Genomic DNA, 57,105 nt, shown 5'->3' with positions numbered 1-57,105 from the left:
CGGCGCCAAGGCCAGTGCGGTGTTTGCCAAGCCGGTGCCCGCCGAACTGGCGAAGGCGCTGAAGAAGCCGGGCGGAAGCTGGACGCAGATGTTCGGTGCGCAGGCGGATCGCGCGTTCAACACCTGGCATACCGCGCGCTTCGTCGATGAGATCGCGGCGGCGGGGAAGGCGATCAAGCCGTTGCCGATGTACGTTAATGCATCGCTCGCCGGGCCGTCGAACGTGCCCGATCCAACCGGCGTGGCGAGCGGCGGGCCGCAGCAGGACGTGCTGGATATCTGGAAGGCGGCGGCGCCTGCGATCGATTTCCAGGCGCCCGACATCTACGACCGCGATGCGGCCCACGTCGCGCTGTACCTTGACGCCTATGCCCGCCCCGACAACGCGCTGATGGTGCCCGAGATCGGCAACGCGAAGGAATTTGCGCGTTTCTTCTACGCGGCGCTCGGCCGCGGCGCGATCGGCTATGCGCCCTTCGGGATGGATGACACCGGCTATTTCAATTACCCGCTGGGGGCGAAGGCGCTCGACGACGAGACCGTCGATGCGATCGGGCTGAAATACGCCGCGCTGTCGACGATGGCGCGCGACTGGGCGAAGATCGCGTTCGAACATCCCACGTGGGGTGTCGCCAAGCCTGACGAAAGCGCGGGGCAGGCCGCAGTCCAGTCGGTCACGATGGGCGACTGGACGATCGGCACCAGCTATGGCGAATGGCAGTTCGGGCAGAAGGACTGGACGTGGATCAAGTCCGAGCCGCCGGTCTGGGCGAAGGAGCCAGTCGGCGGTGTCGCGGTCGCGCATCTGTCGCCGAACGAATTCCTAGTGGTCGGCGATCATGTCCGGTTGAACTTCGGGACCGCGAAGGGTGGCCCCGCGAACGGCTCGGTATTTCGCGTCGAGGAGGGCCGCGTGGTCGACGGACGCTGGGTGATGAGCCGCATGTGGAACGGCGATCAGACCGATTACGGGATCAACCTCCTCACCCCGGTCATTCTTAAGGTGACGATGGGGCGCTACAAATAGCGATCGCGGCGCGGCTGATCGTCGCGCGGGGACACGCTGAACGCTATCAGTTTCCTGGTGCTGTCGGCAGGGTAAGGCAGCACCAGAAGCTGATGTGCGCGTCTGTACGGCTGGGCGCGGCGCGGTTTTCAGACGCAAGTAGAAGGGGACGATATAGCGTCCTTCGCCTGAACGCCGGTGGGTCGGAGAAGGGGATAGACGACGAGGCTAGGGCCCCCGCCGTGCGCGCTAACCTTGCGTAAAGCGCCCTAGAATGCCATATCCGGCATGGATAGTCGCCGCTTACCATAGACATGGCGACACCCAGACATTCCGACGACAGATTAGGCGAGGACTTGGAGCATCAGCTGTGCTCGGTCGTCGGCCTCGTGCTGTCGGTTCCGTTTCACACATGCTCCCGACGATAACCAGGTGATGGACGATCGCCTTTCGCCGTTTGACCGGTGAAAAGCGCGCGAGGCCAGCCGCAACGAGAAGGTAGCATGGTGCCGCGCGACATGAACAACGATAACTCACATTCCACGACCATTTCGGCCGCAGATCCGGCCGGTGCCGCGGCAGGCGTAACGCGGCGCGGCCTACTCGGCTCCGCGATCGGCGCGGGCGTCGTTGGCGGGGCTTCGATGCTACCGCTGGCGCAAGCCGATGCCGCGACGACCGAGCGCAACGTCGACGTGCTGCTGGTCGGCGGCGGCATCATGAGCGCGACGCTCGCGGTGCTGCTCCACCAGCTCGAACCGACCTGGACTATCGAGCTGATCGAGCGTCTCGACAAGGTCGCCGAGGAGAGCTCGAACGGCTGGAACAACGCCGGCACCGGGCATTCGGCGCTGTGCGAGCTGAACTACACGCCGGTCAACGCGGCGGACGGACTGGTCGAGATCAAGAAGGCGATCGAGATCAACGAGCAGTTCCAGGTCACGCGCCAGTTCCTGAGTCATCAGGTCAAGGCCGGGATGCTCGCCAACCCGCGCTCGTTCATCAACTCGACGCCGCACATGAATTTGGTGTGGGGCGACGCAAACGTCGAATTCCTGCGCAAGCGCCATGCCGCGTTGCAGGCGAGCCCGCTGTTCTCGGGGATGGAATTTTCGACCGATCGCAATCAGATCGCACAGTGGGTGCCACTGATGATGCAGGGCCGCGACCCGGCGATGAAGCTCGCCGCGACGCGCTCTCCGCTCGGCACCGACTGCAACTGGGGCGAAGTGACTCGCCAGTATATCAAGACGATGACCGCGCAGCCGGGGTTCACGCTGACCACCGGGCATGAAGTGCGCTCGCTCGAACGTAACGCCGACAAGCGCTGGCGGGTGACCGCGCGCGACGTGAAGAGCGACGAGAAGCAGATCATCAACGCGCGCTTCGTGTTTGCGGGCGCGGGCGGCGGCGCGCTGCCGATTCTGCAGAAGTCGGGGATCCCCGAGGCCGACGATTATGCCGGCTTCCCGGTCGGCGGGTCGTTCCTGGTAACCGAGAAGCCCGCGGTCGCGCAGGCGCATCTCGCCAAGGTGTACGGCAAGGCGGCGGTCGGTTCGCCGCCGATGTCGGTGCCGCATCTCGACACGCGCTATCTCGATGGCAAACAGGCACTGCTGTTCGGGCCGTTTGCGACCTTCTCGACCAAGTTCCTCAAGGAAGGCTCGTATTTCGATCTGCCGGCGTCGGTGACGCTCGACAATTTCCGGCCGATGATCGCGGTCGGCTGGGACGATTTCGACCTGGTCGAGTATCTCGCGGGGCAGCTGATCATGTCGGATGCCGACCGGATGACCGCGCTGCGCGAGTATTTTCCGGGCGCGAAGGATGGCGACTGGCGGTTGTGGCAGGCGGGCCAGCGCGTGCAGATCATCAAGCGTGATCCCGAGAAGGGCGGAGTGCTCAAGCTCGGCACCGAGATCGTCGCGTCGAAGGACGGCTCGATCGCCGCGCTGCTCGGTGCATCGCCGGGGGCGTCGACCGCGCCGTCGATCATGCTCGATCTATTGAAGAAGGTGTTCCCGAACCATCTCGCGACCGCGGCGTGGCAGGGGAAGATCCGTGAGATCGTGCCGAGCTATGGCACCGCGCTGAACGACCATCCCGCGGCGATCGCCAAGACCTGGGCGTCGACGGCCGAGACGCTGCAACTGACGGTGCCGTCGCCTGCGGTGTTCGTCGCGACCCAGCCGAAGCCGGCGGCAACGCGGGTGAAGGTGGACCGGAGCCCTGATCTGGCGCTTTGAGTAAGGCAGTCGGAGCCTACTAATTCTCCCCCGCCAGGGGAGGTGGCACCGATGGTGACGGAGGGGGCGGACACGGAACCTCGGTTTCCCTTTCCTCCCCCTCCGCCTGGCAAGCGTCAGCCACCTCCCCCTAACGGGGAGGATTGAGAGTGATGGTCACAAAAAGGCGCTGCCGGTCGAACCGGCAGCGCCCTTTTCGTAGTGGTCGCGGCTGAGGACCCGCCGCGACCTTGCGTTCTTACACGCGGCGACGGGTCGCTGCGGTTGCGCCGAATGCAGCGGCGGCTGCACCGATCACGAGCGCGATCACGATCGTGAACGACGTCCCTGCAGCAGCACCGGCAGCCGTGTCGGTGGCCGACTTGGCGGTTGCGATCGCCTTGTTCTTGCTCTGAACGAACTGCGCCTTGGCGCGGGTCACCTGGGCCTGGGCTTCCGGACGGCTGATCTTGCGCTGCGCTGCGATGATGTCGACGATCCGGCTCTCGGCACGGGCGCCATCCTGGCCACCAGCGGCGAGCGCGGGCAGTTCCTGGGCGATTTCCTTCTGCGCCTGCTCAGGCGTCATCTGTGCGGGATCCGACGGTGCGGTCGAGAAATACTGCGCCGCTTCGTTGCGCACGTCGCTGACGTCCACACCGGCGACGTCCGCCACCTTGGGAGCCGCCGCGCCGATACCCGTGCCGGCTGCCGAGGCGACCGAACCGACGGTGCGGAAGGCGCCGCCGACGATGCCGCCGACTGCCGAGGTGAGCAGGTACAGCGTCAGGATCAGCGTGACGCCCCACACGACCAGGCCGTGGACCAGACCGTCGAAGCGGTCATGGACGCCGGCGACGCGTGCTGCGGTGTAGCCGCCTGCGCCGAGCGCGATGACCGTGGTGATCAGCCAATAGATGCCCGCGCCGATGCCGAACCCGGCTGCCCCCGGCGTCGTGCCCTCGACCGGATCGACCATGCTGAGGCCAATCCCAGTGCCGAGGATGCCGAGCACGAGCTGAACCGCGATCGCGAGGACGACGCCTGCGAAGATCGCGCCCCAGGATACGCGGGTGACGGACTTGCCGTAGCGTGCGTCTTCGGCCGGCACGTAGCCGGTGGTATTGTTGATCATAAACACTCCTGTTGAAACGAAAATCTGTCGGACGGCGTCAGTGCGCGCCGTCCTTTTGCCCCGTGCGCCTGCGTCCCGATGTCGGACGAGAAGCAGGCTTAGGCTCAGGGGAAGACTTGGTACGCGGTGGCGTCGCCTTCGCGTCGGCCCCATCGGCCTCGCGCGCGCCGGCTTCGCTTTCGCTGGCGCCGCGCTGCGTGACACTGGTATCGCCGATCAGCTTGCCGATCGCCTCCTGCACGGAGCCCTTGGCCTGCCGCGCGCGGCCCTTGTCGGTGTCGCGAGTCATGCGGCGACCTCCTTGATATTGGGAATGACGACCGAGTCCCCGTCGAACCCGCGTGCACGCGCCCAGGCCGCGGCGGCGTTGCGACGGTTGACGCCGATCTTCGAATAGATCCGCGCGACATGGTTGCGCACGGTGTTGGCCGAGACGTCGAGCGTCCGTGCGATCGACTTGTCGTCCAGCCCGCGGCAGATCAGCGCCAGCACCTCGCGCTCGCGCTGCGTCAGTTCGCCGAGACCGACACCGGTCGTTTCGGCTTGCGGGGTACGGATCCGCGCGAGCTTCTCCATGATCGAGCGGCTGAGCCAGCTTGTATCCTGCATCACCGCCTCGATCGCGTTGACGAGTTCGCGCTCCGACGTTTTCCGCGTGGTGATGTCGCGCATCGCCCACAGCACGCACTTCTCGTTCTCAAGCATGATCGGCTCGGTCGAGACGATGCCGTCGATCACCGTGCCATCCTTCAGCTTGATCCGGACCTCACGATCGCGGATCGGGCGACCTGCCGCGATCTCGTCCTCGAGTTCGTGACGTTGTGCCGCAGTTTCCCATAATTCGACATCGCCGAGCGGCGTGTCGGTGATGTCCGATGAGGCATAGCCGGTCAGTTCGGTGAACGCCGCGTTGACGTCGCACAGACGGTGACCGTCGAGCGTGCCGATCGCCAGCGCGACGGGGGCGAGCGAGAAGGTCCGCATGAAGCGTTCCTCGCTCTGGCGCAGCGCGGTCTCGGCCTTTCGACGCGGCTCGAGATCGGCGAAGGTGAACAGCATGCAGGGCTGATCGCCCATTTCGATCGGCTGACCCGCGACGATCACCAGCTTCGACGTGCCGTCCGGCAGCGCCAGTTCGGCCTCCATCTGCGGGATCGTCCGACCCTCGGCAAGGCGCTCCTTGGCCAGATCGCGTTGCTCGGCGCGTTCGAGCACGTCGATGTCGTACACCGTCCGCGCAAGCACGACCTCGCGCGCGTGCCCGGTCATGTCGACGAACCCCTGGTTCACCTTCACGAACCGCAGATCGCATAGGCGACAGATGACCGCAGGCGCGGGGTTGGCGTTGAACGACTGTTCGAAGCGATCCTCCGCCTCGAACCGTGCTGAAACGTCCTGGATGATCATCACCAGGCATTCGGGCTCGTCATGATCGTCGGTCAGGACCAGGCTGCGAACCTGATGGACCCAACGCGGTTCCGCTTCGCCCGCGACCGCCACCTCGACGACCACCTCCGAAAATGCCTCGCCGGAAACGACGCGTTCGATCGGATAGTCGGCGTTATCGAGGCGGTGGTTGTTGCGATACCGCAGCTGAAACCGGTCGCGATACTCGTCGACCGTCTCACCGAGCTCGGCCATCGACTCGACCCCGTGCATCCCAAGGGCGGCAGTGTTCGCCCACAGGATGCTCTGATCGGGATCGATCAGGATGACGCCCTCGTCGAGCCCTGCGATGATCTGACGCAAATGCATCAGATCGGCAGAGTCGCGCAGCGATTTCAAGGCGGTCCGGGTCGACAAGGTCTCAGTCGCGCGAACCGTGGACGAGCCAGGCGAGGCCGTAACCGACTGCCGCTGCGCCGAGCGCCCAAAGCAATGGTGCATCCTTGGCAGAGTCCTGTGCGGTCTGCGCACCGCGGCGTGCGACATCCGCAGCGCGATCGGCGACGTCACGCGCGTCATGGCTCAGCTTGTCGGCGAGCTCGGGTGCGCCGTCGACGATATCGCCAACTGCCGACTTGGCGCGACCGTAGAGGTTCTGCGCGCCACCAGCGACTTGATCGACGACACCATCGACCTGCCAGTCCCGGCTGCCGACCACATCGCCCGCGCCCTTTTCGACCTTGCCGCCGACATAGCGCGCGCCGCCTTGGAATTCGTCCTTGTTCATGGTCATTACCTTTGCTTGAGGTCTCGCCGACGTACGCCAGCGATCTCGTCGCGATTGGCGCGACGAGTGCCGATGACGGACTGCCGATAGAGCTTCGTCAAATCTTGCCAGGACCGGTCGCATCGATACGTCCGGTGTGGACGGATAAACCCCGTCCCGGTCACTAGGTTCCTGGTATTTCTAACGAATTTCCTAAGCGGAATGTACCAGCTCAGGACAATGCACGGGCGTGATACAGCTTCGCAAAGCGCAAATGGATCGATCGCGTACTGTCGTCGGTGGCCATTTGCGCACGATGTTCGTGCCACTGCGCGCGGCTCGAGAAATAGGGCTTGTCACCCTCGCCGACGGATTGGGTGTAGTTGGTCTCGTCTAGCGTCACGCTTGGCATCCATCGCAATGTTGCGCCTTTATACCCGGCCTGACACGCAGCGCGTGATCGGGAAGGACTAGACCATAGGGTGTTTTGGACAGTCCCGCAGACCATCGTGCCAACTTGCGAAAGGCGATTGGCGCGCCCGGAGGGGTTCGAACCCCCGACCGAGGAGGTAGAAGCTCCTTGCTCTATCCAGCTGAGCTACGGGCGCGCGCTACGGCGACGACTAGCCCGGATTGTGCGGGCTTGGAACCTCGATCATAACGCGCGAATGGAAAATGGAACGGGCATTGGGAATGCGCGCGAGCGGGGGCTCGAACCGGTCGACGCGAATGCGGTCGGCGGCACGCACTTTCGCTATTTCGATTTCGTGATGGCGGCGTTCGTCACGATCCTGCTGCTGTCGAACGTGATTGGCGCGGGTAAGCGTGCGGTGATCGACCTGCCGTTCATCGGCGCATGGCCGTTCGGCGCGGGCATACTCTTCTTCCCGGTCAGCTATGTGATCGGCGACGTCCTGACCGAGGTGTACGGGTACGCGCGGGCGCGCCGCTGTATCTGGGCAGGGTTTGGCGCGATGTTGTTCATGGTGTTCATGTCGGCGGTGGTCGTCGCCTTGCCGCCCGACAAGGGGTGGACGGGGCAGGCGGCGTACGAGTCCGTCTTCGGTCAAGTGCCGCGGATCGTGTTCGCGTCGATCTGCGCGTTCTGGGTCGGCGAATTCGCAAACAGCTTCGTGCTCGCGCGGATGAAGATCTGGACGCAAGGGCGGATGCTGTGGACCCGGACGATCGGCAGCACCGTGGTCGGGCAGGCGTTCGACAGCCTGATCTTCTACCCGCTCGCGTTTTATGGCGCACCGGACTGGCCCGTCGAGGCGATGCTGATGGTGATGGTCAGCCAGTTCTTGCTGAAGGTGTCATGGGAGGTGCTGCTGACGCCGCTGACGTATGTGGCGGTGGGGTGGCTGAAGCGGCGCGAAGGGGTGGATGTGTACGACCGGGGGACGGACTTCTCGCCGTTCCGGACTCGGGTTTGAGGGCTTATCCCGCCTTCCTGTTCTCCCGCGAAGGCGGGAGTCCAGGGTTACAGGCGCTGAGGGTGGTATCCTGGACCCCGCTTTCGCGGGGGAACGGGTAGTGGTCAGGCGCTGACCGCCTCCAGCAGACCTTCGAACAGACGCCGGCCATCGGTGCCGCCGTGCGCCGCTTCGATGCGACGCTCCGGATGCGGCATCATGCCGAGCACGTTGCCCTTGTCGTTCAACAACCCGGCGATGTTGCGTGCCGAGCCGTTGACGCTCTCCGCATAACGGAACGCGACGCGGTCTTCGCCTTCGAGGCGGTCCAGCGTCTCGGTGTCGGCGAAGTAGTTGCCGTCGTGATGCGCGACTGGGAAGGACACGCGTTCGCCGGCCGTATAGCCTGACGTGAAGGTCGAGCTGCCGGTCTCCACGGTCAGAGCGACATCGCGACATACGAAGTTCAGGCCCTCGTTGCGCATCAGCGCACCCGGGAGGAGACCTGCTTCGGTCAGCACCTGGAAGCCGTTGCAGATGCCGAGCACGGGCAGACCCTTGCCTGCCTGCTCGACGACCGCGCGCATGATCGGCGACCGTGCCGCGATCGCGCCCGAGCGAAGGTAATCGCCGTAGGAGAAGCCGCCAGGTACCGCGACCAGGCCAACATCCGCCGGCAAGTCCGCATCACCGTGCCAGACCATGAGCGGCTTGACGCCGGTCACCGCCTCCAGCGCGACGGCGATGTCGCGGTCGCAGTTGGAGCCCGGAAAGACGATGACGGCGGTCTTCATGCGCGCTCGACCCGATAGTTCTCGATCACCGTGTTGGCGAGCAGCTTGCGGCACATGCCGTCGATCGTCGCGTCGTCGGTATCGTCGGCGACTTCCAACTCGATCAGCTTGCCCTGGCGGACGTCCTGGACGCCCTCGAAGCCGAGGCTGCCGAGTGCGTGGTGGATCGCCCGGCCCTGCGGATCGAGCACGCCGGGCTTCAATGTCACGAAAACCTTGAGTTTCATTTACTTGCCCCGGTTCTTGCGATGCTTTTCGAGGTCGAGGACCGAATTGTCGCCACCCTCGGGCAACAGGCCAAGACGGCGTGCAACCTCTTGATAGGCCTCGACTTCGCCGCCGAGATCGCGACGGAAGCGGTCCTTGTCCATCTTCTCGTTGGTTTCCATGTCCCACAGACGGCAGCCATCGGGGCTGATCTCGTCAGCAAGAATGATGCGGCCGAAGTCGTTGTCGAAGATGCGGCCGAATTCGAGCTTGAAGTCGACGAGGCGGATGCCGACGCCGGCGAACAGCCCGCACAGGAAATCGTTCACGCGGATCGCGAGGTCGGCGATGTCGTGCATTTCCTCCTGGCTCGCCCAGCCGAACGCGGCGATGTGTTCGTCGGAGATCATCGGGTCGCCGAGCGCATCGTCCTTGTAGTAATATTCGATGATCGTGCGGGGCAGCTTGGTGCCCTCCTCGATCCCGAGCCGCGTCGAGATCGAGCCCGCTGCGACGTTGCGCACGACGACTTCGATCGGGACGATCTCGACTTGCCGGATCAGCTGCTCGCGCATGTTGAGCCGGCGGATGAAGTGCGTCGGCACGCCGATATGATCGAGCAGCGTAAAGATGTGCTCGGAAATCCGGTTGTTGAGCACGCCCTTGCCGTTGATCGTGCCCTTTTTCTGGGCATTGAACGCGGTCGCGTCGTCCTTGAAATACTGGATCAGCGTGCCTGGCTCGGGACCCTCGTAGAGGATCTTGGCCTTGCCTTCGTAGATCTGGCGGCGGCGAGCCATGCGCGGTCCCCTGGAAATCGAGCGATGAAAATCGAGCGGCCCCAGCCTACGCGATATACACCGCGAAGCCGAGGCCGGAATAGGCCGCGCCTATAGGCGAAGGGTGCGAGGGGTGCAATCGGATCGGTGCGGTGAGGCGAAACCTATTGTCGGGCGGCAATTGTCGGCACGGCCGTACGGGCAAGAGAGGCGGTTGCGCGCTCGCTGCTTTCCTCCGTGCAACCAAGACGATAGGAGCGCTCGGATGGAGCCACTCACTCGCGATCGCCAAGACGAACAGACGCGCGCTCGCCCGGATTGCCACCAGGCGATCAGCATCCTCGATCTGTTCACGATCGGGATCGGGCCGTCGAGTTCGCATACCGTCGGGCCAATGCGTGCGGCGTGGCTGTTTGCCGATCTGGTCGCGGACGAGCAGCCGGTGGCGGTGCGCGTCGACCTGTATGGTTCGCTGGCGCTGACCGGGCGCGGGCATGCGACCGACAGTGCGGTTATGTTGGGCCTGAGTGGCGCGCAGCCCGAGACGATCGATCCCGACCTGATCCCGGTGCGCCTCGCGGCGATCCGGTCGAGCGGGCGGCTTATGCTGGCCGAGCGGGTCGAGATCGGGTTCGAGGAGAGCCAGCATCTGCTGTTCCATGCGCAGACCTTCCTGCCGGGGCATCCCAATGCGGTGACCTTCACCGCCTCGTTTGGGGACGGGCGCAGCGTCGAGCGGACCTATTTCTCGATCGGTGGCGGGGCGATCGTCGAGGCGGGCTCGGGGCCGGTCAAGGCGAACATCCTGTTGCCGCGGCCGTTCTCGTCGGGGGCGGAGTTGCTTGCGACGGGCGACGCGACGGGGATGACGATCGCCGACATCGTCCGCGAGAACGAGATCGCGTGGCGGCCGGAGAGCGAGACCGATGCGTTCCTCGATGCCGTCCGCGCGGCCATGTTCGCGTCGATCGATCGCGGGTGTCGGCAGGGCGGCATACTGCCGGGAGGGCTTAAGGTGCCGCGTCGCGCGAAGGCGTTGTTCGAGGGGTTGCAGGCGCGCGATACCGCGGCGGATCCGTCCGCGGTGTTCGAGTGGGTCAGCCTGTATGCGCTCGCGGTGAACGAGGAGAACGCCGCGGGGGCCGCGTCGTTACCGCGCCGACCAACGGCGCGGCGGGCGTGTTGCCGGCGGTGCTGCGTTTCTACGAGACGTTTACCAAGGATCCGACGCCGAAGGGCGCGCATGATTTCCTGCTGACCGCGGCGGCGATCGGGTTTCTGTACAAGAAGCGCGCGTCGATCTCCGCGGCGGAGATGGGGTGCCAGGGTGAGGTCGGCGTCGCGTGCTCGATGGCGGCGGGCGCGCTGGTCGCGGCGCTCGGCGGGACCAACGAACAGATCGAGAATGCCGCCGAGATCGGCATGGAGCATAATCTCGGCCTCACCTGCGATCCAATCGGCGGCTTGGTCCAGATCCCCTGCATCGAGCGCAACACGATGGGTGCGATCAAGGCGATCAACGCCGCGTATCTGGCGCTGCGGGGGGACGGTCGCCATATCGTCAGCCTCGATGCGGTGATCGAGACGATGCGCCAGACCGGTGAGGACATGCGCTCGCAATATAAGGAGACGTCGCTTGGTGGCCTGGCCGTCAACGTCGTCGAATGCTGAAGGATTTCCCATGACTGCCCCGACGAACCCGCTTCTCGATACGCTGTCGCTGCCCCGTTTCGCCGAGCTGTCGCCCGACCAGATCGCGCCTGCGCTCGACGAGGCGATCGCGCGGCATGAGGCGATGGTCGAGGCGCTGACCACTGCGCGGCCGGCCGATTTCGCGGGGGCGTGGCTGCCGTACGAGCGCGCAAATACCGAGATCGGCGCGATCTGGTCGGCGGTGTCGCATCTGCACGGCGTCGCGGACACGCCCGAACTGCGCGCGGCGTATTCGGAAGGGCAGAAGCGGCTCGTCGAGAACGACATGAAGGTCGGGCAGAACCGCGATCTGTACGAGGTGTTCGTGGCGTTGAGCGTATCGCCCGAGTTTGCCAACCTGGCGACCGAGGACCGGGTCGCGGTGGAGCAGGCGATCCGCGACTTTACGCTGTCGGGCGTGGCGCTGGAACCCGAGGCGCGCGACCGGTTCAGCGAGATTTCGGTCGAGCTGTCGGGGTTGTCGAACGAGTTCGGCAGCGCAGTGCTCGACGCGACCGACGCGTGGTCGGAGCTGGTGACGGACGAGGCGGATCTCGCGGGGATCTCCGACGCGGACAAGGCGATGTTCGCGGATGCGGCCAAGGCGAAGGGGCAGGCCGGCTGGTTGGTCACCCTGCAACAGCCGAGCGTCAACGCGTTGCTGACCTTCGCCGAGAACCGCGAGTTGCGCGCGCGCATGTACCGCGCGTTCGCGACGCGCGCGTCGGACCAGGGACCGAACGCGGGCGAGTTCGACAACAGCGCGCGGATCGCGCGGATCCTCGAACTGCGGCATGAGGGCGCCAAGCTGCTCGGCTTCACCGATCCGGTCGCGTGGTCGCTGGAGACCAAGATGGCCCCCAATGGAGCCGAGGTGATCGCGTTCCTGCGCGATCTGGCGCGTCGGGCGAAGCCGGCGGCCGAGCGCGACCTGGCCGAACTGAAGACGTTTGCCGCCGAGCAGCTCGGGATCGCCGATTTCGAGCCGTGGGATGCGGGCTTCGTGTCGAACCGGTTGCGGCAGGATCGCTATGCGGTCGATGCGCAGGTGGTGAAGGCGTATTTCCCGGTCGAGCGGGTGATGGAGGGTTGGCAGACGCTGATGCGGCGGCTGTTCGGGATCAAGCTGGTCGAGCGCGACGACGTGTCGCTGTATCACGAGGACGCGCGGTTCTTCGACGTGGTGGACGAGAGCGGGACGGTGTTCGCCGGGCTGTATCTCGACCTCCACGCACGCACCGGCAAGCGTGGCGGCGCGTGGATGGCGCAGGCGCGGGCGCGGTTGCACGACGGCAATACCGTGACGGTGCCGGTCGCGTATCTCGTCTGCAACTTCGCGCCGGATGGTGGCGAGACGCCGTCGCTGCTGAGCCACAACGACGTGACCACGCTGCTGCACGAGACCGGGCACTGCATCCACCTGCTCTTCACCAAGGTGAACCGGCCGAGCATCGCCGGCACCAATGGCTTCGAATGGGACGCGATCGAGCTGCCGAGCCAGCTGATGGAGGATTTCGCCTGGGACAAGGACGTGCTGACCGGCATGTCCGGCCACTACAAGACCGGCGAGAAACTCCCCGCTGACCTGTTCGAGCGGATGGTGAAGGCGCGGCATTTCCAGGCGGGGATGTTCATCCTGCGCCAGGTCGAGTTCGCGCTGTTCGACCTGCTGCTGCATCTCGGCACGATGGGCAGCGATCCGATCGAGGTGATCGAGGCGGTGCGCGACGAGGTGGCGGTGATCCGCCCGCCCGCATGGCACCGCTTCCCGCACGCGTTCAGCCACATTTTCGCGGGCGGCTATGCGTCGGGCTATTATAGCTATCTCTATGCCGAGTTGCTGGCGGCGGACGGCTTCGAGGCATTTGCGGAGGCTGGCCTCGTCGATCGCAAGACCGGCGACCGGTTCCGGGAGGAAGTGCTCGCGCGCGGGGCGACGCGGCCGGCGGCGGAGAGCTTCCGCGCGTTCCGGGGCGTGACCCCGAGCCGACCGCGATGCTGGTCCGTCACGGGCTGCAAGGGTGACGAAGCGCGTCGACCGACGCTGGTTGTCGGAGGCGGTGCGGCGGATCGAGGCGGACTATAACCGGTCCGCCGACACGCACCTGATCCGCGTCGATATGCCGCGGTACCCCGGTATCGTGCTGTACCTGAAGGACGAGAGCTCGCATCCGACCGGCAGCCTCAAGCACCGACTCGCGCGGTCGCTGTTCCTGTACGCGCTATGCAACGAATGGATCGGGCCGGAGACGACGGTGATCGAATCCTCGTCGGGATCGACCGCGGTGTCGGAGGCGTATTTCGCCAGGATGCTGGGGCTGCGCTTCATCGCGGTGGTGCCCGCGACAACTGCCAAACCCAAGCTCGACGCGATCCGCTTTCACGGCGGCGAGATCCACATGGTCGACGATCCGCGCACCGTCTACGCGGTCTCGCACCGGCTCGCGGCCGAAACCGGCGGGCATTATCTCGACCAGTTCACCTATGCCGAGCGCGCGACCGACTGGCGCGGCAACAACAACATCGCCGAGAGCATCTTCGCGCAGATGGCCGAGGAGGAGCATCCGTGCCCGTCCTGGATCGTCTGCGGCGCGGGGACGGGGGGCACGTCGGCGACGATCGGGCGGTTCATCCGATACTGCCGGCACGACACCAAATTGTGCGTCGCGGACCCGGTGCACTCGGTGTTCCACCGGCATTTCGAGGACCGCTCGGTGGTCGCGTTGCCCGAGGGGTGCGCGTCGCGGATCGAGGGGATCGGGCGGCCTCGCGTCGAGCCGAGCTTCGTGCCGAGCGTCATCGACCGGATGATCGCGGTCGAGGACGCCGATAGCATCGGTGCGATGCGCGCGCTGTCCGACCGGCTCGGCCGGCGCGTCGGCGGCTCGACCGGGACCAACCTCTGGGCGTGCGCGCAGATCGTCGAGGAGATGGCGGCGGCGGGTGAAACGGGCAGCATCGTCACGCTGTTGTGCGATGGCGGCGACCGCTATGGCTGCACCTATTACGATGACGCGTGGCTCGACGATCGCGGGGTCGCGTGGACCGGGGCAGCGGCGCGGATGACGCAATTTCTGGGCTGAGTAACCGATGACCACATGGCAGTTCTGGATCGATCGCGGCGGCACGTTCACCGACGTCGTCGCGCGGCAGCCCGACGGGCGGATCGTCACCGCCAAGCTGTTGTCGGAAGATCCCGAGCGCTATGACGACGCGGCGGTCGAGGCGATTCGGCGGCTGACCGACGGGGCGGACGTGCCGCTGGAACTGCGGATCGGCACGACGGTGGCGACCAACGCGCTGCTGGAGCGCAAGGGCGAACCGACGTGTCTCGCGATCACCCGCGGGTTCGGCGATGCGCTGTTGATCGGCCACCAGGAGCGGTCTGACATTTTCGCGCGCGACGTGAACCGTCCGCCACCGCTGTTCGCGCATGTCGTGGAGATCGATGAGCGGGTCGGCGCGGAGGGCGAAGTGCTCCGGCCGCTCGACGTCGATGCGGCGTGCGCGGGCTTGCAAGCAGCGTTCGAGAGCGGGCTGCGCGCGGTCGCGATTGTTCTTGTGCACGGCTATCGCTTCACCGCGCACGAGGAGGCGCTGGCGGTAGTCGCGGCCGAGATCGGCTACACCCAAATTTCGGTCAGCCACCGCGTCGCGCCATTGATCAAGCTGATCGGGCGCGGCGATACGACCGTCGTCGACGCGTATCTGTCGCCGGTCGTCGATCGCTATGTCGCAGGCTTGAGCGACGCGTTGGGGCAGGGCGCGCTGTTCATGCAGTCGTCGGGCGGGCTGGTCGACGGCGCAGGCTTTCGCGGCAAGGACGCGATCTTGTCGGGTCCGGCGGGCGGCATCGTCGGCATGGCCGCGACCGCGCGCGAGGCGGGCTTCGAACAGATCATCGGTTTCGACATGGGCGGCACCTCGACCGATGTGTCGCACTACGCCGGGACGTACGAACGCGACACCGAGACGCTGATCGCCGGCGCCCGCATCCGGGCGCCGATGCTGCGGATCCACACCGTCGCGGCAGGCGGCGGCTCGATCTGCCGGTTCGATGGCGACCGGTTGATCGTCGGCCCCGAGAGCGCAGGCGCGGTGCCGGGGCCGGCGTGTTACCGCCGCGGCGGGCCGCTGACCGTGACAGACTGCAACGTGATGCTGGGGAAAGTGCGCCCCGAATTCTTCCCTGCGCTGTTCGGACCGGCAGGCAACCAACTTCTCGATGCCGAAGCGGTGGTCGCCCGGTTCGCGGAGTTGACGCTCGATCCGCAGGTCGCCGCCGAAGGGTTCGTCGCGGTCGCGGTGGCGAACATGGCGAACGCGATCCGGACGATTTCCGTCGCGCGGGGGCACGACGTGACGCGTTATACGCTGGCGTGCTTCGGTGGAGCCGGGGGCAACATGCGTGCCTTGTTGCCGATGCGCTGGCGATGGACCGGGTGATGATCCATCCGCTCGCCGGCGTGCTGTCGGCGTACGGCATGGGGCTGGCCGATCGCCGCGTGCTCCGCGAGGCGACCTCGGGTGCTGCGTTCGCGAATTACGCTGAGATCGCCGCTGCGTTGGACGAGCTAGCGGAGGCTGCCCGTGAAGCACTGGTCGCGCAGGGCGTCACGGCGGACGAGGTCCGGATCGAACGCCGCGTGCATCTCCGCCGAGGCCAGACCGACCACACGATCGAACTCGATCTCGCCGACCCGGCAGCGATGATCGCCGCGTTCGATGCCGCACACATCGCCCAGTTCGGTTTCGCCAGCGAAGCGCCGCTGATCGCCGACCGGATCGTCGCCGAGGCGATCGCCGCGAGCCCGCCGTTCGATGCCGCACTGGTCGCCTTTCCCGAAGAGCCAGCCGCGCCGCTGTCCGTCGCCCCCGTCTATATGGCCGGTGCATGGCACGACACACCGGTGCTTGCGCGTGAAGGCCTCCCTGCCGGACACGCCATCGACGGCCCCGCGCTGATCCTCGACAGCGTCTCGACCACCATCGTTGAGCCCGGCTGGCGCGCGCGCGTCGATCCGATCGGCAATCTGATCCTCGACCGCATCGGCCCCCGTGTCGGCGCGAGCATCGGCACCGAATCCGATCCGGTCCGGCTGGCGATCTTCGCCGGTCTGTTCATGAGCATCGCCGAGGAGATGGGCGCCGCCCTCCAGCGCTCCGCGGCGTCGGTCAACATCCGCGAGCGGCTCGACTTCAGCTGCGCGCTGTTCGACGCGCACGGCAACCTTGTCGCCAACGCCCCGCACATCCCGGTCCATCTGGGCTCGATGGGCGAAAGCATCCGCACGATCATCGACGCACGAGGCGGCGGCGCAGACGGCCGCGGTATCCGCCGCGGCGACGCCTACGCGCTCAACGCGCCGTATCGTGGCGGTACGCACCTGCCTGATATCACCGTCATCATGCCGGTTTTCGCGGATGACGGCGATGCACCCGCGTTCTTCGTAGCCGCCCGCGGCCATCACGCGGACGTCGGCGGCATCACCCCAGGATCGATGCCGCCCGAAAGCCGCTCGGTCGAGGAAGAGGGCGTGCTGCTCGACGACGTGCTGGTGGTCGACGAAGGGCGCTTCCTCGAAGCAGAACTGCGCGCTGTATTCGCGAGCGGCGCCCATCCCGCGCGCAACATCGACCAGAACATCGCCGATCTCGCCGCGCAGTTGGCTGCCTGTACGCGCGGCGCGACCGGTCTCACGCGCCTGGCTGACGAGTACGGCACCGACGTCGTCGCTGCGTATATGGAGCACGTCCAGGCCAACGCCGACGCCGCCGTCCGCCGCCTGATCGCAACGCTCGACGACGGCGCGTTCGCCTACGAGATGGACGACGGCGCCGTCGTTCGCGTGGCGGTCCGCGTCGATCGCGATGCCGCGACGATGGAGGTCGACTTCGCCGGCACCAGTGAACAGCGCCCGACCAACTTCAACGCTCCCGTCTCGATCGTCCGCGCGGCCGTGCTCTACGTCGTCCGCGCGCTGATCGACGAGGCGGTACCGCTCAACGACGGCTGCCTGCGCGGCGTGACGATCCGCGTGCCCGAAGGCTCGATGCTCAACCCGCGCTATCCGGCCGCCGTCGTCGCGGGCAACGTCGAGACCAGCCAGGTCGTCACCGACGCGCTGTTCGGCGCGCTCGGCGCGATGGCGGCGAGCCAGGGGACGATGAACAACTTCACCTTCGGCAACGCCGTGCACCAATATTACGAGACGATCGCTGGCGGCGCGGGCGCGGGCCCAGGCTTCGACGGCGCGTCGGTGATCCAGACGCACATGACCAACAGCCGGCTGACCGATCCGGAAATCTTCGAAACGCGTTTCCCCGTGCTGCTGGAAGAATTCTCGATCCGCCGCGGCTCGGGCGGGGCAGGCGCGCATCACGGCGGCGACGGGGCAACGCGGCGCGTGCGCTTCCTCGAAGACATGACCGCCTGCATCCTCGCCAATCGCCGCCGCGTCGCGCCATTCGGCATGGCGGGCGGTGCAAGCGGCGGGCTGGGCTCGGCGACCGTCGAGCGCGCGGATGGCAGCGTCGAGCCGCGCGGCTCCACCGCCAAGGTCGACATGAAAGCTGGCGACGTATTCGTCATCGAGAACGCCCGGCGGCGGCGGGTTTGGGAGAGACGAATGACACACGGCATCGATCAGGCGACGGCGGCGCGGTTCGCGACGCTGACACTGGGGCATCTGACCCGCGAATGGCCGTACAAACTCGACCAGACGCTGGGTGGTCCCGGCGACCTTGCCTTGCCCAAGACGCTGCATCCGATCTTTCACGGCAGTTTCGACTGGCATAGTTGCGTACACGGCTGGTGGCAGGTGATGCGGCTCGCACGCCTGTACCCGGCCATGCCCGAGGCGGTGGCGATCGAGGCGCTGGCGGACCGGATGCTCGTGCCGGCGTTGGCGGCAGGCGAACTCGCCTATCTGGCAAGGCCGACGACGGGAAGTTTTGAGCGCCCTTATGGCTGGGGCTGGTTGCTCGCGTTGCATGACGAACTGGCGCTTCGGACCGATCATTCCTGGGCGGCCGCGCTCGCGCCGCTCGCACGCGCATTCGCCGCCCGGTTCGCCGAGTATCTGCCGAAGCTTATTTATCCGGTACGCAGCGGCAAGCATGACTGCACGGCATTTGCGCTGGTCCACGCGCTACGCTGGGCGCGTACGCATGACGCGGCGCTCGTGGCGTTGATCGAAACGCGTGCGCGCGATTGGTTCGGGGCGGATCGCGCGTGCCAACCGTGGGAGCCAAGCGGTGAGGATTTCTTGTCCGCGACGTTGTGCGAAGCGGTGCTGATGCGCGAGGTGCTCGGTGCCGACTTCACGGCGTGGCTGACCGCATTCATGCCCGATCCGTTCGGCGCGGCAACCACATGCCTGCGGACGCCGGCGATCGTCAGTGATCGCTCGGATGGAAGGCTCGCACATCTCGACGGCGTGAATTTGTCACGCGCATGGGGGTGGCGGTCGATTGCCAAGGCACTACCCGACCCGAAGCGGGCGTGGTTGGTGGCGGACGATCACCTCGCCGAGGCGCTGCCGCATCTTGCCGACGATTATATGGGTGAACACTGGCTGGCGACGTTCGCCCTCCTCGCCCTCGATGCCGAATCATAAGACGATACCGGACCTCGCGATGGCTTTGTATCGTTACGCACCCGAAATGGACCCTTCTCCGGTGATATACTGGCGATAGTCGCTCGGTGTCGCTGCTCATGGTCTGAATCACGGAGCTTTGGGATTTGTGTCGCCACGGCAAGGGTTTCCGGACCGGTCCTGCCTCTGTCGCTCTGACCCCTGCTTAAACTCTGCCTCATCTATACCCGATCGGATTGCGGGCTGAAACCGATCGACGATTGACCGCTCGAAGCGGGCGTGAAAGCGTCTGTTCAAGGAATTCTGCAGGAGGCGGCCATGCTAGTTCTCGCTCTCGTTATCGGTATCGTCGCCGGGTTGCGCGCGATGATGGCGCCGGCCGCGATCGCCTGGGCAGCATCAACCGGGTTGGTGCCTCTGCAGGGAACATGGCTGGCCTTTCTCGGGTGGCGGTTCACGCCTTGGATAATATCGTTTCTCGCAGCCGCCGAACTCGTCACCGATCAACTGCCCTCGACGCCAAGCCGGACGGTACCGGCGCAGTTCGGCGCACGGATCGTCACGGGCGGAATTTCGGGCGCGGCGATCGGTTATGCCTTGGGGGCGCCGCTTTTTGGACTGGTGCTCGGCGTGATCGGCGCCGTCCTCGGGACGCTGGGCGGTGCGAGATTGCGCGCGCGGCTGGCGGCATCATTCGGCAGCGATCGTCCCGCCGCGTTGGTTGAGGATGCGCTGGCGATCGGCCTGGCTGTGCTGGTCGTCGCGCTGTTGTGATGCGGCGGTTCGACGCGATCATCGTGGGCGCCGGTCAGGCGGGACCGCCGCTCGCGGGGCGTTTGACCGAGGCCGGGATGACGGTGGCACTGATCGAGCGCAAGTTGGTCGGAGGTACCTGCGTCAATACCGGGTGCATGCCGACCAAGGCGCTGGTTGCAAGCGCCTATGCCGCCCATCTGGCTCGTCGGGCCGCGGAGTTCGGCGTGCGGACCGGCGAAGTCGGCATCGATATGCCGGCGATAGCGGCGCGCGCGCGTGCCATCGTGATGGATGCGCGTTCGCGTAACGAAGCCTGGTTGGACGGCATGGCCGGGCTGACCTTGTTGCGCGGTCATGCGCGCTTTACCGGCCCTGGTACGATCATGGTCGACGGGGAGGAACTGAACGCACCGCGGATTTTTCTCAACGTCGGCGGACGCGCGAGCGTGCCTGATATGCCGGGCGTAAGCGACGTCCCCCATCTGGACAACACCGACATGGTCGCGCTGGAGGCCGTACCCAAGCATTTGGTCATCGTCGGCGGAAGCTATGTCGGGCTTGAGTTCGCGCAGATGTATCGACGGTTCGGTGCTGCGGTGACCGTGGTCGAGCGGGGCGAGCGGTTGATCGGACACGAGGATGCCGACGTGTCGGAGGCCGTGCGCGCGATCCTGGAAGACGAGGGAGTCGCCGTACGAACGGGCGCCGAATGCATCGCGTTCTCGCAGCATGCAGACGGCGTCGCGGTATCGGTCGACTGCCAGGCGGGCGATCCGCAAGTGGTCGGTAGCCATGTGCTGCTGGCAGTCGGACGGCGGCCCAACACCGATGATCTCGGGCTCGAGCTTGCCGGGGTCATGACGGATGCTAAGGGCCACGTAATCGTCGACGATCTGCTCCAGACGAACGTGCCGGGCGTATGGGCGCTCGGTGATTGTAATGGGCGGGGCGCGTTTACGCACACCGCCTATAATGATTTTGAGATCGTCGCCGCGAACCTGCTCGATGGCGACGAGCGGAGCTTGAGCCAGCGGCTGGTCGGCTATGCGCTCTATATCGACCCGCCGCTTGGTCGCATCGGTATGACGCAGACCGAGGCGGAGAAGACTGGTCGAAAGATCCTCATTTCGAAGCGGCCGATGACGCGGGTCGGTCGCGCGATCGAGAAGGGCGAGACCAAGGGCTTCATGAAGATCGTGGCGGATGCGGAGACGCAGCGGATCCTTGGTGCGGCGATACTCGGAACGGGCGGCGATGAGGCGATCCACGGTATCCTCGACGTGATGAACGCAGATCAGCCGGTGTCGGCGTTGCGCTGGGCGGTGCCGATCCATCCGACCGTATCTGAGTTGATCCCGACACTGCTGCTCGGTCTCGAACCGGTGGAGCCTCGATGACCACGACCGGCAGCGTCGCCTCGCGCGAGCACCAGATGTTTCCGGTGCTCGACGCCGACCAGATCGAGACGGCCAAGCGGTTCGCGAGCGGCCCCGCGCGAAAATTCGCAGCGGGCGAGCAGGTCTATGCGATCGGCGAACAGGGCGCGCCTGCATGGCTGGTGCTGGCGGGATCGATCAAGGTCATCCGCCGCGACGGGCTGACGCACGAGGCACCGATCACCTCGCACGGAGTCGGCCAGATCACCGGCGAGGTGAACCAGCTCGCCGGACGCCCGTCGATCGCGGGGGCGCGCCGGCGCCGATGGCTGCACCGCTTTGCCGTTCGATCCGGCGCATTTGCGCGCGTTGATGGTCGGCTCGGCGGATGTCGGCGAAGTCGTGATGCGCGCGTTGATCCTGCGCCGGGTCGGACTGATCGAGCAGGGCAGTGGCGGCACGGTGATCGTCGGCGTGCCGGGCAGCCCCGATATCGTTCGGTTGCAGGGTTTCCTCACCCGGTCGGGCTATCCCAACATCGTGCTCGATGCGGCGTCGGACGAGGAAGGGCGTGCGCTGGTCGAGCGGATCGGCGTGTTGCGCGCCGATCTGCCGCTGGTGGTCTGTCCGAACGGGAAAGTCCTCAAGCGACCGTCGGATGTCGAGGTTGCCGCGTGCCTGGGGATCACGCCCGATCTCGATCCAGACGTGGTGTATGACGTTGCGATCGTCGGCGCGGGGCCGGCGGGGCTGGCGGCGGCGGTGTATGCCGCGTCTGAGGGACTGTCGGTGGTCGTGCTCGACGAGCGCGCGATTGGCGGGCAGGCGGGGGCGTCCGCGCGGATCGAGAATTATCTGGGGTTTCCGACCGGCATCTCAGGGCAGGCGCTGGCGGGTCGGGCATTCAACCAGGCGCTGAAGTTCGGCGCGGAGATCGCGGTGCCGCTGGAGGTCGCGCGGCTCGACTGCGATGACGCGCGGCCGGCGGACGATCCGCTGGTGCTCGCGCTGCCGGATGACACGCGGGTCCGGTCGCGGACCGTGATCGTGGCCTCGGGCGCCCGCTATCGCCGCCCCGACATTCCCGATCTGGCGATGTTCGAGGGCGCGGGCGTGTCCTATTGGGCGTCGCCGATCGAAGCGCGATTGTGCGAAGGCGAGGATGTCGCGCTGGTCGGCGGCGGCAACTCGGCCGGGCAGGCGGTGGTATTTCTCGCGCCTCGCGTGAAACATCTGCACCTGATCGTGCGACGACCGCTGGCGGCGACGATGTCGAAATACCTGATCGACCGGATCGCGGCGCTGCCCAACATCACCCTGCATGTCGGCACCGAGATTATCGGTCTCGAAGGCGACCGCGCGACCGGGCTCACGGGGGCAATGTTCCGCCAAACAGACGGCTCGACCAAACAGTGCGCGATGCGTCACCTGTTCCTGTTCATCGGCGCCGATCCTAATGCCGGATGGCTGCAAGGATGCGTCGATACCGACGACAAGGGGTTCATCGTCACGGGCAAGGCTGCGCTTGCGTTACAGACGAGCCGCGCGCGCGTGTTCGCGATCGGCGACGTGCGCGCTGGCTCGACCAAGCGCGTCGCGGCGGCGGTCGGCGAGGGGGCGGCGGTGGTCGCGCAGGTTCATGTCGCGCTGGCCGACATGGCCGAACGGGAGGCGTCATGAGTTACGGCTGCACGCATATGGAGACGATCCGGTCGGTCACGCCGAGCGCCAAGGGGTGCGAGGATTGCCTTCGGATCGGCAGTGAATGGGTCCATCTGCGGCTGTGTCGGGCATGCGGGCATGTCGGCTGCTGCGACGACTCGCCACGCCGCCACGCGACCGCGCACTTTCATGCGACGCGGCATCCGATCATCGAGGGTTATGACCCACCGGAGGGCTGGGGCTGGTGTTTCGTGGACGAGTCGATGGTCGACCTGCCCAACCAGACGCCGCAATGGGGGCCTATCCCGCGGTATGTTTGAAGAGGGGTAGGCTTTGTTTGCGTCGGTTCAGCCGCGTGTACTACCATCCCGGCGGAGGCCGGGGCCCAATCGGCAAAGCGGCAGTAATGGCGGGCGATCCTTTGTTATTGCCGTCCCCCAATTGGGCCCCGGCCTGCGCCGGGGTGGTGGTGCTCAGCGCGGCAACGACCGTCGATCCAACCATACCGTTGATCACCCTCGCTTGCTTCGCCCGACCCCGACCGCTAGCCGACCTTCATCGGTAAAGGCGTGAGTAGGCGAACATGCGGCGTGTGATGATGGGGCTAATGGCCGTTGCGGCGCTCGCTACGGCGGGATCTGCGCAAAAGCCGAACCGCGTAGGACCGAAACCCGGCATCGTACGCGTCCGCATCGTCACGTCGGAGGGGCCAATCCTGCTGGCGCTCGACGCGCGCCACGCGCCGAAGACGACCGCGAATTTCCTCGCGTATGTCGATGACGGCCGGTTCGATGGCACCGACTTCTACCGCGCAAGCCGCCAGAAATCCGCGCCGAAGCTCGGCTTTATCCAGGCGGGCATCCGCACCGACGCGCGGCGGATACTTCCGCCATTTCCGCTCGAGACTACTGCGATGACCGGGATCAAGCATCTCGACGCGACGATCTCGATGGCGCGCGGGATGACGCCGGCGTCGGCTGGCGGGAATTTTTCATCACGATCGGTCCGGCACCGGCGATGGACGCCCGCGCGGGCTATCCTGGCTATGCGGCGTTCGGACACGTCGTCGCGGGAATGGACGTGGTGAAGCGCATTCTCGCCAAGCCCACTGGGGGCGGGATGGACGCGTTCAAGGACCAGATGATCCTGAAGCGCGTGGCGCTGGTGAGTGCGCGCCGGCTCGACGGGGTGGCGAAGCCGACGGGGTTGCCTCGGGCGTGGTTGATCGAGACGGGGCCTGATCGGAAGAAGTGATGTATCCGTCACCCCAGACTAGTTTCGGCGCCTATCCCCTTCGAACACGTGCCGACGATGGTCGTACGGTACCACGTCCTTCCTTGTCCTCCCGCGAAGGCGGGAGCCCAGACTGAATCCCCGCCTTCGCGGGGAAACAAGCTTTACTTACAGGACGGAGGGTCACGCAGTCAGGCTGAGCGCTACCGCTTCCGCGACCTTGATCCCGTCAACTGCGGCGGAAAGGATGCCCCCTGCATAGCCGGCGCCTTCGCCTGCCGGAAACAATCCCGCGGTGTTGAGGCTCACGAAATTATCACCGCGCGTAATCCGAACCGGCGACGAGGTCCGCGTCTCCACCCCCGTCAACACCGCATCGGGATGATCATAGCCAGGAATCTCGCGGCCGAACGCCGGCAATGCCTCGCGCAACGCAGTGATCGCGAACTCCGGCAGGCATTCCGACAAATCCGTCATATGCACGCCCGGTTTGTACGACGGGATCACCGAGCCCAGCGCGGTCGACGCACGCCCTGCGAGCAGGTCGCCAATGCGTTGCGCAGGCGCCTTGTAGTTCGAGCCGCCGGCGACATAGGCGCGCGATTCCCAGTGGCGTTGCAGTTCGATCCCCGCCAGCGGGTGGCCGGGATAATCGCGCTCGGGGTCGATGCCGATGACGATCCCCGAGTTCGCGTTGCGTTCGTTGCGCGAATATTGGCTCATGCCATTGGTGGCGACGCGGCCCTCCTCCGAAGTCGCTGCGACGACGGTGCCGCCCGGGCACATGCAGAAGCTATAGACGGTCCGACCGTTCTTGCAGTGGTGCGACAGGCTGTACGCCGCCGCCCCGAGATCCGGATGGCCCGCGCACGGCCCGAACCGGGCTTCGTCGATCCACGACTGCGGATGCTCGATGCGGACACCGATCGAGAACGGCTTCGCCTCGACGTGGACACCCTTGGCATGCAGCATCTCGAATGTGTCCCGCGCGCTGTGCCCGACCGCGAAGACGACGTGGTTGGCTTCGAGATAGTCGCCGGTGCTCAGGTGGAGCCCGCGGAGCTGGCGCGTGCCGGCGTCCTCGACGATGTCGAGACCGTCGACGCGCGTCGAGAAGCGGTATTCGCCGCCGAGCGCCTCGATCGTCTCGCGCATGCTCTCGACCATCGTGACGAGGCGGAAGGTGCCGATGTGCGGGTGCGCTTCGGTGAGGATCTCGGGCGGCGCGCCGGCCTTCACGAATTCGGTCAGGACTTTCCGGCCGAGATGGCGCGGGTCCTTGATCTGGCTCCAGAGCTTGCCGTCGGAGAAGGTGCCGGCGCCGCCTTCGCCGAACTGGACGTTGGATTCGGGATTGAGGACGCTCTTGCGCCAGAGGCCCCAGGTGTCCTTGGTGCGCTCGCGGACGACCTTGCCGCGGTCGAGGATGATTGGGCGGAACCCCATCTGCGCGAGGATCAGGCCCGCGAATAGGCCGCAGGGCCCCGCGCCGACGACCACCGGGCGGGGGCCGGTGTAGCTCGGGCCGCCCTTGGTGACGAAGCGATACCCCGTGTCGGGGGTGCGCTGGACGTGGCGATCCTTGCGGAAGCGCGTGAGGACGGTGTCCTCGTTCTTCAGCGTGACGTCGACCGAATAGACGAGCTGGATGTCCATCTTGTCGCGCGCATCGTGCGCGCGCCTCGCGATCGTGTAGCGGATCAGGTCGCGCGGGGTTACGCGCAGGCGATCGCGGATCGCGGCGGGGAGCGCTTCGTCGGCATGGTTGAGCGGCAGCTTGAGGTCGGTGATGCGGAGCATGCTCGGTCCTCTAGCGCCGCGCGGCGTGATCCGCCATCGGCAGTACAGAGCGCGAGCGCGAGAGGACATGATCATGCGGACCGACGACGAGCAGAATGCCAGGAGCGCCAAGCGGAAAGAGGTCCATGATAAGATCGTCGCGAGCAAGACGATCGAGAAGGGGCTGATCATCGTCCACACCGGCAAGGGCAAGGGCAAGTCGACCGCCGCGTTCGGCATGGCGGTGCGGATGATCGGCCATGGGCGCAAGGTCGGCGTGGTACAGTTCGTCAAGGGCGCGATGGCAACCGGCGAGAAGGCAATCTTCGATGCGTTCCCGGACCTGTGCGAGTTCAAGCCGATGGGGGAGGGGTTCACCTGGGATACGCAGGATCGTGCGCGCGATATCGCAGTGGCGCGCGAGGCGTGGGACGAGGTCAAGCGGATGATCGCGGATCCGTCCTATGCGATGGTGGTGGCTGACGAACTGAACATCGTGCTGCGGTATGAGTATCTGCCGGTCGACGAGGTGCTGGCGGTGTTGGCGGCGAAGCCTGAGATGACGCATGTCGTGGTGACCGGGCGGAACGCGCCCGACGCGCTGATCGAGGCGGCGGACCTGGTAACCGAGATGACGCAGGTGAAGCACCCGTTCCGGTCGGGCGTTAAGGCGCAGGCGGGCGTGGAGTTCTAGGCGGCTCCGTACTCTGCGGCCCAAAACAGCCACCGTCCGTCATCCTGACGAAAGTCAGGATCCAGAGCCACGAAGGCCACCGCCCGTTACCCTGGATCCTGACTTTCGTCAGGATGACGGGAGCGCGTGGGGATGGCTGGCGGACTTCTAACCGACGTAGCCGTGTCTTGCGCCGTGTCTTCCTCCCGCCTATCGATCCCCCCGCGACAGGTTCCCCCGACGCTCACGCGTAGGGAAATGAAAATGGGAACGGGAAACACCCGGCTGCCCCTGCAACTGTACGCGGCGAGCCATCGTGCCTCATGCCATTGGGATACTCCCGAGAAGGCGGCGCGGACGGCGTTGACCCGCGAGCCAGGAGACCTGCCCGTCGCGGTCGTCTTTCGTCCGGCCAGGGTGCGCCGAACGGACGGGTAACACCCCGAGCGACGACATCGCTTCGCGTCGCGCGGAGGCTGGAGGCGTGCGCCTCTCGCCCTTCGTGCAGTGCGGGATCGACTGTCCGAAGGGGTTCCTATGCCAAATCTACATAATGCTGCGACCGTTCGGGAACGGACATGCTGAAGCCCGCCGAGGACGGCGTCGCGGTGGTCGCGTGCAACACGTGCCGCCATTCGGCCGATGCGCGCGACGACGAGCAGGGCCAGCGCGGCGGCGCGCGGCTCGTGCAGGCGCTGAAGACGGTGCAGCAGAGCGACCCGGCCTATGCCGACGTCGCGGTGCAGGAGATGCCCTGCCTATTCGCATGCCAGGATTTCTGCACGATCCACCTGCGCGCACCCGCCAAGGTCGGCTATGTGCTCGGCCGGTTCGAACCGACCGAAGACGCCGCGCGCGCGATCCTCGATTACGCGAGGCTCTACGGCGAGAGCGCGTTCGGGCAGGTGCCGTTCAAGCAATGGCCGCAGGGCGTGAAGGGACATTTCATCACCCGCACGCCGCCCGAAGGCTTCGTCGTCGAATGACCGCGTTCGCGACGCCCGCCGGGTTTCTGGCGGCCTTGCGCGGCTTGCCGCAGGCGGACGCGGCGGCGCGATCCGCGGCGATCGCCCGGCAAGGCGAACTGACCAAGCCCCTGGGTCGCTAGGGCTGCTGGAGGATATCGCGGTGTTCATGGCCGGCTGGCAGGGCAACCCGCTGCCTCGGCTCGATCGTGGCAGCGCGGTGGTGTTCGCGGGCAATCACGGCATCGTCGCGCGCGGCGTCAGCGCGTTTCCGGCTTCCGTCACCGCGCAGATGGTGGCCAATTTCGAGCATGGTGGCGCGGCGATCAACGCGCTGTCACGTGCGGCTGGCCTCGATCTGAAGATCGTGTCGCTCGAGCTCGACCGGCCGACGGCGGATTTCACGCAAGCGCCTGCGATGTCGGAGGACGAGTGCCTTGCCGCGTTGAACGCGGGCGCGGCTGCCGTCTCGGACGCGCCGGACTTGGTGGTGCTCGGCGAGATGGGGATCGGCAATTCGACGACCGCCGCGGCGCTGTGCCTGGCGAGCTTCGGCGGGTCGGCGAGCGACTGGGTGGGGCCGGGAACCGGGGTCGACGATGACGGCATCGCGCGGAAGATCGCGGTCGTCGAGGCTGGGGTCACGCTGCACCGGGACGCGCTGAGCACGCCGTTCGAGATTTTGCGGCGGCTCGGCGGACGCGAGTTAGCGGCGATCGCGGGGGCGGTGGTCGCGGCACGGCAGGCGGGCGTGCCGGTGATGCTCGATGGGTTCATCTGCTGTGCGGCGGTCGCGACATTGGCGGCGGCGTGTCCGGACATTCTGGCGCACTGCCTTGCCGGACATGTCTCGGCCGAGCCGGGGCACCGTCTTCTGCTTGAGCGAATGGGCCTCGACCCGTTGCTCTCGCTCGGGATGCGGCTGGGCGAGGGCAGCGGCGCTGCGACCGCAACATTGCTGATTCGAGCCGCGCTGGCCGTGCATGCCGAGATGGCGACGTTCGCCGAGGCGGGCGTTTCGGCGGCGTGAGCGCGTACATGCTGCACCTGATGCGGCATGGTGCGCCCGACGTGGCGGGGCGAATGCTCGGGCGGACCGACGACCCGGTAACCAAGGGAGGGATTGCCGCCTGTATGGCACGCGCCGAGAGTCTTGCGATCGAACGGATCGAGGCCTCCGATCTGATCCGCGCACGCGCCTGTGCGGCGGCGATCGGTGAACCGCGAGGCGTTGCGGTCGAGGTCGACCCACGCTGGCGCGAACTCGATTTCGGGGCATGGGACGGGCTGGCCTCGACGGCAATCGATCGTGTCGAGCTCGCCGCATTCTACGACGATCCCGATGCGTCTCCCCCGCCTGATGGAGAGCGCTGGTCCGCGCTGCAGGACCGGGTAGCGCAGGCGTTGGCCGAGATGCCCCAGGTCTCGACACTCGTGGTGACGCATGGCGGTGCGATCCGGGCGGCGCTCGCGGACTTGTGCGGGTTCGATCGACGGCAGATCTGGGCGTTCGACTTGCCCTATGCCGCGCTGGTCTCGCTGCGCATCTGGCCGGGCCCGACGCGGACCGTGCAGATCGTCGGGCTGGCGACATGAAACGGCTGATCGTCGCGTTCGGCTTCCTGACCCGGCTGCCGATGCCGCGCGTCGACGTCGAGGCAGAGGATTTCGCGGCAGCAATCCGGTGCTACCCTGTCGTCGGTCTCGCGATCGGCCTGATCGTCGCGGCGGCCGGCTGGCTGGGCACGCTGGTGGATCCTTGGACGGGGGCCTGCGCTGCGTTGCTGGCTTGGATCGCAGTGACGGGGGCGCTGCATCTCGACGGGCTCGCCGACCTCGCGGATGGGTTGGGCGCGGCGCATGGCGATCGGACGCGGCTGCTCACGGCGATGGCCGATCCGCATATCGGGAGCTTCGGCGTCGTCGCGATTGTCAGCCAGATGCTGGCCAAGCTCGTTTTGCTCCACGTGATCGGCATGAACTGGGCTCTGATCGTCGTTCCGTTTGCTGCGAGGATGGTGCCTCTCGTCTGGGCGAGACTGTTGCCGCCACTGCGGCCCGGCGGGCTCGGCGCGGCCGTCGCCGGCGCAGTCCGAACCCGCGATCTGCTGGGGTGGGGACTGTTGCTCGCGCTCGCCGCCATCGCAGTGCCGGCGCTCATCGCTCTCCCGTTCCTCGTGCTCGCCGTCGCGGCATGGTTGCGGCGGACGCTCGGTGGTGTGACCGGCGACGCGCATGGCGCCGGGATCGAGATCGTCGAGACCGGGCTGCTAGTTGCGCTCTCGGTGGCCGGCGCGCTCGCTTAGCGCGAGCAGCGCATCGAGATCGACATGGCGTTCGAGCGTCGCGGCGATCGCATCGAGCGCGGCGTCGATCGACGCGCCATGATCGGGTCCGCTCGCCGCGACGCCGAGCCGAGCCAGCCACGCCGCGCGTTGCTCGGAGAGCGCGAGCAGGCCGTGAACGTAGCTGCCCGACACCAGCCCGTCCGCACTCGTCGCGCCTTCGGGGCTGCCATCGGCGCGGTGTCCGACCGGGCGTTCGGTCGCGGGGCCGGTGGTCGCGCCCATGTGCATCTCATAGCCCTCGAACGCCGCGCCCTGCGCTAGCCCGCGAACCCTTTCCAGTGTCTTGCGGCCGGTGAGGATCGTGTCGACGTCGAGCAGCCCCAGTCCGTCGACGCGTCCCGCCGGTCCCTCGATCCCGTCGGGATCGGCGATGCTGCGGCCGAGCATCTGATAACCGCCGCAGAGCCCGAGCACCGGCTTGCCACGCCGGTGATGCGCGCGGATATCGATGTCCCAGCCTTGCGCGCGGACGAAGGCGAGGTCGGGGATCGTCGCCTTCGAGCCGGCGAGCACGATCATGTCGACGTCCGGGATCGCCGTGCCCGGCGGTACCATGACAAGCGCGACGCCGGATTCGAGCCGGAGCGGATCGAGGTCGTCGAAATTGGCGATCCGCGGCGTGATCGGGCAGGCGATCGTGACGCGGCGCTGCGTACTGGCGGCGGGGCGTTCGAGAATCACCGCATCCTCGCTCGGTAACCGTACCGCGTCTGCAAGCCATGGCACGACGCCGTACCCGCGCCATCCGCTCCGCCCTTCGATCGCGCGATAGCCGTCGTCGAACAGCGCCGGGTCGCCGCGGAACTTGTTGATCAGGAACCCGTGGATCATCGCCGCGTCGGCCGGATCGATCACCGCGCGCGTGCCGACGATCGCCGCGATCACGCCGCCGCGGTCGATGTCGCCGACCAGCACCACGGGCACGTCGGCAGCACGCGCGAACCCCATATTGGCGATGTCCCCGGCGCGCAGGTTGATCTCCGCCGGACTGCCCGCGCCTTCGACGACGACGAGATCGCAGCCTGCCGACAGCCGTTCGAAGCTGTCGAGCACGTCGACCAGCAGCCCTTCGCGTCCCTCGCGCCAGCGTGCCGCGGCAAGCGTCCCGCGCACCTGCCCGCGGACGATCAGTTGCGAGGTGCGGTCGCCCTGCGGCTTGAGCAGCACCGGGTTCATGTCGACGCTGGGTTCGACGCGACACGCGATCGCCTGAGTCGCCTGCGCGCGACCGATCTCGCCGCCGTCGGCAGTGACGGCCGCGTTGTTCGACATGTTCTGTGGCTTGAACGGGCGGACCGACAGTCCGCGATTGGCGAACGCGCGGCACAGCCCGGCGGCGAGCACCGACTTGCCGACGTCGGAGCCGGTTCCCTGGAGCATCAGAGCGCCCATGCGATCCCTCCGGCAATGACAAACAGGAGCACACACGCTCGGCGATAGATGCCGAGCGCGGCGCGTAGATCGGCGGCGGTAGCGTCCGCACGGCCATCGCCGATATAGGGCTTGGCGACGCTCACCCCGTCATAGGCGATCGGCCCGGCGAGACGCAGGCCAAGCGCGCCCGCGATCGCCGCTTCGGGCCAGCCTGCGTTGGGCGAGGCATGGTTGCCGGCGTCGCGCCACATCGTCTGCCAACCGCCGAGCCCGGCAACGCACAGCAGCACGCCGCTCAGCCTAGCCGGGATCAGATTGGCCAAGTCGTCGGTCCGTGCCGCAGCCCAGCCGAACGCACGCCAGCGCTCTTCACGGTGCCCGATCAAACTGTCGGCCGTGTTGATCGCTTTATACGCCCACAGTCCCGGCAGCCCGGCCACGAGCAACCAGAACAGTGGCGCGACGACGCCATCGCACACGCTCTCGGCAAGGCTCTCGATCGCCGCCCGCGCGACGCCGGCTTCATTGAGCGACGCGACATCCCGCCCGACGATCATGCCAACGCGGGCACGGGCAGTCTGGAGGTCGCTCGCGCCCAGCGCCCGCGGCACGGGAACGACATGATCGTGCAGGCTACGGATCGCGAGTCCCGGCGCGGCTAACAAGGCGATCGCGACCCAGGCGGAAGACCCGAGCAGCATTCGCAGAACGACGTCTAGCGCGAGCGCGATGACGACCGCGACCCCGACGACGACTGTCATCGTCAAGACACCCGCCGCCCGACGGGTCGCAAACGATGTTCGCGGATCGTTCCAGCGTGCCTCGGCGGCGCCGATCAACCGCGCGAACCCGCCTACCGGATGCCCTATCCGTGCATATAGTGCGGCCGGCCAGCCGATCGCAGCGTCGATCGCTATCGCTAGGACCGCTATCGGCTCAGCCATGCGCCAGCGCTCGGTCCAGCCGGTCGAAGGCGATGTCGTCGCGTGGCAGGCCGATCCGCAGCCAGTGTGGCTCATGGTCGAACGTGCGCGTCAGTATCCCGGCATGCGCCAGACGGTCGAATATCGCGGCTGCGGCGCTGCTTTCCACGAGCCGGAACAGGGGGCAGGCGCCGGTCGCATGCAGCCCGTGGCGCGCCAGCATCGTGTCCAGTCGTGCCGCCCGGTCGATGCAGGCAAGCCGGTTCGCATCGATCCAGGCGCTATCACGGTAGGCGGCCGTCCCATAAGCCACTGCGCAGGCGGAAACCGGCCAGCTTCCCAGCTGGTGGCGCATCGCGGCAACCTGTGCCGGCGGGGCGATCATGAAACCGAGCCGGACGCCGGGCAGGCCGAACGTCTTGCCGAACGAGCGAAAAACGATGACTTGGTGGAACGGCCGAAGATGCGGGACGATGCTGTACGATGGGACCAGGTCGACAAACGCTTCGTCGACCACCAGCCATGCGCCGTGTCGCGTCACGGCGAGCAGGCGCTCTGGTTCGTCGAGTAGTCCATCCGGATTGTTCGGGTTTGCGAGCAGCAGCGTCCCGTCTTCGATGTTATCGATGGCCGGTCGCATAACTGCGCTGGCGTGTCCGAGCGCTTCCGCGTGTGTTGCGTAACTCGGCGCTACAAACCGGGCGGGCCGTGGCAGATCGAGACCGGCCAGCAAGCGTAGTCCGATCTCGCTGCCCGGCAACGCGAGAACACACGCGGAATCGGTTCCGAACATTGCAGCCGCCGTTTCTTCGAGCACCGCGATCGATGCCGGCGATGGTAGCGTCGTGAGATCGACGGGGGGCAACGGGTCGGACCGCCAGGCGCACGGATTGATCCCGGTCGACAGATCGATCCACGGGGTGGGGGCATCGGGGTACAGGGTTGCGGCGAGATCGACCCTCCCGCCATGCGCGCGCAACCCCGTCATGATATCCTTTCGCTTGATCTTGCGCCGCTCATCGTCATTCCGGACGCGCGCTGCAAGCGCCAAGGAGAGACCATGCCGCCATTACAAACCAGCCCGTCGTTCGGTAGGAGCCTGTTCGTGCTCGGCGGGGCGCGGTCCGGCAAGAGCCGTCATGCGCAGGCCGTCGCCGAAGCCGCCGCGGCATCATCGGCGGGGCCGCTGGTGTATATCGCGACCGCGCAGGCATTCGACGACGAGATGCGCGATCGGATAGCGCGGCATCGGACCGACCGCGATGCGCGGTGGCAGACCGTCGAAGCCCCAACCCAACTTGCCGCCGCATTGCGCGAGGTGGATGGCGCGAACACGGTCATCCTCGTCGATTGCCTTACTTTATGGCTTTCCAACCTATTGCTCGCCGATCTCGACATCGACCAGGAAGTCGATGTTTTGCTAGCGACGCTTGCCTGCGCGCAGGCGCGGGTCATTCTCGTCTCGAATGAAGTCGGTCTCGGTATCGTCCCCGACAACGCGCTCGCGCGGCGCTTTCGCGACGCCGCGGGAGTGTTGCACCAGCGGCTTGCGGCACAGGTGGATTCGGTCGACGGTCTGATGGCTGGTCTGGTCCAGTCTTGGAAACGCCCGGTCTAAGCGCGCCTGGGCGACGCATGACACCGCGCGCACCGATCGCAATTGGCATCTTGCCTGCCGACACCGGGAATGGTTAATCGTCGCCAACTGCACCGAACTGGTCGCAACGACCATCATGCGTGAATGGAGGCCGGAATGCATAGCAAAGCGCAGGCAGTCGCGCGTTTAAAATCGATGGTCTTCCTGATCGAGGAGGCGCTGCGGATCGCCGATGAGGGCGACAATCCGCTATTCGGTGCCAAGTTGAGCGATTGTATTGATTGCCTGCAAGGCGCATTGGATGAAATCAGCAGCGCGACATCCGTCAAACCGTAACGCGTCACGTGATCGATATCCGTATGGATAAAACGATACGGCGCAAAGGCAATGTCCCGACAGGCCAGTATAGTCGAAGATGCTGGCAGCATCGCCTTCGATAGACCCGGGGTCATAGCTTATCGATTTTAACGCAGGTTTATTTTGCGTGAAGACCAAATGTTACGATAAGCCTTATCCGAATATGTTATCGTCTTTTACCGACAGCCGATCATTGGGCGCTGACGGCCGAGAGAGGCATGTGCTCCCGCCCCGATTTGTGCGGGAGAACGCATTTGAACGATGTTCTGACGGATCATGGTGCTGTGATTTCCCCTTTGGCCCCCTTGGCTTTGATGGTGCGAAAGCTCGAAACACACGCGGTTCTGCACGAAGCTGATCGTCGCGCATTGCTGGCGTTACCGTATACGCTGCGAACCTACGAACCGTCGTCCTATCTCGTCCGCGAAGGCGACGCGCCCGAGCAATGCGCCGTCTTGCTGTCCGGGTTTGCATACCGCCAGAAGCTGACCGGCTCGGGGATGCGACAGATCGTGTCACTGCACGTGCCGGGGGAGGCGCTTGACTTCCAGCACCTGTTTCTCGACGTCGCCGACCACAATGTGCAGACGCTAACCCGCGCGGACGTCGCGACGATCTCACGAACGGCGTTGCGCGATCTCGCACGGACGCGGGCGTCGATCGGCAATGCGATCTTCGTCAATACGCTGGTCGAGGCGTCGATCTTTCGCGAATGGATCCTCAATATCGGCCGGCGCGATGCGCGGTCGCGGCTGGCGCATTTCCTGTGCGAATTCGCGATCCGGCTCGATATGCAGGGCTTGGTCGACGAGACCGGCTATGAGCTTCCGATGAGCCAGGAGCAGCTCGGCGATGCGCTCGGGCTGACCGCGGTGCACGTCAACCGGACGATCAAGTCGCTCGAGGCGGACGGTCTGATCTCGCGCAACCGGCGTCGGATCAGCTTTCCGCGCTGGGATGCGTTGCGCGAACTCGCCGATTTCTCGAGCCGCTATCTGCACCTGTCGCAGCAGAAATCCTGACGGGTCAGCGTTCTCGGCCGTGACTGACCGAATCGATGATCCGCCCGCCTGCCATGAAGACTGCGATCGGGCAGGCGGCGAACAGCATCCAGCCGCCATAGCCCGGGTATTGCTGCAGATAATGCATGCCGCGCTCGACCGCGCCGACCCCGAGGCCGTAGATGACGAGGAATGCCTCGAACTTGGTCTTGATGATGAAGAGGCGGGCAAAGCGAGTCCACATGGCCGCGACCTAGCAAGACCGGTGCCAATGGCGGATTTCCGCGGTTTAGCCCGGAGCAAATATGGTTAAGTGTAAATTAACCCGACAAGATCGAGCTCGGTGAGGAGCGCATTCCGCGCGGCCTCGATAGCCGCGACGAGCGTGGCATCGCCGATCGATGCCGGATCGATCGCCTCGGGCCAGTGCGCGGCGACGATCGCGGCGATCCGGTCGAGCTTGGCGTGATCGACGAGGAAGCGGGGATCGACGGTTGCCGGATCGGCGACCACACGCAGGCGGAGGCAGGCGGGACCGCCGCCGTTGCTCATCGATTCGCGGACATCGACGACGTGCAGGTGGCGGATCGGACTATTGCCTGCGACATGTGTCTGGAGCCACGACCACACCGCGGCATTGGCACGCGCCTCCTCGGGCAGGACCAGTGCCATGCCATCGGCGAGCGAAACGAGCTGCGCGTTGAACAGATAGGACGCGATCGCATCGGCGAGGCTGACACGGTCGGCGGGAACCTCGACGATCTCGACCTCGGGCAGGAGGCGGCGCAGATCGGCGTAGAACGCATCCTTGTCCTCGAAGGCGTGTTCGTGGGCGAACAGCACGCGCTCGTTGGCGACCGCGACGACGTCGTTATGGAACGCCCCCGCGGCGATCGCGATGTCGGACTGCTGGACGAACACAGTCCGTGCCGGATCGAGACCGTGCGCGCGCGCGATGGCTTCGCTCGCGTCGCGGTGTTGGCGGGCGGGGAAGCGTCCGCCGGGCTTGCCGTAGACGAAGACCTCGACGCCGGGTTCGGCATGATCGGCGCAGAGCCGCATGTGGTTGGCGGCGCCCTCGTCGCCGAATGGGGCGGGGACGGGGGGATGCACGACGAAGGCGGGGTTTGCGAACGCCGTCCCAAGCTGGGCGAGCGTACCCTGCCATTCGTGGCTGCGATGCGGCATCGTCAGGAGGTTGGCGACGGTCAGATGGCAGCGGCGATCGCGGGTGTCGGCTGCAGGCGAGACCGTCGCCGCGTTCGCCGCCCACATCGCCGACGCCGACAAGGCCTGCGCGCGAAGATGCGGCGGCGCGTCGTCGTAAGTGGTCGCCAAAGTTTCGAGCCAGCGATGGTCGGGGCGGGCAAGCGGCATCAGCACGCCCTGCACCAGCCCGAGATCGAGGTTCGCGCGCATCTTGGCGATGCCCTGCAACGCCGCCGCCCGCGGATGCGCGATCTGCCCGGCATGCTGCGTCGCCGCCAGATTGCCGGGGCTGAGCCCGGCGAAATTATGGCTGGGGCCGATCAGCCCGTCGAAGTTGATCTCGACCTTGGTCATAGTCGTGCGACGTGCGTCACTAGCGTGCCCTCGGCTAGCGCGAGCGCCGCGGCGCTGTCGGGAGAGAGGGCAACGCCGTCCCCCGTATCGCGGACATGACCGAACGCACAGCGGAAGTCGGCGAGGTTGCCGGTCGCGACCAGCGCTTCGGTGCCGCCGTCCTGGTCGATCGCGACGACACGGCTTTCGCGCGCATCGGCGATCGAGCGGACCCGGTCGGTGCGCGCGGTCATCGTCGGACCGCCGTCAAAGATGTCGACGTAATTCTCGAACGCGAAGCCTTCGTTCTCCAGCATCCGCATCGCCGCGCGGCCCGAGGGATGCGGCAGGCCGATCGCCGCGCGTGCGCTCTCGGTCAGCATCGCGGTGTAGATCGGGTGTTTGGGCATGAGGTCGGCGATGAACTGGTGACCGTTGATCGCATTGAACTGATCCGCGTCCTGGAAATTCATCCCGAAGAAGCGGCCGGCGAGACCATCCCAGAAGGGCGAGCCGCCGGCTTCGTCGATCACCCCGCGGAGCTCGGCGAGGATGCGGTCGGCGAAGCGCGCGCGGTGCATCTTGATGAAGAGGTAGCGGCTGCGCGCGAGCAGCAGGCCGAGACCGCCGGCGCGTTCGCCGGGATGGAGGAACAGCCCGCCGACCTCGCTCGCGCCTTCGAGATCGGTGGCGAGCGAGAGCATGTCGGCGCGAAAGGTGCGATTGAGCTGCTTGCTGTGCTGCGTGAGCTGGCCGATCCGGTAGCTGTAGAACGGATAGCTCTGGCCGACCTGCGTGAAGATCTGGCAGGTACCGCGGACTTCGCGCGTCTCGGTGTTTTCAAGGATCAGCACGAACAGCTCGTCCTGAACCGGGCCATCGCTGCGCGCGAAGGCGGCGTGGCTACGCTCAAGCTTGGCGGTCAGCGCACGCCGATCAGGCGGCAGGTTGGTGAAGCCGCCACCCGTGAGCTTAGCCATTTCGTAGAGATGCTGGAGATCGTCGTCGACCGCGGCGCGGATCCTGAAGCTCACAACCGGCCCTCCGCAATGCGCAATATGGTGACCGCCGACAACGCTGCCCGCTCGGGCAGGCTGTCGGGGATCATAAATTCGTCCACCGAATGGATCGCGCCGCCGCGGACGCCCATCGTGTCGACGACCGGCACGCCCGCCGCCGCGATGTTGTTGCCGTCGCACACCCCGCCGGTCGCTTTCCAGGCGATGTCGAGGCCGAGATCGTTGCCCGACGCCTTGACGAGGTCGAACAGTCGAGCGGCGCCGTCGTCGATCGGTTTGGGCGGGCGGTTGAAGCTGCCATGGACTTCGATACGGACGTCATGTTCGGCAGTCACCATCGCGACCGCGGAGTCGATGTGAGACTGGGCGCGGGCGATATCATCGAGCGTGGCGGGGCGGAAGTTGATGCGAAGGATGGCAAGGTCGGGAACGACGTTGTTGGGGCCGCCGCCTTCGATCCGTGCCGGGTTCACCGCCAAACGCGGGCCGCGGACCTTCGAAAGCCGGACCGCGATATCCGCGGCGGCGACGAGCGCGTTGCGACCGTCTTCGGGGTTGCGGCCGGCATGCGCGCTACGGCCGCGCACGATGATCGAGAAATTGCCGGTGCCGCCACGTGCGCCGGCGAGCGTTCCGTCGGCGAGAGCGGGTTCGTAGGTGAGTGCGGCAATCTTTCCATGTGCTGCGCTAGCCAGCAGCGGGGCGGAGGAGAAGGAGCCGGTTTCCTCGTCCGAGTTGATGACGACGTTATAGCCGATACGGGTGGCGAGTGGGCTCGCTTCGACCGCTCGAAGCGCCGCGAGCATCACGGCCAGCCCGCCCTTCATGTCCGCAACACCCGGCCCGTTCAGCCGGCCGTCGTCGAGCCACTGGAGCGACTGGAACGCGTTATCGACCGGATAGACCGTGTCCATGTGCCCGGTGAACAGCATCCGTACCAGCGCGTCGGGGCGGACGACGAGATGCAGATGCTTGCCGTGCTCGATCGACGACACGACGCCGTCCGTCGCGACGCTGTCGACCGGGGTCGGCTCCACGAGTGTGATCTCGCCGGGCAGGGCCGCAAATGCGTCGCCTAGCAAACCGGCCATCGTCGCGAGGCCGGGCAGGTTGCGCGTGCCGCTGTTGATCTCTGCCCAGGTCTCGACCTGCCCTAGCATCGGAGCCGCGTGCGCCTTATCGACGGCATCGCGCTCTATCGTTGAAAGTCCCCTCATCACCCGACCCTAGCGAAACCGGCCGTGCGTGGGAACAGCGTCAGAAGCTGTAGACCAGCGACGCGCGGCTGGTGGTGTCGGTCGAGACCGATCCGACCGGCGGCTCGCTTTCATATTGGACGCTGTACGACAAAGCAGCGGAGAGTGGCCCGATCAGCTTGGCGTTGAGCGAGGTCGTGCCGCTGAGCGTGCTGTTGTAGCGTTGGACATACGCCGACGCGACCTGGCTGACCGACAGCCCGCTGAGGATGCGGATGCTGAAGTTCGCGGTCCCACGCGCGGCGATGCTGCTCTGTACGGTATTGTCGGTAAACTCGGTATCACGATACGCCGGCCCAAGTTCAAGATCGAGCTTGGTGCCCGCAGTCTTGATGACGCTGTAACCGGCGCCGACCGAGGTCGAATATCGGTTGAAATAGCCGAGGAACCGATCGCTCTCATACTGCGCGACGCCGTACACATAGGCACGATCGTCGATCTTGTAGTTGGGTTCGTACGAAGCGAGATAGTGCTCGCGCGTCGTTATGTTGAGGTTCGATTGATAATCGGCTTGCGCATGAAACTTGTGTCGCCAGCGCAGGCCTTCGCGGTTGAGGTCGAGCACCGCGGTGCCGCCGGCGGTGTCGGAATTGCCGGTAGTCAAATAGCCGCCGATTTCCGCCTTGCCGCTCCAAAGGTCAAGAAAGCTGGCCTGACGGATGACCTGCGTGCGTTGAGCCGCGCGGTCGGCCTTCCACTTTTCGGCGATCGCGAGCACCGCGTCGCCGCTAAGCGGGTCGGCGGCGCGCGCGTATTTGGCGATCGTGTTGACGTCGGCCTCGTTGCCCGCCTCCAGCGCCGCGTCGAGCATCGCGCGGATCGTTTCCGGAATCATTACCGATTGCGGATCGGGCGCGTTGGCGAGCAACAGCGGGGCGAAGATGAGGCATGTTAAGCGGCGCACGCTGGATTCCGTAACGGCAGCGCAACGCGATGGGAACTGCGGACCGATGCGGTTATGCGCCGAGATGTGGCGCGAAGGCGGCGAGTACCCGTTCGTAGAGCGCAGTCTTGAACGGCACGACCAGCCGCGGCAGGTCGGCGGGATCGCTCCAGCGCCAGACGCGGAACTCCTGATGCTCGGTGGCGATGTCGATGTCCGCGTCGGTGCCGTTGAACCGATACAGGAACCAGCGCTGCGCCTGGCCGCGCCATTTCCCCTTCCACACCTTGCCGAGCAGCTCGGGCGGGAGGTCGTAGACGAATTCACCCGGCGCTTCCGCAATCAGCGCGACTTTGTCAGGCATGACGCCGGTTTCCTCGCCGAGTTCGCGGAGTGCGGCGGCTTCGGCGTCCTCGCCTGGGTCGATCCCGCCCTGCGGCATCTGCCAAGCCTCGGAGGGCGAATCGTTGCGCTGGCCGACGAAGACCTTGCCGTCGGCGTTGACGAGCATAACGCCGGCGCAGGGGCGGTAGGGAAGGGTCGAGTAATCGGTCACGAAAATCTCCGGAACGCAGGCGCTTGTGCGGCGAACCGCTTGGGGCTCGGGCAGCGCGCTCCTACCTACGGAGCATGATCCATGTCGTCCACCATCCCGACTATGTTACGCCAGCGCCGACGCGCTCGACCTATCGCTGGAACAAGAACGGGCTGATCCGCGACCTGCTTCTCGACAAGGGCGATGCGGTGACGTGGCATCGAGCCGAGACGACGCCGACCGCGTGGCTCGAGGCGGTGCATGACGAGGATTACGTCGCCGAGGTGCTTGGGGCGCAGGTGCCCAAGGAGAAGGAGCGGCGGATCGGGTTTCCGGTGACGGCGGCGGTGGCATCGCGTGCCGCAATCGTCCCGCAAGGGACGTGGCTGGCGGCGTGTCTCGCGCTGGAGCACGGGTTTGCGGCAAATACGGCGGGCGGGAGTCATCATGCGCTGGCGAATACCGGCGCTGGATTTTGCGTGTTCAACGATCTGGCGGTGGCGGCGGCGCGGTTGATCGACGAGCGTCGCGTGGCGCGCGTGCTGGTGGTCGATTGCGACGTGCATCAGGGCGACGGGACTGCGGCGCTGCTGGCGGGACGGCCTGAAATCGCCACCTATTCGATCCATGCAGAGAAGAATTTTCCGGTGCGCAAGGCGCGGTCGACGGTCGACGTGCCGCTGCCCGACAAGGTCGGCGACGAAGTCTATTTGGCGACCTTGGAGTCGACCCTGGTGCCGCTGCTCGATGAATTCCGGCCTGAGCTGATCCTCTATCAGGCGGGGGTCGATCCGTTCGAGGGCGATCGGCTCGGCCGGCTGTTGCTCACGCTGGACGGGCTGGCGCAGCGCGAGCGGCTGGTCGCTGGTCTCGCGATCGATCGCGGCATGCCGCTCGCGAGTACGGTCGGCGGCGGCTATGGTGACGATGCGCTGGCGATCGCCGAGCGGCACGTCGCGTCGATCCTGACGCTGGGCGAAACTTTTGCCGCCGCGGGTGACGCCGGACTGCGGGTTGGTGCATTGAACGCGCGATGACGACACCTTCTTTGCTCTGGCTGCGCCAGGACCTCCGCCTTCACGATCACCCCGCGCTGATCGCCGCCGCGCATGTGGGAGCGGTGATCCCGGTCTATGTCCTCGACGACGAGGCGCCGGGGAAATGGAAGATGGGCGGCGCGCAGCGCTGGTGGCTGCACCACACGCTCGACGCGTTCGCCAAGGCGCTCGCCGACAAGGGGTCGAAGCTGATCCTGCGACGCGGGGACGCGGTCGAGGTGCTGACGGCGCTGATGGACGAAACCGGTGCCGGGCAGGTGCACGCGATCCGGCATTATGAGCCTTGGTGGCGGAAGGCCGAGGCGGCGCTTGGCGATAGGCTGTGCCTGCATGACGGCAACCATCTTGCCCGCGTCGAGGATGTGAAGACGGGGTCGGGCGGGCAGTTCAAGGTGTATTCCTCGTTCTGGAAGGCGCTCAACCAGATGATGCCGCCGGGCGATCCGGAGCCGGTGCCGCGGACGATCCCGGCGCCGTCGAAATGGCCGAGGAGCGATAAACTGGCGGACTGGGATCTCCTGCCGACCAAGCCGGACTGGTCGACCGGGTTCAAGGACTGGACGCCGGGCGAGGCGCAGGCGTTGAAGAACGCGAAGGCGATGGCGCCGATAGTCGAGGCGTATGACGTCGATCGCAACATGCCTTCCATCGAAGGCACGTCGCGCCTGTCCCCGCATCTCCACTTCGGCGAGATTTCGCCGCGCGCGGTGTGGCACGCGGTCGATGGCCACGGCGATGCGACAATCTTTCGGAAGGAACTCGCATGGCGCGATTTCACCGATGGCGTCGTGCTGACGATGCCCGATTACGGCGACACCAACGGGCGGCCGAAGTTCGACAAGCTCCCCTGGCGGTCGGGCAAGGAGGCCGAGGCGAACCTGAAGGCATGGCAGGAGGGCAAGACCGGCTATCCCATCGTTGATGCCGGGATGCGCCAGCTCTGGGCGACCGGCTGGATGCACAACCGCGTGCGGATGATCACGGCCAGCTTCCTGGTGAAGCATCTGCTGATCGACTGGCGCGAGGGCGAGCGCTGGTTCTGGGACTGCCTGGTCGATGCGGATTACGGGAATAATTCGGTGAACTGGCAATGGGTCTCGGGGACCGGGGTAGATTCGAACATGTTCGGGCGGATCATGGCGCCGCTGACGCAGTCGGACAAGTTCGATGCAGGCGACTATATCCGCGAGTGGGTGCCGGAACTGGCGAAGGTAACTGGCGACGCGATCCACGATCCGGAGGAGTCCGGCTGTCGGCCAAAAGCGTACGCGGCGAAGATCGTCGGCCACCGCGAAGGCCGTGAGCGCGCGCTCGAAGCCGGGCGGCACGCGCGCTAGGGTCGCATCTTCTCCCCTCCCTGGAAGGGAGGGGTTGGGGGTGGGTCGGGTTCCGCTCGGTCGACCGTCAGTGGCTCGAACCCGCCAACCCACCCCCGGCCCCTCCCTTCCAGGGAGGGGAGTGCGTTGCGGCCTTGATTACGTTCCAGCCGTTTCCGCGCCGACGCCTCTTTCCTAGCCGCCGCCCCTGTTGCATGGAGCGCCGCGATGACTGCCGTTCCAGCTTTCGATGATGTGCCCACCGCCCAGGTTTCCCCGGTTGCGCGCATCGTCGCGCCGGTGTTCCACCGTCTGCTCGATCGGATCGACGCGGGGCTTGAGAGCGGCGGGATCGATGCGAGCCTGCCCGACGGCACACGGCGGCTGATTGGCGGACGTGCGCCGGGGCCTTTGCCGGTAGTGACAGTGCATCGCTGGCGCGCGTTGGTGCGGCTCGCGACGGCAGGATCGGTCGGTTGGTACGAGGGCTGGGCGGCAGGTGACTGGTCGAGCCCCGATCCAGTGCCGCTATTCGACCTTTTCATGCGCAACCGCCGCTCGCTCGGGAGTTCGGCGCGGTCGGGGGCGTGGTGCGGCTCGCGGCGCGGGCGTGGCATCGGATGCGGCGCAACGACCCGACCGGTTCGCGCAAGAACATCGCGGCGCATTACGACCTCGGCAACGATTTCTACGAGACGTGGCTCGATCCGAGCCTGACCTATTCGAGTGCGATCTTCGCCGAGCCGTTCGACGATGCCGAATCGCATGAGGTGGCGCAGGCCACCAAGCTGTGCGCGATCCTCGACCGGACCGGCGCGCGTGCTGGCGATACGATCCTGGAGATCGGCTGCGGCTGGGGATCGTTTGCCGAGATGGCGGCATATGCGGGGGTCGGTGTGCATGCGCTGACGCTGTCGATCGAGCAGAAGCGCCAGGTCGACGAGCGGATCGCGGCGGCGGGGCTCGACGGGGTGCAGGTGGCGCTGACCGATTACCGCGACCTCACCGGGACCTATGACGCGGTGGCAAGCATCGAGATGGTCGAGGCGGTGGGCGAGGAATATTGGCCGGTGTATCTCGACGCGATCGCGCGCGCGTTGAAGCCGGGCGGGCGCGCGGCGTTGCAGTATATCTCGATCGACGATGCGATCTTCGATTCCTATTCGCGGAGTGTCGACTTCATCCAGCGCTACGTGTTTCCGGGCGGGATGCTGTTGTCCGAGCCGCGGTTTCGCGCGCTTGCGGAGGCGCGGGGGCTGGCGTGGGAGGACCGACGCGGGTTTGGACTGCACTATGCCGAGACGTTGCGGCGGTGGCGGGTAGCGTTCGACGCGGCGGTCGCGGAGGGGCGGTTGCCGGCGCGGTTCGATGCTCGGTTCGTGGCGTTGTGGCGTTACTATCTGATGTATTGCGAGGGTGGGTTTCTCGGCGGCGGGATCGATGTCGCGCAGGTTACGCTGGTGAAGCGGTAGCGCTTTCCTGCGTACGCAGGAATCCAGGGTAACGGGCGGTGGCGATTGTGACCCTGGGCTCCTGCGTGCGCAGGAGAACGGTTAGGCTACCCGCTCGAAGTGGCCCGCCTCGAAGCCTTCGATTGCCAGCGCGACGATGCGGTCGGCCACGACAGTCGGTTCCTTGACCGAGTTCGGATCTTCCCCAGGATAGGCCCGCGCACGCATCTTTGTCCGCGTCGCGCCGGGATCGACGATTGCGGTGCGAATGGCGCTAATCTCCGCCATCTCGTCACCGTATGCGCCAAGCAGTGTCTCGAATGCAGCCTTCGAAGCGCCGTAGAGGCCCCAATACGCGCGAGGCTTGCGGCCTACGCTGGAGGTCACGCCGATCACGCGCGCCGACTTCGCCTTTTTCAGCATAGTGTCGAACGCCGCGATCAAGGCCGCCTGCGCGCTGACGTTGAGCGTCAGGACTTGCGCCATTTCCTTCGGATCGATCGCCGGGACCGACGACAGCGAGCCGAGCATGCCGGCATTGAGAACGAGGATATCAAGCGCATCCCAGCGGTCTCCGATCGCGGTCGCCAAGCGCGCGATGGCCTCGCTCTCCGCCAGATCCAGCGGCGCGATCGTCGCCGAGCCGCCGGCCGCGTGGATCGTCGCCTCGACCTCTTCGAGACCGCCGGGCGTGCGCGCGGTCAGGACGACGTGCGCGCCCTTTGCCGCCAGCGCGATCGCCGTCGCAGCGCCGATGCCGCGGCTGGCACCGGTGACCAGCGCCAGCCGGCCTTCGAGAGGCTTGTCCGTCATATCAGCTCCGCGAGTATCAGATGACGCGTTCGGCGAGCATCGCGAACTGATCGACTTCCGAACCTTCGTCATGGTCGGTCAGCGTCGTCGGGTAATCCCCGGTGAAGCACGCATCGCAATATTTCGGGCGGACATCCGCGCGCTTCGCCTCGCCGAGCGCCTTGTAGAGGCCGTCAATCGAGATGAAGTTTAGGCTGTCGGCATGGATGAAGCCGGTCATGCCGCCGAGATCCAGCTTGGCCGCGAGCAGCTTCTCGCGCTCGGGCGTGTCGACACCGTAGAAGCATGAATGCCGCGTCGGCGGGCTGGCGATCCGCATATGGACTTCGGCAGCGCCGGCCTCGCGCATCATCTCGACGATCTTGAGCGAGGTCGTACCGCGGACGATCGAGTCGTCGACGAGGATGACCCGTTTCCCCTTGATCAGCGCACGGTTGGCGTTGTGCTTCAGCTTCACGCCGAGATGGCGGACCTTGTCGCCCGGCGAGATGAAGGTGCGGCCGACATAGTGCGAGCGGATGATGCCGAGCTCGAACGGGATGCCCGATTGCTGCGCATAGCCGATTGCTGCGGGCGTGCCCGAATCAGGAACCGGGATGACCAGGTCGGCATCGACCGGCGATTCGATCGCGAGCTGCGCGCCGATCGCTTTGCGGACCGAATAGATCGAGTGATCGTCGACGATCGAATCGGGGCGCGAGAAATACACCCATTCGAAGATGCACGGCCGCGCCGCCATCGGTGCGAACGGGCGGATCGAGCGGATTTCCGAGCCCTGGACGATAACCAGTTCGCCCGGCTCGATCGCGCGAACGAAGGTGGCGCCGACGACGTCGAGCGCGACCGTCTCGGAGGCGAAGATCACCGCGTCGCCGAGCTTGCCCATCACCAGCGGGCGGATGCCGAGCGGATCGCGGCAGGCGATCATGCCCTCCGGCGTCATCACGATTAGCGAGTACGCCCCCTCGATCTGCTTCAGCGCGTCGATGAAGCGGTCGAGCAGCGTGCGGTAGTTCGAGGTCGCGACGAGGTGGATGATCGTCTCGGTATCGCTGGTCGACTGGAAGATCGAGCCGCGCCGTACGAGCTCGCGCCGCAGTCGCATCGCGTTCGAGATGTTGCCGTTATGCGCGATCGCGAAGCCGCCGGTCGACAGCTCGGCATAGAGCGGCTGGACGTTGCGGAGCGCGGTTTCGCCGGTCGTCGAATAGCGGACATGACCGCAGGCGACTGTGCCGGGCAGCGCGCGGATCACGTCGTCGCGGTCGAAGTTCCCGGCGACATGGCCCATTGCGCGGTGGGTGTGGAAATTGGCCCCGTCGAAGGTGGTTATCCCGGCCGCTTCCTGCCCGCGGTGCTGCAAAGCGTGGAGGCCGAGCGCGACGAGCGCAGCCGCGCCTTCGGTGGCCGAGACGCCAAACACCCCGCACTCTTCGCGAAGTTTGTCGTCGTCATAAGGGTTTGTCGTCAGCATGCCGGATCTCACGTCGTGCGGAAGCTGCCCTATACGAGCGGATCGCCGTCTTGTCGCCTGTTTGTAATAACATTGCGCGCCGCTGGTCGCATCGGGGCGAGTTTCGGGTATATCCGGGGCATGACACACAGCCGCGACACGGGCCTGACGCTCGATCCGAAATTCGATTCCACCGGGCTCCTGACCGCGGTCGTCACAGATCGCGTATCGGGCGACGTGCTGATGGTCGCGCATATGAACGCAGAGGCGCTGGCCCAGACGCAGACGACCGGCGAGGCGCATTTCTGGTCGCGCAGTCGCGAGAAGCTCTGGAAGAAGGGCGAGACGTCGGGGAACGTGCTGCGCGTCGCCGAGCTGCGGATCGATTGCGACCAGGATGCGGTGTGGGTGATCGCCGATGCGGCGGGGCCGGCGTGTCATACCGGCGAGCGGACCTGCTTCTTCCGCCGGATCGAGGGGGCGGACTGGTGCCGGCCGAATGAAGCGGGCGTTGCTGCTCGCTCTCGTCTTGAGCGGGTGCGGGCAGGAGCCGTCTCGTACGGTCGCGGATAGTGCGGGGGCGCGGCTTGAGGCGGCGGCGGAGACCGCAGGAATCGTGTCCGACCCGAACGCGCCGCTGCAGGGATACTGGGCGCGCGATACCGACCGGGTCTGCGTTATCGCCACCGAGAAGACCGCCCGGATCGGGGTCAGCGTCGACTACGGCGAAGATCAGGGCTGTGCCGCATCCGGGACCGTCGAGCGCTCGGGCGATGCACTGAAAGTCGCATTTGGCGCGTGCAAATTCGACGCCCGGTTCGACGGCGATCGGATCGTCTTCCCGGCCGAGATGCCAGAAGCCTGTGAATCGCTGTGTACTGGCCGCGCCTCGCTAGCCGCGCTGGCCGTCGATCGGATCAGCGAATCGCGATCGGAGGCTTCGACGTTGCGCTCAACGGGTGGGCGATCATCTGCCGGGAAGTTGCTCTGCGCTAATTGACGTTGACGTAAACGAGAGTTATTTGGCTGGGGATGGCGACACGAGCATCTCCTTCCCCGGTCTCTCCCGAATCCTACGCGGTCATCGAACCGCGGCATGATCGCGAGAGCTTCACGATCTCCGACCTGTCGGCCGAGTTCGACGTGACGGCTCGCGCGCTCCGGTTCTACGAGGACGAGGGCCTGATCGCGCCCGAGCGTCGCGGGACCCAGCGCATCTATTCGCACCGCGACCGCGCGCGCCTAGCCTGGATCCTGCGCGGCAAGCGCGTCGGGTTCAGCCTCGGCGAAATCCGCGAGATGATCGACCTCTACGATCTCGGCGACGGTCGCCGTGCGCAGCGCCAGGTCGTGATCGAGCGCAGCCAGGCGCGGATCGCGCTGCTGACCGCGCAGAAGCGCGACATCGATCTCGCCATCGACGAACTCACCAGTTTCGTGGCCCTCCTCGAAGTGAGCCGCGCCCAGGACAACCAAGGATAAACCATGCCTCAGTATACGCCCCCGTCCGCGACACGCGTTTCGTCCTCGAGCATGTCGTCGGCCTCGATCGCTACAATAACCTCCCCGGCTTCGATGCAGCCTCGCCCGACGTCGTCGACGCAGTGCTCGAGGAAGGCGGCAAGTTCGTCGCCGAAGTGCTGTTTCCGCTCAACCTGTCGGGCGACCAGCAGGGCTGCACGCGGCATGAGGACGGCTCGGTGACGACGCCGGACGGCTTCAAGGAAGCGTATAAGCAGTATGTCGAGAGCGGCTGGGCGACGCTCGGCAACCAGCCCGAATATGGCGGGCAGGGGATGCCGCACGTCGTGTCGACCGCGTTCCAGGAATACATGATCTCGTCGAACATGGCGTTCGCGATGTATCCCGGCCTGACACACGGCGCGATCGCCGCGCTGATCGCCAAGGGCTCGGATGCGCAGAAGGCGATGTACGTGCCGAAGATGGTGTCGGGCGAATGGGGCGGGACGATGAACCTGACCGAGCCGCAGTGCGGCACCGATCTCGGCCTGATCCGCACCAAGGCCGAGCCGCAGGCGGATGGTTCGTACGCGATCACCGGCACCAAGATCTTCATCTCGTCGGGCGAGCATGACCTGACCGAGAACATCATCCACCTCGTGCTGGCCAAGACCCCGGGCGCGCCGGACAGCTCGAAGGGCATCTCGCTGTTCGTGGTACCGAAGTTTCTCGTCGAGGAAGACGGTTCGCTCGGCGCGCGCAATGGCGTCACCTGCGGCTCGATCGAGCACAAGATGGGCATCCACGCGAACTCGACCTGCGTGATGAACTATGATTCGGCGACCGGCTGGCTCGTCGGCGAGGAGATGAAGGGCCTCGCGGCGATGTTCATCATGATGAACGCCGCGCGTCTCGGCGTTGGTCTTCAGGGTCTCGGCGTTGCCGAAGTCGCCTACCAGAATGCTGTCCAGTACGCGCAGGATCGGCGCCAGGGTCGCGCGCTGACTGGGCCGAAGGAGCCGCAGGAAAAGGCGGACACGCTGTTCGTCCATCCCGACATCCGCCGTATGCTGATGGAGGGCAAGTCGCTGACCGAGGGCCTGCGTGCGCTGATCCTGTGGACCGCGCTCCAGGCCGATCTCGAGCATCATGCCGAGACCGAGGAAGAGCGCCAGCTGGCCGGCGACATCATCAGCCTGCTGACCCCGGTCATCAAGGGCTATGGCACCGACATGGGCTATGCGATCGCGACCAACGCGCAGCAGGTGTACGGTGGCCACGGCTACATCGCCGAATGGGGCATGGAGCAGTATGTCCGCGATGCCCGGATCGCGATGATCTACGAGGGCACCAACGGCGTGCAGGCGATGGACTTGGTCGGGCGCAAGCTCGCGCAGAATGGCGGACGCGGGATCCAGGCGTTCTTCAAGCTGGTGGCGGACGACGTCGCCGCGGCGAAGACCGATCCGGCGACGGCAGTGTTTGCCGAGGCGCTGGAGAAGGCGAACGGCCAGCTTCAGGCGGCGACGATGTGGTTCATGGCTAATGGCATGAAGAATCCTGAGAACGTCGGCGCGGGTGCGGTCAGCTACATGCACCTGATGGGGATCGTCGCGGTCGGCACGATGTGGCTGCGGATGGCGGTCGCTGCGACCAAGCTGAAGGCGGCAGGCGAGGGCGAGACTGCGTTCCTAGACGCCAAGCTGGTGACGGCGCGCTTCTATGCCGAGCGGATCCTGCCGGATGCGGGCGCACTACGTCGCAAGATCGAGGGTGGCGCGGAGTCGCTGATGGCGCTGCCGCCCGAGATGTTCATGGCGGCCTGATCGAAAACGGGGCGGATCGCCAAAGCTATCCGCCCCGTATGCTTCCCTCTGACGGGGAGGGATGCGTTGGCGCTATTTTGTAGCCGTCGCGGCTGCAGAAGACGATGTTTGCGTTGGCGATGACGACGCTGCAGCGCTCGATTTTTGCCGGACACCGCTCAGTTCTCCCGCACCTGCGGCTGCGTTCGGTGCGACTGGAGTGGACTGCGGTACTGCAGTCATCGTCGCCCGTGTCACGATGCATTGCGTCGGGTCCGCACGCTTGAACTGGCGGCAGTTCCAGAGCGAACGTTCATAATTGCTCCCCGATCGCGCATATAGCTAAAGCTCAATGCGGCCATTTGGGCGAGGTCCAGCGGGATCGATGTCGCTGTTTTTGTGGCGTCCGTCCAGGCCATGAAGCGGCAAAATGGTTTATCGCCGCAGGCTTGGGTTGCGAGTGCGACGAGGCCGTCGGCCGTTTGATTGCGCGGCAATGTAACGAGAACCGTATCACCGTCGACCGCGCTCGCCATGACCGAAGGGTCCGTCTCCGTCCCTGCAGCGAACCCCATTGCAGCCGATGCTTCGGCCAAGGCCGCATTGGCCTCGACGAGCGCGGCGCCAATTTTGTGCGCGTCGGAGAGCGTAGCGAGCTGTGTGATCACGGGCTCGATGGTTTCGGGGTGACGGCCGAATGCGGAGGGCGTCCCCCACCAGCCGGACCAGCGGAAGAACAGGTGCGTGTTGACCGCAGTGATCTTGTCGAGGCTCGACTGCCAGTATGGCACGACCCAGTCGGTATGATAGTGGGTAGCATAGCCGACCTGCTTGAACACCGCGCCGTTAAGCGCCGCCGCGGCGACCTCGCGCGCACGCCGCCAGGCGTCATCAGTCGGGTGCCAGCGGGTTAGCGCGCCATCGCAACTGAAGCTGAATTGACAACCGGTTGAACGGTCCTGGCCCTCGAATACGACGCCGCATACCGTCTTGGGGAAAGCCGGGTGGCGCAGGCGGTTCAGCACGACCTGAGCGACCGCGCGTTCACCCAGCGTATCATCCCCGGCCTCGTAGAGGATGCCCGCCGCCATGCAGTCGGTGGCGCGTGCCAGATCCTCTGCACCGCCAGCGAAGAGGAACGGCCGCGCAGCGGGTTGGGCGCGGTCGAGAACGGCACGGTCGCATTGAACGCGCGTGCGTCGTCGGGCGTCAGGTCGACGAACTTTACCGGTTCGACCTGAGGCACTTCGGCTTGCGGCACGACCCGCCCCGGCGGCAGTTTAACCCGCTTCGACACGTGGACGATCGTCGGCGCGTTGGCGACCACGAGCGCGGGCCCAATGATCGCTAGCGCGGAAATTCCGACGATAGTGGCGCGCAGCACCGTCGTGCCGCGCGGGGATAGAGGCTTTGTCACTGTTCGGGCAGGAAGTCCGGGACCGACAGATAGCGCTCGCCGGTGTCGTAGTTGAAGCCAAGAACGCGAACGTTATCAGGGAGATCGGGCAGTTTCTGGAGGATCGCTGCGAGCGTCGCGCCCGAGCTGATGCCGACCAGCATGCCCTCTTCGGTCGCCGAGCGGCGAGCCATGTCTTTCGCCACCGCGGCATCGACCTCGATCACGCCGTCGAGCGCCTGGGTATGGAGGTTCACCGGGATGAAGCCGGCGCCGATGCCCTGGATCGGGTGCGGGCCGGGCTGGCCACCGGCGATGACCGGCGAGGCGGCAGGCTCGACCGCGTAGACCTTGAGCGACGGCCATTCCTTCTTGAGCGCCTCGGCGACGCCGGTGATGTGGCCGCCGGTCCCGACGCCGGTGATGATCACGTCGATCGGCGTGTCGCGGAAATCGGAGAGGATTTCCTGCGCGGTCGTAGCGACATGCACGGCGATGTTCGCAGGATTTTCAAACTGCTGCGGCATCCACGAGCCGGGCGTTTGCTCGACCAGTTCCTTCGCACGCTCGATCGCGCCCTTCATGCCCTTCTCGCGCGGGGTCAGGTCGAACGTCGCGCCGTATGCGAGCATCAGGCGACGGCGTTCGATCGACATGCTCTCGGGCATGACGAGGACGATCTTGTAGCCCTTCACCGCGGCGACGAGCGCGAGGCCGATGCCGGTGTTGCCGCTGGTTGGCTCGATGATCGTGCCGCCGGGCTGGAGGTGGCCGTCCTTTTCGGCTGCCTCGATCATCGCGAGCGCGATGCGGTCCTTGATCGACCCGCCGGGGTTCGAACGCTCGGACTTCACCCAGACTTCGGATTCGGGGAACAGCTTCGACAGGCGGACGTGCGGCGTGTTGCCGATCGTATCGAGGATCGAGTTGGCCTTCATGGCTTGGCTTCTCCGTGTTCGGGTTCGGTCTCTAGGATCTCTGGGGGATCAAAGGTTTTCGCGCGGCCTAGTTCCGGGAACAGTCGCGCCCAGCCGATCGTGATCGCAATAGCACCGACGCCGCCGAACACCACTGCGCCTACCGGGCCGAGCAACGATGCCATCACCCCGCTCTCGAATTCGCCGAGCTCGTTCGAGGCCGAGATGGTGAGCTGCGACACCGCGCCGACGCGGCCGCGCATGGCATCGGGGGTGTGGAGCTGGATCAGCGACTGGCGGACATAGACCGAGATCATGTCCGCGCCACCCGCGACGATCAGCGCGACGAGGCTGAGGACGAAAGCGGGCTGGACGGGGATGCCGCCGATCGTGCCGGGCGCGATGCCGAGCAGGTTTACGATCGGCGTTGCGACGCCGAAGGTCAGGATCGCGAGCCCGAATACGACGACGGCGATCAGCATCTTCACGCCGACATTGGTGCTCATCGGCCGGAACGAGAACCAGATCGCCGTCACCGCCGCGCCGATGCCCATGCCCGCCGCGAGTACGCCTAGCCCCTGCGAGCCGACGTGGAGGATGTCGCGCGAATAGACCGGGAGCAGCGACGTCGCGCCGGCCAGCAGCACCGCGAACAGATCGAGCGTAATCGTCGCGAGGACGAGGCGGTTGCGGCGGACATAGGTGAAGCCCTCGATGATGCGGGCGAGGGGTCGGTGATCGGTCTGTGCCGCGGGCTGAGGGACCGGGCCGATCAGGAACATGAAGAGGAGCGCGACGACGAACAGGATCGTCGCGACGCCGTAGGCGACCTCCGGGTGGATTGCGTAGAGGAGGCCACCGACGCTGGGGCCCGCGATGGTGCCGACCTGCCAGGCGATCGAACTGATCGCGATCGCGGTCGGGAGAACCGCGCGGGGGACTAGGTTGGGGGCTAGCGCGGAATAGGCCGGTCCGGAGAAGGCTCGGGCGACGCCGAAGGCTACCGCGGCGACGAACAGCACGCCGAGCGTGAGGTGGCCCGTCCAAGTCAGCAACCACAACGTCGCGGCGGTGAGCACCAGCAGCGCGGTCGTCCCGCGAACGATCCAGCGGCGGTCGAAGCTGTCCGCGACCAACCCGGTGATCGGGGTCAGCAGGAACAAAGGCACGAACTGCGCGAAGCCGATCATGCCGAGCATGAAGGCGGCCTGGCGGATGTCCATCGTCTCGCGGGCGATGTTGTAGACCTGCCACCCGATCACGATCGACATCGCGCTGACGGCGATGGTGCCGGTGAAGCGGGACAGCCAATAGGCGCGAAAATTGGCGATCCGTAAGGGATGCTGGGGGGGCTGCGGTGGAGTTCATTGCGGTTGGCTTTAGGCGGTGGTGCGAGGGGAGGGCAACCGGAGCTTTGCTTGGGGTGGGGATAGTGGCCTGACCAAGGATGCCGGACCGAAGAAAGCATGTTCTCCCGCGAACGCGGGAGCCCAGACTGGGCTCCCGCGTTCGCGGGAGAACATGGAGGAGGGGCTGGCGTGTTTGGTATCGGTGTTGTCGCCACCACTCCTCCGTTACCTCAGCACCACCCCGGCGAAGGCCGGGGCCCAGTTGGGGAACGTTGCTAACTGAGGACTGCACGTCGTTACTACGACCTTCCAACTGGGCCCCGGCCTTCGCCGGGGTGGTGGCCTTTTCGTGACGGCAACAGGTGGGACAAGACCCCATCCCACACCCCGCAAACTAACATACCCCAGACGGGAATTGATGTTCCGCCCCGTCCGCGCCTATAGGCTCCCTCAACTCCCCTACGGAAAACGAGGTTTCCCACATCGTGGCCAAGACCCCCCACCAGCACGCGCAATCGCCGAACCGCCGATTACGAACCGCGAACGACCGGCCGAACCAAAGCCGTACGAAGCGTCGAAGGACGAACTGCTCGAAATGTATCGGCAGATGCTGCTGATCCGCCGTTTCGAGGAAAAAGCGGGCCAGCTCTATGGCTTGGGCCTGATCGGTGGCTTCTGCCATCTGTATATCGGCCAGGAAGCCGTCGCGGTCGGGCTTCAGTCCGCGCTCAACGGCGAGACCGATTCGGTGATCACCGGCTACCGCGATCACGGCCACATGCTCGCCTACGGGATCGACCCCAAGGTGATCATGGCCGAGCTGACCGGACGCAATTCGGGGATCTCGAAGGGCAAGGGCGGGTCGATGCACATGTTCTCGACCGAGCATAAATTCTACGGCGGCCACGGCATCGTCGGTGCGCAGGTGTCGCTCGGCACCGGCCTCGCGTTCAAGCACAAATACTCGAACGACGGCGGCATCTGCATGGCCTATTTCGGCGACGGCGCCGCGAACCAGGGCCAAGTGTACGAGAGCTTCAACATGGCCGAGCTGTGGAAGCTCCCGATCATCTTCGTGATCGAGAACAACCAGTACGCGATGGGCACGAGCGTCAACCGCGCCTCCGCCGAGGACCAGCTGTATCGCCGCGGCGAGAGCTTCCGCATTCCCGGCATCCAGGTCGACGGCATGGACGTGCTCGCCTGCCGCGGTGCCGCCGAGGAAGCGCTGGCATGGGTCCGCGCTGGCAAGGGCCCGGTCATCCTCGAGATGAAGACCTACCGCTATCGTGGCCACTCGATGTCCGATCCGGCCAAGTACCGCACCCGTGACGAGGTCCAGGCGGTCCGCGACAAGTCGGATCCGATCGATCACATGAAGAAGCTGCTCGACGCGCAGGGCGTGACCGAGGCGGACCTCAAGTCCCTTGAACAGGAAATCAGGAAAATCGTGAACGAAGCCGCCGATTTCGCCGAGCAGACCCCGGAGCCGGATGCTGCCGAGCTCTACACCGACGTTCTGGTGGAGAAGTACTGATGGCGATCGAGATCAAGATGCCCGCGCTCTCCCCGACGATGGAAGAGGGCACGCTGGCCAAGTGGCTCGTCAAGGAAGGCGACAGCGTCAAGTCGGGCGACATCCTCGCCGAGATCGAGACCGACAAGGCGACGATGGAGTTCGAGGCGATCGACGAAGGCACGATCGGTTCGATCGCCGTCGCTGAAGGCACCGACAACGTGAAGGTCGGCACCGTCATCGCGACGATCCTCGAAGAGGGCGAGAGCGCCAGCGACGCCAAGCCGACTGAGGGACGCTCCGGCGATGCGGCCAACGCCGCGCCGAAGGAAACGCCGTCGGACGACAAGGCACCCCCGGTTCCCGAAGGCGCTTCGCCTGCCAAGGCCGAGAGCGGCACGCAGCAGCTCGTCGCATCGGCAGAGAAGGTCGGCATCTCCGACCCCGCGATCCCCGAGGGCACCGAGATGGTCAAGACGACCGTCCGCGAGGCGCTGCGCGATGCGATGGCCGAGGAAATGCGCGAGGACGACCGCGTCTTCGTGATGGGCGAGGAAGTCGCGCAGTATCAGGGCGCGTACAAGGTCACGCAGGGGCTGCTCGACGAGTTCGGCGACCGTCGCGTGATCGACACGCCGATCACCGAATACGGCTTTGCCGGAATCGGTGCAGGCGCGGCGATGGGGGGCTTGCGCCCGATCGTCGAGTTCATGACCTTCAACTTCGCGTTGCAGGCGATCGACCACATCATCAACTCGGCTGCCAAGACCAACTACATGTCGGGCGGCCAGATGCGCTGCCCGATCGTGTTCCGTGGTCCCAACGGCGCTGCGTCGCGCGTGGGTGCGCAGCATTCGCACAACTTCGCGGCGTGGTATGCGAGCGTTCCCGGCCTGATCGTGATCGCGCCGTACGATGCGGCCGACGCGAAGGGCCTGCTGAAGGCGGCGATCCGCACCGAGGATCCGGTCGTGTTCCTCGAAAACGAGCTGATGTACGGCCGCAGCTTCGACGTCCCCAAGCTCGACAACCACGTCCTGCCGATCGGCAAGGCGCGGATCGTCCGCGAGGGCAAGGACGTGACGATCGTCAGCTACTCGATCGGCGTCGGGATTTCGCTCGAAGCCGCCGAGAAGCTGGCCGAAGAGGGCATCGACGCGGAGGTCATCGACCTGCGCACGCTGCGCCCGCTCGACACCGAGACGGTCCTGAAGAGCCTCGCCAAGACCAACCGCATGATCATCGTCGAAGAGAATTGGGCAACCTGCTCGATCGCCTCGGAGATCGTGTCGGTGGTGATGGAACACGGCTTCGACGACCTCGACGCCCCGGTGCTACGCGTGACCAACGAAGACGTGCCGATGCCCTACGCGGCAAACCTCGAAAAGCTGATGCTGGTCGATGTCGCGAAGGTCGTGACGGCGGTGAAGAAGGTGACCTACAAGGGCTGATGTTTGCGTCCAGTCGCGGCATGTCGCCGCGGCTGGACGTCAGCTCGTATATTCGTCGCAGGTCATGCGCGTTGCGGTCGGCGATGGACTATAAATCTCGCCAAAATCATGTCGGTCGCGAACGATCAATGATACGATATAATAGATCTTCGCAGCACCGTTCGGCAGCCCGCCGGTTCCTACGACTGGCTTGTAGTGGTGGTCGACTTGCGTATCGTCCCGGTTGGGTTTCACCGGCCAGGACCTGACCGTGCAGGTCCCGATGTTGAGATCACCGCGTCACGCGGCGACCCTTCATAGTTCCAGTTCTTTACAAGGTATTCCGGCGTCAGTTCCCCGGTTGCATATCCGTCATTGACCGTGGACGTGTACGTCACGAAGCCATAGCGTAAGTCGATCGTAGGACTGACGTTTAGGGCGAGCGCGTCGTATAGGTTGAGTACTGCGTTGCGAAGACCAGAAAGCTTCGAACTGGTCTTCTCGCCGGTCACCGTGATACGGCAGACCCTGAGGATCCGGCTCAAAGAGTATGGTCAACAGGCGCGTAATCGTCTGTTCGCGACGTTTGATGCCCGGTATGCGAGGTCGATGACCCCGGAAGATCCCCTGCGCGCGCTCGCACTCAGTTACGCACCGGTACCTGTCAGGGGAGCGCTAGCGACGCTGTTTGCGCTCGATGACAAGTTTTCCGGTATCTTGCGATCGACACGCGAGCCACTCATCGGGCAGATGCGGCTAACATGGTGGTACGAGGCGCTGGCTCGATTGGATGCCACGCCGCCGCCGGCCGAGCCACTGCTGCGCGAACTATACGCCACGGTTCTACCGGCAGGTGTA

49 protein-coding genes, 1 tRNA gene, 7 pseudogenes and 1 riboswitch (2 of these 58 only partly in view) are annotated in these 57,105 nt (G+C 65.9%); of the genes and pseudogenes, 32 read left to right on the top strand and 25 right to left on the bottom strand.

From position 1 onward, the window contains the following. Positions 1–1,027: the 3' portion of a DUF5597 domain-containing protein gene (locus QP164_RS06240; protein WP_333924196.1), read on the top strand. The gene continues 608 nt to the left of window position 1, outside the view; only the last 1,027 of its 1,635 coding nucleotides appear in the window; its start codon lies off the left edge, out of view; the stop codon is at positions 1,025–1,027. 482 nt (positions 1,028–1,509) lie between these two features. Further along, positions 1,510–3,252 (top strand): malate dehydrogenase (quinone), encoded by a 1,743-nt coding sequence (gene mqo / locus QP164_RS06235; protein ID WP_333922551.1) that lies wholly within the window; start codon positions 1,510–1,512, stop codon positions 3,250–3,252. Between the two features lie 238 nt (positions 3,253–3,490). Here the strand turns inward: mqo and QP164_RS06230 are convergent, their stop codons facing one another. The 6 genes from QP164_RS06230 to QP164_RS06205 form a co-directional block, all read right to left on the bottom strand. Then, on the bottom strand, positions 3,491–4,366 hold the full coding sequence (locus QP164_RS06230; RefSeq protein ID WP_333922550.1) for a hypothetical protein: 876 nt from the start codon (positions 4,364–4,366) through the stop codon (positions 3,491–3,493). A 37-nt stretch (positions 4,367–4,403) separates the two neighbouring features. Continuing rightward, on the bottom strand, positions 4,404–4,655 hold the full coding sequence (locus QP164_RS06225; protein ID WP_333922549.1) for a CsbD family protein: 252 nt from the start codon (positions 4,653–4,655) through the stop codon (positions 4,404–4,406). Further along, a complete protein-coding gene (locus QP164_RS06220; RefSeq protein ID WP_333922548.1) occupies positions 4,652–6,169 on the bottom strand; it encodes a PAS domain S-box protein in 1,518 nt (505 codons plus the stop codon). The genes QP164_RS06225 and QP164_RS06220 overlap by 4 nt, the downstream gene beginning before the upstream one ends. Positions 6,170–6,173: 4 nt before the next feature. Then, positions 6,174–6,539: a CsbD family protein gene (locus QP164_RS06215; RefSeq protein WP_333922547.1), complete on the bottom strand. Its 366-nt coding sequence runs from the start codon at positions 6,537–6,539 to the stop codon at positions 6,174–6,176. A gap of 211 nt (positions 6,540–6,750) precedes the next feature. Beyond that, positions 6,751–6,921 (bottom strand): hypothetical protein, encoded by a 171-nt coding sequence (locus tag QP164_RS06210; protein ID WP_333922546.1) that lies wholly within the window; start codon positions 6,919–6,921, stop codon positions 6,751–6,753. 128 nt (positions 6,922–7,049) lie between these two features. Then, a tRNA-Arg gene (locus QP164_RS06205) sits at positions 7,050–7,126 on the bottom strand. A gap of 60 nt (positions 7,127–7,186) precedes the next feature. Between QP164_RS06205 and QP164_RS06200 the strand changes: the two genes are divergently transcribed. Beyond that, complete coding sequence (locus tag QP164_RS06200; RefSeq protein WP_132897048.1) at positions 7,187–7,954, top strand: queuosine precursor transporter; 768 nt, start codon at positions 7,187–7,189, stop codon at positions 7,952–7,954. A gap of 104 nt (positions 7,955–8,058) precedes the next feature. On the opposite strand, the gene purQ is transcribed toward QP164_RS06200, so the two are convergent. From purQ to purC, 3 genes are read right to left on the bottom strand one after another with little or no spacing between them, the layout of a single operon-like run. After that, the gene (gene purQ, locus QP164_RS06195) at positions 8,059–8,727 is read right to left on the bottom strand and encodes a phosphoribosylformylglycinamidine synthase subunit PurQ (RefSeq protein WP_333922545.1); all 669 of its coding nucleotides are present in this window, start codon (positions 8,725–8,727) and stop codon (positions 8,059–8,061) included. Further along, positions 8,724–8,954 (bottom strand): phosphoribosylformylglycinamidine synthase subunit PurS, encoded by a 231-nt coding sequence (purS, locus tag QP164_RS06190; RefSeq protein WP_060527016.1) that lies wholly within the window; start codon positions 8,952–8,954, stop codon positions 8,724–8,726. Before purS ends, purQ begins: the two co-directional genes overlap by 4 nt. Then, positions 8,955–9,734: a phosphoribosylaminoimidazolesuccinocarboxamide synthase gene (gene purC / locus QP164_RS06185; RefSeq protein WP_055876188.1), complete on the bottom strand. Its 780-nt coding sequence runs from the start codon at positions 9,732–9,734 to the stop codon at positions 8,955–8,957. Between the two features lie 244 nt (positions 9,735–9,978). On the opposite strand from purC, the pseudogene QP164_RS06180 reads away from it, so the two are divergent. The 11 genes and pseudogenes from QP164_RS06180 (at position 9,979) to QP164_RS19785 (ending at position 24,051) form a co-directional block, all read left to right on the top strand. After that, positions 9,979–11,384, top strand: a pseudogene (locus QP164_RS06180) (L-serine ammonia-lyase). A gap of 10 nt (positions 11,385–11,394) precedes the next feature. Beyond that, the gene (locus QP164_RS06175) at positions 11,395–13,491 is read left to right on the top strand and encodes a M3 family metallopeptidase (RefSeq protein ID WP_333922544.1); all 2,097 of its coding nucleotides are present in this window, start codon (positions 11,395–11,397) and stop codon (positions 13,489–13,491) included. Continuing rightward, positions 13,427–14,488 carry a PLP-dependent cysteine synthase family protein gene (locus tag QP164_RS06170; RefSeq protein WP_333922543.1) on the top strand — a complete coding sequence of 354 codons (1,062 nt, stop codon included), beginning with the start codon at positions 13,427–13,429 and terminating at the stop codon, positions 14,486–14,488. Before QP164_RS06175 ends, QP164_RS06170 begins: the two co-directional genes overlap by 65 nt. Positions 14,489–14,495: 7 nt before the next feature. Next, positions 14,496–18,038, top strand: a pseudogene (locus QP164_RS06165) (hydantoinase B/oxoprolinase family protein). Further along, entirely contained in the window at positions 18,035–19,024 is a 990-nt protein-coding gene (locus QP164_RS06160; protein WP_333922542.1) for a DUF2891 domain-containing protein, read from the top strand. The pseudogene QP164_RS06165 and the gene QP164_RS06160 overlap by 4 nt, the downstream one beginning before the upstream one ends. Before the next feature lie 297 nt (positions 19,025–19,321). Then, positions 19,322–19,777, top strand: a complete 456-nt coding sequence (locus QP164_RS06155) for a DUF4126 domain-containing protein (RefSeq protein ID WP_333922541.1) — start codon at positions 19,322–19,324, stop codon at positions 19,775–19,777. Then, positions 19,774–21,156 (top strand): FAD-containing oxidoreductase, encoded by a 1,383-nt coding sequence (locus tag QP164_RS06150; RefSeq protein WP_333922540.1) that lies wholly within the window; start codon positions 19,774–19,776, stop codon positions 21,154–21,156. The genes QP164_RS06155 and QP164_RS06150 overlap by 4 nt, the downstream gene beginning before the upstream one ends. Continuing rightward, positions 21,153–22,815 (top strand): annotated as a pseudogene (locus QP164_RS06145) (FAD-dependent oxidoreductase). The gene QP164_RS06150 and the pseudogene QP164_RS06145 overlap by 4 nt, the downstream one beginning before the upstream one ends. Beyond that, positions 22,812–23,117: a UBP-type zinc finger domain-containing protein gene (locus QP164_RS06140; RefSeq protein ID WP_333922539.1), complete on the top strand. Its 306-nt coding sequence runs from the start codon at positions 22,812–22,814 to the stop codon at positions 23,115–23,117. Before QP164_RS06145 ends, QP164_RS06140 begins: the two are co-directional and overlap by 4 nt. 263 nt (positions 23,118–23,380) lie before the next feature. Continuing rightward, a pseudogene (locus QP164_RS06135) lies at positions 23,381–23,880 on the top strand (peptidylprolyl isomerase); the annotation flags it as partial. After that, positions 23,881–24,051, top strand: a complete 171-nt coding sequence (locus QP164_RS19785) for a hypothetical protein (RefSeq protein ID WP_443027491.1) — start codon at positions 23,881–23,883, stop codon at positions 24,049–24,051. Between the two features lie 162 nt (positions 24,052–24,213). On the opposite strand, the gene QP164_RS06130 is transcribed toward QP164_RS19785, so the two are convergent. Next, a complete protein-coding gene (locus tag QP164_RS06130; RefSeq protein ID WP_333922538.1) occupies positions 24,214–25,830 on the bottom strand; it encodes an NAD(P)/FAD-dependent oxidoreductase in 1,617 nt (538 codons plus the stop codon). Positions 25,831–25,897: 67 nt separating this feature from the next. Here QP164_RS06130 and cobO point away from each other — a divergent pair, with 67 nt between their 5' ends. From cobO to cobS, 5 genes and pseudogenes are all read left to right on the top strand, one after another. Further along, a complete protein-coding gene (cobO, locus tag QP164_RS06125; protein WP_333922537.1) occupies positions 25,898–26,503 on the top strand; it encodes a cob(I)yrinic acid a,c-diamide adenosyltransferase in 606 nt (201 codons plus the stop codon). A 191-nt stretch (positions 26,504–26,694) separates the two neighbouring features. After that, positions 26,695–26,888: riboswitch (cobalamin riboswitch) on the top strand. A gap of 172 nt (positions 26,889–27,060) precedes the next feature. Continuing rightward, positions 27,061–27,468: a DUF1636 domain-containing protein gene (locus tag QP164_RS06120; RefSeq protein WP_333922536.1), complete on the top strand. Its 408-nt coding sequence runs from the start codon at positions 27,061–27,063 to the stop codon at positions 27,466–27,468. Beyond that, positions 27,465–28,477: pseudogene (gene cobT, locus QP164_RS06115) on the top strand (nicotinate-nucleotide--dimethylbenzimidazole phosphoribosyltransferase). Before QP164_RS06120 ends, cobT begins: the two are co-directional and overlap by 4 nt. Positions 28,478–28,485: 8 nt before the next feature. After that, positions 28,486–29,043, top strand: coding sequence for a histidine phosphatase family protein (locus QP164_RS06110; protein ID WP_435368348.1), 558 nt, complete (start codon positions 28,486–28,488; stop codon positions 29,041–29,043). Then, on the top strand, positions 29,040–29,753 hold the full coding sequence (cobS, locus tag QP164_RS06105; protein ID WP_333922534.1) for an adenosylcobinamide-GDP ribazoletransferase: 714 nt from the start codon (positions 29,040–29,042) through the stop codon (positions 29,751–29,753). The genes QP164_RS06110 and cobS overlap by 4 nt, the downstream gene beginning before the upstream one ends. Here the strand turns inward: cobS and QP164_RS06100 are convergent. From QP164_RS06100 to QP164_RS06090, 3 genes are read right to left on the bottom strand one after another with little or no spacing between them, the layout of a single operon-like run. After that, positions 29,718–31,187, bottom strand: coding sequence for a cobyric acid synthase (locus QP164_RS06100; RefSeq protein WP_333922533.1), 1,470 nt, complete (start codon positions 31,185–31,187; stop codon positions 29,718–29,720). The two genes, cobS and QP164_RS06100, sit on opposite strands and share 36 nt — an antisense overlap. Then, positions 31,175–32,113 (bottom strand): adenosylcobinamide-phosphate synthase CbiB, encoded by a 939-nt coding sequence (gene cbiB, locus QP164_RS06095; RefSeq protein ID WP_333922532.1) that lies wholly within the window; start codon positions 32,111–32,113, stop codon positions 31,175–31,177. The genes QP164_RS06100 and cbiB overlap by 13 nt, the downstream gene beginning before the upstream one ends. Continuing rightward, on the bottom strand, positions 32,106–33,080 hold the full coding sequence (locus QP164_RS06090) for a threonine-phosphate decarboxylase (RefSeq protein ID WP_333922531.1): 975 nt from the start codon (positions 33,078–33,080) through the stop codon (positions 32,106–32,108). The genes cbiB and QP164_RS06090 overlap by 8 nt, the downstream gene beginning before the upstream one ends. Before the next feature lie 72 nt (positions 33,081–33,152). Here QP164_RS06090 and cobU point away from each other — a divergent pair, with 72 nt between their 5' ends. From cobU to QP164_RS06075, 3 genes are all read left to right on the top strand, one after another. Continuing rightward, a complete protein-coding gene (gene cobU / locus QP164_RS06085; RefSeq protein WP_333922530.1) occupies positions 33,153–33,710 on the top strand; it encodes a bifunctional adenosylcobinamide kinase/adenosylcobinamide-phosphate guanylyltransferase in 558 nt (185 codons plus the stop codon). Between the two features lie 135 nt (positions 33,711–33,845). Beyond that, positions 33,846–34,025 (top strand): hypothetical protein, encoded by a 180-nt coding sequence (locus QP164_RS06080; RefSeq protein ID WP_132897027.1) that lies wholly within the window; start codon positions 33,846–33,848, stop codon positions 34,023–34,025. A gap of 335 nt (positions 34,026–34,360) precedes the next feature. Then, on the top strand, positions 34,361–35,068 hold the full coding sequence (locus tag QP164_RS06075; RefSeq protein ID WP_132741735.1) for a Crp/Fnr family transcriptional regulator: 708 nt from the start codon (positions 34,361–34,363) through the stop codon (positions 35,066–35,068). Between the two features lie 4 nt (positions 35,069–35,072). Here QP164_RS06075 and QP164_RS06070 read toward each other — a convergent pair whose 3' ends face one another. The 6 genes from QP164_RS06070 to QP164_RS06045 form a co-directional block, all read right to left on the bottom strand. Further along, complete coding sequence (locus tag QP164_RS06070) at positions 35,073–35,291, bottom strand: hypothetical protein (protein ID WP_277982599.1); 219 nt, start codon at positions 35,289–35,291, stop codon at positions 35,073–35,075. A gap of 65 nt (positions 35,292–35,356) precedes the next feature. Continuing rightward, positions 35,357–36,610, bottom strand: a complete 1,254-nt coding sequence (locus QP164_RS06065) for an N-succinylarginine dihydrolase (RefSeq protein WP_333922529.1) — start codon at positions 36,608–36,610, stop codon at positions 35,357–35,359. Next, a complete protein-coding gene (locus QP164_RS06060; RefSeq protein ID WP_333922528.1) occupies positions 36,607–37,623 on the bottom strand; it encodes an arginine N-succinyltransferase in 1,017 nt (338 codons plus the stop codon). Before QP164_RS06060 ends, QP164_RS06065 begins: the two co-directional genes overlap by 4 nt. Beyond that, on the bottom strand, positions 37,620–38,825 hold the full coding sequence (locus QP164_RS06055) for a hydrolase (RefSeq protein WP_333922527.1): 1,206 nt from the start codon (positions 38,823–38,825) through the stop codon (positions 37,620–37,622). Before QP164_RS06055 ends, QP164_RS06060 begins: the two co-directional genes overlap by 4 nt. A 40-nt stretch (positions 38,826–38,865) precedes the next feature. Next, on the bottom strand, positions 38,866–39,768 hold the full coding sequence (locus tag QP164_RS06050) for a DUF481 domain-containing protein (protein WP_243643137.1): 903 nt from the start codon (positions 39,766–39,768) through the stop codon (positions 38,866–38,868). Between the two features lie 52 nt (positions 39,769–39,820). Further along, positions 39,821–40,303, bottom strand: coding sequence for an RNA pyrophosphohydrolase (locus QP164_RS06045; protein ID WP_333922526.1), 483 nt, complete (start codon positions 40,301–40,303; stop codon positions 39,821–39,823). Between the two features lie 74 nt (positions 40,304–40,377). Between QP164_RS06045 and QP164_RS06040 the strand changes: the two genes are divergently transcribed. The 3 genes and pseudogenes from QP164_RS06040 to QP164_RS06030 all read left to right on the top strand — a co-directional run bounded on the left by QP164_RS06040 (position 40,378) and on the right by QP164_RS06030 (position 44,128). Beyond that, positions 40,378–41,319 (top strand): histone deacetylase family protein, encoded by a 942-nt coding sequence (locus tag QP164_RS06040; RefSeq protein WP_333922525.1) that lies wholly within the window; start codon positions 40,378–40,380, stop codon positions 41,317–41,319. After that, positions 41,316–42,677: a cryptochrome/photolyase family protein gene (locus tag QP164_RS06035; RefSeq protein ID WP_333922524.1), complete on the top strand. Its 1,362-nt coding sequence runs from the start codon at positions 41,316–41,318 to the stop codon at positions 42,675–42,677. The genes QP164_RS06040 and QP164_RS06035 overlap by 4 nt, the downstream gene beginning before the upstream one ends. A gap of 207 nt (positions 42,678–42,884) precedes the next feature. Beyond that, positions 42,885–44,128 (top strand): annotated as a pseudogene (locus QP164_RS06030) (class I SAM-dependent methyltransferase). Between the two features lie 81 nt (positions 44,129–44,209). Here QP164_RS06030 and QP164_RS06025 read toward each other — a convergent pair. Both QP164_RS06025 and purF read right to left on the bottom strand, forming a co-directional pair. After that, the gene (locus tag QP164_RS06025; RefSeq protein ID WP_133031146.1) at positions 44,210–44,920 is read right to left on the bottom strand and encodes an SDR family NAD(P)-dependent oxidoreductase; all 711 of its coding nucleotides are present in this window, start codon (positions 44,918–44,920) and stop codon (positions 44,210–44,212) included. Between the two features lie 16 nt (positions 44,921–44,936). Beyond that, positions 44,937–46,394, bottom strand: a complete 1,458-nt coding sequence (gene purF, locus QP164_RS06020) for an amidophosphoribosyltransferase (RefSeq protein WP_332795558.1) — start codon at positions 46,392–46,394, stop codon at positions 44,937–44,939. A 120-nt stretch (positions 46,395–46,514) separates the two neighbouring features. On the opposite strand from purF, the gene hisI reads away from it, so the two are divergent. The 4 genes and pseudogenes from hisI to QP164_RS06000 all read left to right on the top strand — a co-directional run bounded on the left by hisI (position 46,515) and on the right by QP164_RS06000 (position 49,660). Then, a complete protein-coding gene (hisI, locus tag QP164_RS06015; RefSeq protein ID WP_333922523.1) occupies positions 46,515–46,946 on the top strand; it encodes a phosphoribosyl-AMP cyclohydrolase in 432 nt (143 codons plus the stop codon). After that, the gene (locus QP164_RS06010) at positions 46,885–47,373 is read left to right on the top strand and encodes a hypothetical protein (RefSeq protein WP_333922522.1); all 489 of its coding nucleotides are present in this window, start codon (positions 46,885–46,887) and stop codon (positions 47,371–47,373) included. The genes hisI and QP164_RS06010 overlap by 62 nt, the downstream gene beginning before the upstream one ends. A gap of 32 nt (positions 47,374–47,405) precedes the next feature. Further along, a complete protein-coding gene (locus QP164_RS06005) occupies positions 47,406–47,855 on the top strand; it encodes a MerR family transcriptional regulator (RefSeq protein WP_132896305.1) in 450 nt (149 codons plus the stop codon). A gap of 3 nt (positions 47,856–47,858) precedes the next feature. Then, positions 47,859–49,660: pseudogene (locus QP164_RS06000) on the top strand (acyl-CoA dehydrogenase C-terminal domain-containing protein). 233 nt (positions 49,661–49,893) lie between these two features. Here QP164_RS06000 and QP164_RS05995 read toward each other — a convergent pair. The 4 genes from QP164_RS05995 to QP164_RS05980 are packed head-to-tail and all read right to left on the bottom strand — an operon-like array spanning position 49,894 to position 53,283. Continuing rightward, the gene (locus QP164_RS05995) at positions 49,894–50,730 is read right to left on the bottom strand and encodes a cell wall hydrolase (RefSeq protein WP_333922521.1); all 837 of its coding nucleotides are present in this window, start codon (positions 50,728–50,730) and stop codon (positions 49,894–49,896) included. Then, the gene (locus QP164_RS05990; RefSeq protein WP_333922520.1) at positions 50,658–51,023 is read right to left on the bottom strand and encodes a hypothetical protein; all 366 of its coding nucleotides are present in this window, start codon (positions 51,021–51,023) and stop codon (positions 50,658–50,660) included. Before QP164_RS05990 ends, QP164_RS05995 begins: the two co-directional genes overlap by 73 nt. 29 nt (positions 51,024–51,052) lie before the next feature. After that, positions 51,053–51,973, bottom strand: a complete 921-nt coding sequence (gene cysK / locus QP164_RS05985) for a cysteine synthase A (protein ID WP_333922519.1) — start codon at positions 51,971–51,973, stop codon at positions 51,053–51,055. Continuing rightward, complete coding sequence (locus tag QP164_RS05980; protein WP_333924195.1) at positions 51,970–53,283, bottom strand: MFS transporter; 1,314 nt, start codon at positions 53,281–53,283, stop codon at positions 51,970–51,972. The genes cysK and QP164_RS05980 overlap by 4 nt, the downstream gene beginning before the upstream one ends. Before the next feature lie 547 nt (positions 53,284–53,830). Here QP164_RS05980 and pdhA point away from each other — a divergent pair. The 3 genes from pdhA to QP164_RS05965 all read left to right on the top strand — a co-directional run. Continuing rightward, on the top strand, positions 53,831–54,838 hold the full coding sequence (pdhA, locus tag QP164_RS05975) for a pyruvate dehydrogenase (acetyl-transferring) E1 component subunit alpha (protein ID WP_107955681.1): 1,008 nt from the start codon (positions 53,831–53,833) through the stop codon (positions 54,836–54,838). Beyond that, positions 54,838–56,268, top strand: coding sequence for a pyruvate dehydrogenase complex E1 component subunit beta (locus QP164_RS05970; RefSeq protein ID WP_333922518.1), 1,431 nt, complete (start codon positions 54,838–54,840; stop codon positions 56,266–56,268). The genes pdhA and QP164_RS05970 overlap by 1 nt, the downstream gene beginning before the upstream one ends. Before the next feature lie 447 nt (positions 56,269–56,715). Continuing rightward, positions 56,716–57,105, top strand: partial view of a squalene/phytoene synthase family protein gene (locus QP164_RS05965; protein WP_333922517.1) — the beginning only. 405 nt of this gene lie beyond the right edge of the window; 390 of the gene's 795 nt are visible here — the first part of the coding sequence; it begins with the start codon at positions 56,716–56,718; its stop codon lies off the right edge, out of view.

This window comes from Sphingomonas sp. LR59 (genome assembly GCF_036855945.1).
In the GTDB taxonomy this organism is placed as follows: Bacteria; Pseudomonadota; Alphaproteobacteria; order Sphingomonadales; family Sphingomonadaceae; genus Sphingomonas.
The sequence above is the reverse complement of the archived record's forward strand: the minus strand, read 5'-3'. Positions and strand labels throughout refer to the sequence as shown.

What these genes read in the sequence shown, in the direction of transcription:
- mqo (WP_333922551.1), top strand. Translation starts at nt 1,510, where the DNA reads ATGGTGCCGCGCGACATGAACAACGATAACTCACATTCCACGACCATT.
- QP164_RS06230 (WP_333922550.1), bottom strand. Translation starts at nt 4,366, where the DNA reads ATGATCAACAATACCACCGGCTACGTGCCGGCCGAAGACGCACGCTAC.
- QP164_RS06225 (WP_333922549.1), bottom strand. Translation starts at nt 4,655, where the DNA reads ATGACTCGCGACACCGACAAGGGCCGCGCGCGGCAGGCCAAGGGCTCC.
- QP164_RS06215 (WP_333922547.1), bottom strand. Translation starts at nt 6,539, where the DNA reads ATGAACAAGGACGAATTCCAAGGCGGCGCGCGCTATGTCGGCGGCAAG.
- QP164_RS06200 (WP_132897048.1), top strand. Translation starts at nt 7,187, where the DNA reads ATGGAAAATGGAACGGGCATTGGGAATGCGCGCGAGCGGGGGCTCGAA.
- purQ (WP_333922545.1), bottom strand. Translation starts at nt 8,727, where the DNA reads ATGAAGACCGCCGTCATCGTCTTTCCGGGCTCCAACTGCGACCGCGAC.
- purS (WP_060527016.1), bottom strand. Translation starts at nt 8,954, where the DNA reads ATGAAACTCAAGGTTTTCGTGACATTGAAGCCCGGCGTGCTCGATCCG.
- purC (WP_055876188.1), bottom strand. Translation starts at nt 9,734, where the DNA reads ATGGCTCGCCGCCGCCAGATCTACGAAGGCAAGGCCAAGATCCTCTAC.
- QP164_RS06175 (WP_333922544.1), top strand. Translation starts at nt 11,395, where the DNA reads ATGACTGCCCCGACGAACCCGCTTCTCGATACGCTGTCGCTGCCCCGT.
- QP164_RS06160 (WP_333922542.1), top strand. Translation starts at nt 18,035, where the DNA reads ATGACACACGGCATCGATCAGGCGACGGCGGCGCGGTTCGCGACGCTG.
- QP164_RS06155 (WP_333922541.1), top strand. Translation starts at nt 19,322, where the DNA reads ATGCTAGTTCTCGCTCTCGTTATCGGTATCGTCGCCGGGTTGCGCGCG.
- QP164_RS06140 (WP_333922539.1), top strand. Translation starts at nt 22,812, where the DNA reads ATGAGTTACGGCTGCACGCATATGGAGACGATCCGGTCGGTCACGCCG.
- QP164_RS06130 (WP_333922538.1), bottom strand. Translation starts at nt 25,830, where the DNA reads ATGCTCCGCATCACCGACCTCAAGCTGCCGCTCAACCATGCCGACGAA.
- cobO (WP_333922537.1), top strand. Translation starts at nt 25,898, where the DNA reads ATGATCATGCGGACCGACGACGAGCAGAATGCCAGGAGCGCCAAGCGG.
- QP164_RS06120 (WP_333922536.1), top strand. Translation starts at nt 27,061, where the DNA reads ATGCTGAAGCCCGCCGAGGACGGCGTCGCGGTGGTCGCGTGCAACACG.
- QP164_RS06110 (WP_435368348.1), top strand. Translation starts at nt 28,486, where the DNA reads ATGCTGCACCTGATGCGGCATGGTGCGCCCGACGTGGCGGGGCGAATG.
- cobS (WP_333922534.1), top strand. Translation starts at nt 29,040, where the DNA reads ATGAAACGGCTGATCGTCGCGTTCGGCTTCCTGACCCGGCTGCCGATG.
- QP164_RS06100 (WP_333922533.1), bottom strand. Translation starts at nt 31,187, where the DNA reads ATGGGCGCTCTGATGCTCCAGGGAACCGGCTCCGACGTCGGCAAGTCG.
- cbiB (WP_333922532.1), bottom strand. Translation starts at nt 32,113, where the DNA reads ATGGCTGAGCCGATAGCGGTCCTAGCGATAGCGATCGACGCTGCGATC.
- QP164_RS06090 (WP_333922531.1), bottom strand. Translation starts at nt 33,080, where the DNA reads ATGACGGGGTTGCGCGCGCATGGCGGGAGGGTCGATCTCGCCGCAACC.
- cobU (WP_333922530.1), top strand. Translation starts at nt 33,153, where the DNA reads ATGCCGCCATTACAAACCAGCCCGTCGTTCGGTAGGAGCCTGTTCGTG.
- QP164_RS06080 (WP_132897027.1), top strand. Translation starts at nt 33,846, where the DNA reads ATGCATAGCAAAGCGCAGGCAGTCGCGCGTTTAAAATCGATGGTCTTC.
- QP164_RS06075 (WP_132741735.1), top strand. Translation starts at nt 34,361, where the DNA reads ATGGTGCGAAAGCTCGAAACACACGCGGTTCTGCACGAAGCTGATCGT.
- QP164_RS06070 (WP_277982599.1), bottom strand. Translation starts at nt 35,291, where the DNA reads ATGTGGACTCGCTTTGCCCGCCTCTTCATCATCAAGACCAAGTTCGAG.
- QP164_RS06065 (WP_333922529.1), bottom strand. Translation starts at nt 36,610, where the DNA reads ATGACCAAGGTCGAGATCAACTTCGACGGGCTGATCGGCCCCAGCCAT.
- QP164_RS06055 (WP_333922527.1), bottom strand. Translation starts at nt 38,825, where the DNA reads ATGAGGGGACTTTCAACGATAGAGCGCGATGCCGTCGATAAGGCGCAC.
- QP164_RS06040 (WP_333922525.1), top strand. Translation starts at nt 40,378, where the DNA reads ATGATCCATGTCGTCCACCATCCCGACTATGTTACGCCAGCGCCGACG.
- QP164_RS06035 (WP_333922524.1), top strand. Translation starts at nt 41,316, where the DNA reads ATGACGACACCTTCTTTGCTCTGGCTGCGCCAGGACCTCCGCCTTCAC.
- QP164_RS06025 (WP_133031146.1), bottom strand. Translation starts at nt 44,920, where the DNA reads ATGACGGACAAGCCTCTCGAAGGCCGGCTGGCGCTGGTCACCGGTGCC.
- purF (WP_332795558.1), bottom strand. Translation starts at nt 46,394, where the DNA reads ATGCTGACGACAAACCCTTATGACGACGACAAACTTCGCGAAGAGTGC.
- hisI (WP_333922523.1), top strand. Translation starts at nt 46,515, where the DNA reads ATGACACACAGCCGCGACACGGGCCTGACGCTCGATCCGAAATTCGAT.
- QP164_RS06005 (WP_132896305.1), top strand. Translation starts at nt 47,406, where the DNA reads ATGGCGACACGAGCATCTCCTTCCCCGGTCTCTCCCGAATCCTACGCG.
- QP164_RS05995 (WP_333922521.1), bottom strand. Translation starts at nt 50,730, where the DNA reads ATGGCGGCGGGCATCCTCTACGAGGCCGGGGATGATACGCTGGGTGAA.
- cysK (WP_333922519.1), bottom strand. Translation starts at nt 51,973, where the DNA reads ATGAAGGCCAACTCGATCCTCGATACGATCGGCAACACGCCGCACGTC.
- QP164_RS05970 (WP_333922518.1), top strand. Translation starts at nt 54,838, where the DNA reads ATGGCGATCGAGATCAAGATGCCCGCGCTCTCCCCGACGATGGAAGAG.